Origin of the sequence: Arthrobacter sp. 2MCAF14, assembly GCF_052115645.1 — a bacterium.
Taxonomy (GTDB): domain Bacteria; phylum Actinomycetota; class Actinomycetes; order Actinomycetales; family Micrococcaceae; genus Arthrobacter.
Genome location: NZ_JBFRHB010000020.1, coordinates 1 through 56,614, shown reverse-complemented (window position 1 = coordinate 56,614; position 56,614 = coordinate 1). Strand labels below are relative to the sequence as shown.

The following is a 56,614-nucleotide window of genomic DNA, read 5'->3' as shown; positions in this document are numbered from 1 at the left end:
AAACGGTGCCCACCGTCATGGAGAGGCTCAGCAGTCGATCGTCCCCGATTTCCGAGCGCACGTCCGCCGGAACGTTCGCGTTGAGGTACTTCCTGGTCAGCGGAAGCCGCAGAGCCACCAAAGCCATCAGCAGGATGTAGCCCGCGATCCACAGACCGCGGGATGTCGAGACCCATTCCCTGCCTCCCGTTGGCTCGGGCCGCAACTTTCCGACCTTAGCGACGCTAATGACGGTTTCGGACTCCCGGCCGTCTTCCGTGCTGGTCATGAATTCCTCCTCAGGTCCTTAGTTGAATCACGATGGCCTCGATGGCAGCACCGAGGACTATCAGGGCGATGGCAATGAGCAAGGTGCCGAGGGAGCGGGCCATATCGTCGATGAAAGATCTCAGGGTTGCGGGCTCGTTCTTCGTCAGCAGCCTGCGAGCCAGGCCAGCGGCGGGCTGGAATCCGGCGGTCGCCGCCAGCACGAGGCCGAAGAACTCGAACGGGACATACCAAATCACGTCGGCAACCAGGCCGGCACCGCCGACGGAGTGCACCCCGAGGGATACCGTCGCCCCGACATACAGCGCCAGGATTCCGGCTCCGAGGAGCGTGGTCAGCCCGAGGGTCACGACCCCCGAATAGAGCACCAAGGCCGCGCCGAGGTTCCGCCCAAGGATCTGGAGGAAGTCCTTGCTGTAGAGAGGACTCCCACCCATGTCCCTCGCGTCCCGGATCCAGGACAGGTCCACGGCCGAATAACCGAAGACGGCTATGGCTGCCATGGCCAGACCCGTGCTTGGGAGCAACCATCCAGGGATGCCCCCAAGCACGTGTGCTGTCTTAGCAAGCATCGATTTACGCGACTGCTTGCGCCCGGCCGATGCGGAAGAGGATTCCTCGAGCCGTTGCGATCAAGGCACCAGTGATTCCTGCCCCGAATATTGTGCCGATGACAACGAGAGCCCAGCCTCCGACCTCGATGGCGTTCATGATCTGGGACGCCGCCGCGGCAGAGATGCCGAGGGACCCCGCGATCCATGAAACGGCCAGGCTCGCACCGAAGATGCCAACCACAGCCAGCGCCGCCGCTGCCGCAGCCTGAAGCCCGGTCCTTTTCGTCATTGTTGATTCCACTGCAACCCCATTTCTCGAGTAGAACGGCCAACGGGTATCGCTGGCCTTGAATAGTGGTGCCCCTCCAAAAGGAAGGCCATCCACGATTCAGATTCTCTCGGTGAAATTGGCGTCTACGTGTAAAAAACGGAAAAATCCGTGTGCCAAAGGCCGTTTCTCAGTGTGAACAAGCCGGATCTCCGTGTGCCCGGAGGCCCGTCTACGTGTATTTCGGGGAAAACACGGAGGGCCTCCCGCGGCCGTTGGAACGGTCAGGAGCCGCTTGTGGCCGCGGCAAAGCTACCGTCGCGTCGAGGGTGCCTTGGCCGGCGAACCGACAATGAACGGCCGTGTGTTGACCGGTTCGGCGGGAAGGACAGCTGGCTTGACGTCAGCAATCGGCTCCGAAGGCTCAGACTGAGAGCCGGTTCCGAGCCCGCGAACCGTCCAGCCTTGCGCCTGCCATGCTCCAGCGTCCAGGACGTTCCGCGCATCCAGGACCATCCGGCGTCGTACGAGCGAGCCGACGGCGGTGGGTGAGAGGGCGCGGTATTCGTCCCATTCGGTGAGCAGCAGCACCAACTCAGCGCCTTCGAGCGCGCGCGTTGTGGACGCTTCGAAGCGGAGTTGGGGGTAGCGCATCCACGCATTGTTGATGGCCTTGGGATCGGTCACCGTAACGTGGGCGCCGGCCGCCGCCAGTTGGAGTGCAACGTCCAGGGCGGGGGAGTCACGGATGTCGTCGGTGTCCGGTTTGAAGGCCGCGCCCAGCACGGTGACGGTGCGGCCGGACAGGAAGCCTTTGCACATTTCACGGGCGACGTCCACGGCGCGGGCTCGCTGGCCCAGGTTGATGGAGTCGACCACCCCCATCCACTCATCAAGGGAAGGCACGGACAGTGCTTGTGCCTGTGCGCGGAACGAGCGGATGTCCTTCGGCAAGCAGCCGCCGCCGAAACCCAGGCCGGCGTGGAGGTACCGGTTGCCGATGCGCGGATCCAGGCCCATCGCCTCACTGAGCTCGGTGACGTCCGCCCCCGAGGCGTCGCAAAGTTCGGCGATGGCGTTGATGAAGCTGAGCTTCGTAGCGAGGTACGCGTTGGAGGCGGACTTGATGAGCTCGGCGGTGGCAAAGTTGCAGACCAGCCGCGGGATCCCGGCGGAAATCAGCGGTTCGTAGACGGCGTCGAGCGCAGCCGTGACCGGGGTGCCGGCGGCGGAGTCCTTGCCGCCCGGAACGCCGTACACCAAACGATCCGGTACCAGGGAGTCCTTCACTGCCGTGCCTTGGCGCAGGAATTCGGGGTTCCAGCCGAGCAGGATATCGGGCCTACGGGCAAGGATGCCGCGGAGCATGTCCACTGTTCCGACAGGAACGGTGGATTTGCCGACGACGGCGGCGCCCCTCGCCAGATGCGGGAGAATGCTCTTCGTGGCTGCGATCACGTAGGAGAGGTCCGCGGTATCCGAGGTCTTCGACTGCGGGGTGCCCACGCAGAGGAAGTGCGTCTGGGCATCGGCGGCATCGGCGAAATCGGTGGAGAACGTAAGCCGCTTAGTAGCGAAGCCGTCCCGGAGAAGTTCATCAAGGCCGGGTTCGTGGAAGGGCGCGAAACCCTTGTTCAGGTGGGCCACCTTCTGGGCGTCGACGTCGATGCCCACCACGGTGTGGCCCATCGACGCGAGCGTTGCGGCGTGCACTGCGCCAAGATAGCCGCAGCCTACAACGGAGATTTTCATGCTGGGAGTCCTTTGCTGGAAGTCACGGAAATGGTGGCAGGCTCGGCCGGCTGAAGCTCTGCCGCCTGAAACGCGGTTGCCTGAAACTCGGCCGCCTGAACCGGGTGGCTGGGAGTAGTGGCCGGCTCCACAAGCGCTTCACCGGAGATCACTGCCTCGTAATGCTCGACGAGTTGGGCGCTCAGCACCGGCCACGTCCGTCCTTGGACCGAAGCGAGTGCCGCCGTTCCGAACGCACGGCGCTTCGCGTCGTCGCCCACCAGGTCCTGCACGTAGCCGCGCAACTGTTCGAGGTCTCCCGGCTCGTAAAGCCAGCCGGTACGCGAGTTTTCCACGAGATCGAGGGGCCCGCCCCGGCCGGTGGCCACGACGGGAACACCGGACGCCATGGCCTCCTGGATCGTCTGGCAAAACGTTTCGAACTCGCCAGGATGAACGAAGAGGTCAAACCCCGCCACGACTTGGGCCAATTCGTCGCCTCCCAGGAACCCGGTGAAGACGGCGTTCGGCAATGCTGCTTCGAGGGCAGCGCGTTGTGGACCGTCGCCCACAATGACAAGCCTTGTTCCCGGCAGATCCGCCAACACGGCAAGGTCCTCCACCTGTTTCTCGATCGCGAGGCGGCCGACGTAGCCGATGATGCGCTCGCCGTGGGGCGCCACCGAGGCGCGCCACGCCGTCGAGCGCTTGGTGGGGGAGAACCGCGCGGTATCCACACCGCGCCGCCACATGCCCACCCTGAGGATCCCGCGGCCGCGCAACTGGTTGAGCGCGAACGTGGACGGGACCAGCGTCCGGTCTGCACGAAGATGAATGTTGTCTACCCGGTTCCATGCCCAGTTCTCCAGCATGGGGAGGCCATACCGGGCGGCGTAGCTGGGGACCTCGGTTTGATAGATGGCAACCGTGGGGATGCCGAGCTGGTGCGCAGCCTGCACAGCCCGCCATCCGAGGACGAAAGGGGATGCGAGGTGGACGACGTCCGGTGCGTAGTCGGCAAGGATTCTCTTGACCCGGCTCACACCGCCCAACGCCACCCGCACATTTGTGTATCCGGCCAAGGGCACGGAGGGGAGGCGATGGACAAAAGCGCCGTTCACGACGTCCGAGACAGCAGTGTCCGACGTCGATGGCGCAATCACCATCACTTCGTCGCCTCGCTCTTGCAGATGCTCCAGCACCCGCAGGATGGAGTGCGTGACCCCGTTCATGAGCGGCAGGAATGATTCGGCAACGATAGCGATCCTCACCCCTCCACGGTGTGCGCGGCGGTTGGCGAAGCGGGGGAATGGGCGTGACTGCGAGGGGAAGGTTTGGTTAACAAATTGATGTTGTTTCCCCGAGTGGAGGATCCGTAGGGACGGAAAATTCGCCACTCTAGGCAATTACGGAGCTGAAAGACGGGTAGAAGTCACTCTTATCCCCCAATATCGGCCCGATTTACGGTGACAACGGTAGTGAACCTCGTGGCCATGACTGGGGCTTGTCCCGGGCACCGGGGTATTTCGGTAAGCGGGCGATGACTGGGCGGCGCGCCCGCACATGCTGAACAGCGTTGGGTGATTCACCCTGCGCCGCCCGTATGTCCGGCCAGGCCGTTGTCTAGAATCGAGCCAGACCCTATGAAACTCTTCAACCGTACTGACCATTTTGACCAGCACCGGATGTTTAAGGGGACGATCCCCGGTAAATGGTTTACGTGGTTCTCCACCGTTGTAGTGGTATTTGCTTTCACCGGCGTCACCGCCGGCATCACTGCACCCGCGGCCCAAGCCGCTAATCCAACCGTCGTCACGTTGACCTTTGACGACGCAAATGCCGACCAACTCAACGCCGCGCAGACCATGCAGAGCCTGGGCCTGGTGGGTACTTTCTTCACGCCGTCCGGATTCATCAACAACCCCAATTACATGACGACGAGCGACATGCAGGGCCTCGTGGCGAACGGCAATGAGATTGCCGGCCACACTGTTACCCACCCGGACCTGACCACAGTGACGCTGGATGAGGCAACACGCCAGATTTGCAACGACAGGGTGAACCTCACAAACCTTGGATTCACGATCACGGACTTCGCGTATCCGTTCGCTGCCGAGAACGCATCCCTCGAAACCGTAGTCAAGAACTGTGGGTTCAATAGCGCCCGCAATCTTGGTGACATCAAGACGCGGTTCAGCTGCGCGGGGTGCCCGCTCGCGGAGACCATCCCCCCGGCCAACCCGTACAACACCGCGGCCCCGGATGAAGTCGACAACACTTGGACCCTGGCGGACCTCCAAAAGTCCGTCACTCAGGCGGAGCCGGCAGGCGGGTGGGTCCAGCTCACCTTCCACCACATTTCAGCTACCAGCACGGATCCGCTGAACATCACTCCGACCCTGTTCAACCAGTTCGCCACGTGGCTCAAGTCCCGGCCCGCAACCACCACGGTCAAGACGGTGGCCCAAGTGATTGGCGGAACCGTCAAGCCGCTTGTCTCGGGACCGCCGGCGCCACCGGAGGGTACCGGCAACCTGGTCAAGAACCCAAGCCTTGAAACCTTGGTCAACGGGGCTCCGCAGTGCTGGGCCGCAGCAGGCTATGGCACCAACACTTCAGCCTTCTCCACCGTCAAACCGGGACACACAGGGAAAGTCGCTGAACAGCTCGTGGTCACCAACTATGTCGACGGCGACGCTAAGTTACTGCCCACCCTTGACCTAGGCGGGTGCTCACCCACAGCCACACCCGGGAACTCCTATTCAATAGGTGCCTGGTATAAATCGACCACAAGCACCCAGTTCGAACTCTACTACCGGATCGGCGTGGGCTCGTGGAAGTACTGGACATCTAGCCCCTGGTTCTCAGCGGCCGCAACCTTTCAAAAGGCCACGTGGACAACGCCGCCACTGCCTGCTGGCGCGAGCGGCATAAGCTTCGGGCTGAACCTGTTCAGCAACGGCACGCTCACCACCGATGACTACGAGATGTTCGACGTCGGCAAACCGCCACCGCCACCGCCGCCACCACCAGCCGGCGGCAACCTGGTACAAAACCCCAGCCTTGAAACGGCCGGTACGGGCTCGTTCCCGCAGTGCTGGCAGGCCGGCGGATACGGCACGAACACCGCCACCTTCAGCACGGTTGCTACCGCGCACACCGGTACCAAAGCGGAGAAACTCACCATCACGGGATACTCCAGTGGTGACGCGAAACTGCTGCCCACAATGGACACCAGTACCTGTCCACCTGCGGCTGTCGCAGGACACACCTACTCGGTGCGTGTTTGGTACACCTCCACAGCCGTCACACAGTTCGCTTTGTATTACCGTGACGCCACGAACAACTGGGTGTACTGGACCTCAGGACCGTGGCTGAATACCGCCACTACCTATACACAGGCAAGCTTCACGACGCCGGCACTTCCCGCCGGGGCCACTGCCATCAGTTTCGGGTTGAGCTTGTTCAGCAACGGATCGGTCACCACCGACGACTACGCGATGTACGACAGTGTGGGAGCTCCGCCGCTGGGCTGAGCAACCGAGATTCACTGAGACAACTGAGGGCGGCTGCTTAGCCGCCCTCAGTTGTTTTATCTGGCAGCCTTCAGAACGTCCGGCAGCTCGTCAACGAATACGGTCCCGGGCGGCTCGTAGTAGATGACAAGCACCTCGTCACCCACGTTGAAAACACTGCTCTTGTCGAATGGATGCGCGTGGAATGCGCTTGTGCCACCGTGGAACGGCAGCATCACTTCCCCCACAGTGCCTGGCCCGATACGACCCGTGACCCTACCGATTTTGCCCGTCAGGCTCCGATCAACCTCTTTGTGCATCGGTGTCCCTACACATCAGGGGTTTTGGTGGGCCGCTTCGGCGGTTCCTTGCCGTTCTTGAGCGCTGCTGTGATCGAGGGCAGGTAGTTGCCCACCTGGGACAGGATCCCACCCACCATGCTGTTGAGCCCCTCGCCGCCGTTCAGGACCGTCAGGTTACCCACGTGGGCAAAGGGTTCAGCCGCGGCTGCGACGATCGCAGGCATGTTCTCCGCGAGCTGTTGGGAGATAACGGCCTCTTGGTTGGTTCCGAGAGCCTCGGCACGGGCCTTGATGCCGTCCGCTTCCGCCAAGGATTTGGCCTTGATGGCGGAAGCTGCAGCGTCACCCCGGGCCTTGGTGGCTGCCGCTTCGGCTTCGCCGGTGATCTTCGTAGCTCCCGCAATGGCGGCCGCCGCCGTGGCGTTGGCCTGGGCTTCGACTTCCACCTTGCGGGCGTTCGCCTGGGCCTCGAGTTCCGTTCGCCGTGCCCGCGCCTCGGAAGCGCTGATGTCGGCGGCCTTTTGAGCTTCCGCCTCGGTCCGCTGCGCGTACGCCTTGGCATCGGCAGGCTTTCGGATGGACGTCTGGAGCTTTTGCTCCTCACGGTCCGCCTCGAGCTTGGCCACCTCGGTTTCTTGAACCACCACTTGCTGGCGCGCCGTGGCGTCGGCCAGCGGTCCTGCCTGGGCGGCGTTGGCCCTAGCCGTTTCAGCATTGGCTTGTGCCGCTGACTGCTTGATCGCCGAGATGCTTTGGGCGTCCGCGATCTGGGCGGCGGCCTCGGCTTCCCGCTCCGCGGCCTCGCGGTTCCTGGTGGCTTCAGCGATGCGGGCCTCCATTTTGACCTGTGCAATGTGCGGTTTGGCCAGGTTTTGGATATAGCCCGTGGGGTCTTGGAGATCCTTGATCTGCAGGGAATCAACCACTAGGCCAAGCTTTTCCATCTCTATGCCGCTGGCGCTGCGGACCAACGACGCAAGTTTGTCGCGCTCACGGATGATCTCTTCCATGGTCATGCTGCCAATGATCGAGCGCAAATGCCCCTCAAAAACGTTGTAGACCTGGCTTTGCATTTTGGGCTGCTGGCCGAGAAACCTCCTCGCGGCATTCGCAATGAAAGGTGCGGCGTCACCGATTTTGTAAATAACCACGCCCTCCACGATCACCTGGATACCTTGCGAGGTCACGCAGTTGACCTGGAGTTCTGTTTCATTCAGCGTGAGGGACAAAGTCCTTACGGTTTGGAGCCCGGGGACCACCAAGGCGCCTTTCCCGGTGACGATTTTGAAATCCATTCCGTCCCTGGTGTCCAAACTTCCCCGAGTCAGACCGGAAATGATCAATGCCTCGTTTGGTTCAGCCACCTTCCACATCAATTTGATGAGAAGCCTAATGACCGCAACGGCGACAACTACCCCCAATACGGTGACAAGAAGGGGGAGATACGCAACGAGGTCGAACATGACTGTCCTTTCAACGGCAAGCACCCAAGTGGCTCGTGTAGTCAGTCTGCTTTGGTCTGCTCCAGGAGTCCAGCAATTTGGTTACCTACAATTGACACAACGGATGCCCCTAGGCGTGCGTTCCCGCGAGCGATTCAGTCCCCGCCCCTGAAGTGCCTTCCGCTGGGACAGCCGGGACGCCGTCGCCCTCTTGGCCGTAGAGCCAGTCGTTGTACTGGAAGTCGCCGTCCTGTCGGCTCTTGAACAGCAGGTTCCGCAAGATGCGCGCGACGCCGGAAACGTGCCACGACTCTCCCCAGACGCGCGCGGTGCGTTGGACACGGGCCGTGCGCGCTGCGCGGGCCGAGTTGAAGTCGCCGATGGCGCGGTCCCATGCACCGGCGTCCACGCCGTCGTCGGTAAACACGGAACCGACGGTGGAGTCCTGGAGGACGGCGGCGTCTTCAAGCGCCTGGCAGGCCCCCTGTGCCAAGTACTGGAGCATGGGGTGCGCGGCATCGCCCATCAGAACCAGGCGGCCGTCGGTCCAGTTCTCGATGGGATCGCGATCGTACATGGGCCAGCGGATGCCGGTCGCCAGGTTCCGGAGCGCCAGCTGTACTGCCGGAATGCAGTCCTTGTAAGCGGCCTCGAGTTCGTCGACGCCGCCGTACTGCTCCTCGCCGCGCTCGAACGACGGCGACTTGAAGACAGCCACCGTGTTGAGCAGTTCGCCTTTGCGCAGCGGGTATTGCACGAGGTGGCAGTCCGGTCCGAGGTAGACGACGACGTCCTCGAGATCGGTTGCCGGGGTCTCAGGCGTGATAGGCACCGTTCCGCGGTAGGCGACGTACGACGACGACACCGGCCCGTCCTGCGCGACGGCGGCGCGGAGCGTGGACTTGAGGCCGTCCGCGCCGATCACGACGTCGGCCTCGTAAACGTCGGCGCTCGCGGTGTGCGCCACGCCGCGGTGGTTCACGGTCTCGACTCTCTCGACGACGACGTCGTTCACCAAGCGGACACCGGCATCCTGGCAGGCCTCCAACAGGATCCGGTGCAGGTCGCTGCGGTGGATCACCACGTACGGGGCGCCGTAGCGCTCTTCGAACTCGCCGCCGAGGGTCTGACGCGTGAGTTCCTCACCGGTCAGGGCGTCGCGGAACACCAAGTGCTTGGGCCGGACGCCGATTTCCAACGCCTTCTCGAGGAGGCCCCAGCGCTTCAGGACGCGGGAGGCATTGGGGGCCATCTGCAGTCCAGCCCCGACCTCGCCGAATTCGGGGGCCCGCTCAACCAACGTCACCTCGGCGCCGTTTGCGCGGAGGGCCAGGGCGCCGGCAAGGCCAGCCATCCCTCCGCCGACGACGAGGACTTCAGTGGACGGTTTGCGGTCAAACATTGCGGGCTCCTACAGAGGTGGTGTTCTTGGATTGGATTTCGGGGGTCTTGATCTTGGCCGTTTTGATCTTCGCGCCGATCGCGCCGAGCAGAATGGCCGCGACGGCGGCGGCCCCGGCGAATGCGAGGAAGTTCGAGTTGACGCCGAGCCCGGCCGCGAGCAGCAGTCCGCCTACCTGGGGTGCGGCGACTGCGCCAATGCGGCCGACTCCGAGGGCCCAGCCGAGCGCCGTGCCCCGCAGATGCGCCGGGTAATGGCTGGCAACTGCCGCGATGATGAGGCATTGGGTTCCGTGGGTGCCCACCCCGGCCAGCACCAACATGACGTAGACAAGCCCCACGGGCGGCCCCGCCACCAGTACGGCCAGCGCGACGGCGGCGACGGCGGCTGCCGCGATCGCCGTCGGGATCGGGCCGAAGCGGGTTCCCGCCCAAGCGGTGGCCACCGAGCCGACGACGGCACCGAGGTTGAGTGCCAGCGCGAACGTCAGGGCTGATCCGAGGTTGTAGCCAGCCAGTTGCATCAGGTTCGGCAGCCAGGTGCCCAGGCCGTACCAGGCAAAGAGCGTTACGAGGGTGGAGATCGCGAACAGGAGACTCATGCCGAGGTACGGTGCCCGGAGCAGGGACTTGAAGCCCACTGCTTGCTTCGCATCTTTTGCGGCCGGGAGAGTTTCCGGGAGCGTCTCCGGGAGTGTTTCGGGGAGGAAGCGCATGCCCATGGGAACCACCACGAGCAGGGCCACTGCGGCCACCAAGAACATGACTGGCCAGCCGAATGCGGGAATCAGCGGAATGCCTGCCAACGCGGCAATCGAGCCGCCGATCGGAACTCCGGACATCATCAGCGTGGCGATGGTGGACCGCCATTTGGCGGGGACCAGTTCCGCGACCAAGGCATTTGCCGAGGGGACAAGCCCGCCCAGGCCGATGCCGGCCAGTAAGCGCAAACCCCCGAAGACGAAGGCGTTCGGTGCGAAGGCGCACAGGATGGTGAAGAGCGAAAACAGTGCGGCGCACGCGATGATGGTCCGTCGGCGGCCCCAACTGTCGGACATCCGGCCGGCGAAGATGGCTCCGATCATCATTCCCAGGAACGCCATGGAACCGACCGTGCCGGCCGTGGCCTTGGTGAGGCCCCAGCCTGTGTCGGTGATGAGGGACGACTGCACCGTGCCGTAGACGATGAGGTCATAGCCGTCGAAAACCACCAGCAACCAGCAGACCAGCACAGCGGCGGCGAAACGCTTGGAGAACCGTGTGGAGGCCTTGGGGAGGTGGGGAACGCCGTGTTGGGTCCGCTCCGGCGCTGCAGCGGATGGTGTGTGATTCATCCCACCACTGTGTAGCCGTTGTTTGCGTAGCCCAATAGAATTCTGTGGTGCAGAATCTCCCAGCCCGCAAGAAACCGGCCTACTCCATTGAGGCCGTGGACAATGCCCTACACCTCCTTCAGCTCCTGCGCGACGGCGGCAGCCTACGGCTCAAGGACGCCGCCGCGGAGCTGGGAGTTGCCCCTTCCACAGCCCACCGGCTGTTGGCCATGCTGGTCTACCGGGGGTTCGCGGTCCAGGACGAGACCCGCCGCTACGTGCCTGGGCCGGCCATGGGGGTTGGCCCGGCGGGACTCAGTTGGAGCCGTTTGCTGCGTACGGTGGCGCAGCCGCACATGGAACTCCTGAGTGGTCGGATTAACGAGACCGTCAATCTCATGGTTCGGGTGGGCACCAAAGTGAGGTTCCTGGCCACGGTGGAGGGGACCAACGCCTTGCGGGTAGGCGACCGGCAGGGGACCGTCCTGCCCGCGAACAAGGCCTCGGGAGGCAAGGCGCTGCTGGCCGAGCTGGAGCCCGCCATGATTGAGCAGTTGTTCCGCAGCCACAATGCGGAGATCGGCGGGGACAACATTCCCGACGCCGAATATCCGGGCTTCCTCCGCGAGCTCGAGACGATCCGGAGCAACGGATTCGCCGCGAATTTCGAAGGCACCGAGGAAGGGATCAGCGCCCTGGGGGTTGCCCTTCACAACGGACGGGGCGTTGCGGTGGGTGCCTTGAGCGTCGCGACTCCTGTGGCAAGGTTCCGCAGGCTCTTCGACAGCGGACTCGTGGGCATCATGCGGGAAACCCAGCGCCAATTGGAGATCGATATCGCAGCCAATCCGGCCGAGTCCCAGCCTTAACCCACCCAACTGACTCGCAGTTGTTGTCGTTTTGAGCGCCCATAACGACATCCACTGCTTGGGCCCACGCCGCCAGGGTTCCCTGGCCGAGCTTGCGAGGCGAGGGTGGCGGTGGGGACAGTTGGGCGAGCAGATTCTGGCTAGCAGAATATGCTGGAGATCACTTGAGGACCTCCCTAGGGTCTGGAGTACGCCAAAACTTTCCCGTACCCCTCGAGGAGGCCCCTGTGTCCATCAGCGCCGAGAGCACGACACATGAATCAGTTGCCGCAGCGCACGCGATTCCGGAACCGACCCCCGAGGAGGCGGCGCAGCTGGAGCAGCTGTATGAGGATTTCGAGGCCGGGAACCTGATCCCGCTCTGGACCGAGATCGCGGACCTGATGCCGATGGTGCCGTCCCCGAAAGCCGTGCCCCATGTGTGGCGCTGGAACGAGCTCTATCCGTTGGCCGCCCGTGCCGGGGACCTCGTGCCCGTGGGCCGTGGCGGAGAACGCCGTGCCATCGCTTTGGCCAACCCGGGCCTTGCCGGCACGCCGTATGCGACGCCGACGTTGTGGGCGGCCATCCAGTATCTGGGCGCGCATGAAACAGCCCCGGAGCACCGCCACTCGCAGAACGCCTTCCGTTTCGTCGTCGAGGGCGAAGGCGTCTGGACTGTTGTCAATGGGGACCCGGTGGCGATGCGCCGCGGCGATTTCCTGCTGACTCCGGGATGGAACTTCCACGGCCACCACAACGACACGGACCAGCCGATGGCGTGGATCGACGGACTGGACATCCCGTTCGTGCACTACGCGGACGCCGGGTTCTTCGAATTCGGCACCGAACGCGTCACCGACGAGGCCACCCCTGACGTTTCGCGCTCCGAGCGGCTCTGGGCCCACCCGGGCCTCCGTCCGCTGTCCGGGCTGGATGACACCACCAACTCACCCATCGCGGCCTACCGCTGGGAGCACACCGACGCCGCCCTGCGCGAGCAGTTGCTCCTCGAAGATGAAGGCCACCCCGCCACGGTGTCCCAGGGCCACGCCGCCGTGCGCTACACCAACCCGACCACCGGAGGGGACGTCATGCCGACTATCCGCGCGGAATTCCACCGCCTGCGGGCCGGCGCTTCCACCGAGGCCTTGCGCGAAGTCGGCTCCAGCGTCTGGCAGGTCTTCGAAGGCCGCGGCACCGTGGTACTGAACGGGGAGTCCAAGGTCCTGGAGAAGGGCGACCTGTTCGTGGTCCCGTCCTGGGCTCTGTGGTTCCTCGAAGCCGAGAGCGAGTTCGATCTGTTCCGCTTCAGCGATGCCCCCATTTTTGAACGACTGAATTTCAACCGCACGTACATCGAAGGACGCAACAAATGAGACTCCTCACCCTCCGCACCGGCGCCGGCAAAGGTACCGTGGCCGTCCGCCAGGACGGCGACACCCTGACAGGGATCGACGGGTTCTCCGACGTGGGCGCCCTCCTGCAGGACCCCGCCTGGGCGGCCATCGCGGAGGCGGCCAACGGCACAACGCACGCGTACGACGGCGCCGACCTCGCCGCCGTCGTGCCCTCACCGGGGAAAATCATCTGCGTCGGGCACAACTACCGCAACCACATCAAAGAGATGGGCCGGGACATCCCCGAGTACCCCACCTTGTTCGCGACGTACCAGGAATCGCTGATTGGTCCCAACGACGATCTGGCGTTGCCGCAGGAATCGGACTCGGTTGACTGGGAGGCCGAGCTCGCCGTCGTGATCGGAAAGAAGGGGCGCCGCATCAGCGAAGCCGACGCGGCTGATCACATCGCCGGGTACTCGGTGCTGAACGACATCAGCATGCGCGACTACCAGTTCCGTACCGTCCAGTGGCTGCAGGGAAAGACCTGGGAGAAGTCCACGCCGTTCGGGCCGGCCCTTGTCACCAAGGACGAGTTCAAGGCCGGGCCGCTGATGACCTCCGCGGTGGACGGCGAGATCCAGCAGAGCACCCCCACCGGGGACCTCGTGTTCACCCCGGAATTCCTCGTGTCCTACATCTCGACCATCATCACGCTGAACCCTGGGGACGTCATCGCGACCGGCACGCCCGGCGGTGTGGGCCATGCCCAGGACCCGAAGCGTTACCTGCAGGAAGGCCAGCTCCTGGTCACCACCATCGAGGGCCTGGGCCAGCTGAACAACCGCGTGGTCAAGGAAGCCTGATGGTCGCCCGCCAGGACCTCACCACCGATCCGGGCCTGCAGGAACAGCTCCTGCAGGCGCGGCGGGGGACCGCATTCTTCGCCCGCAAGCTCAACGAACTCTCCGACGCCGAGCTCGACGGCGATTCGCTGCTTCCCGGCTGGAGCCGCCGTCACGTTGTTGCACACGTCGGCTATAACGCCCGGGCCATCGCCCGCTTAGTGGAGTGGGCCTCGTCCGGCGTGGAGACTCCGATGTATCCCTCTGTTGCCGCGCGGGATGAGGAGATCAACTTCGGTGCCACCCTGTCTCCCATCGCGTTGCGGAACCTCTTCGATCATTCGGCCGTGCACTTGAGCGTGGAATGGCGGGATCTTCCCGAGGACGCCTGGCACCACACGGTGCGCACGGCGCAGGGCCGCACCGTCCCGGCGTCGGAAACGGTTTGGATGCGCACCCGCGAAGTCTGGGTGCACGCCGTCGACCTCGACAACGGGGCATCCTTCGGCGACATCCCGGCCCCGGTCCTGGAGCGGCTGCTGCGCGACATCACCTCCGCTTGGGCAACCCGGGGCACCGATGACGGGTTGTTGGTCAGAGTCGCCCGCACAGACCTCACGTTCGGCGATCCGGACGCCGCCGTCGTGATCACCGGGCCTCTTGCCGGCGTCGTGCAATGGGCCACCGGGCGCGGGACCGGCGGGGTGGCTGGGGGTGCTGGGCCGGTGCCGGCGGCACCCAAGTGGATCTGACGGCGTCGGGCACAAAGAAGGTTGGCACAGCCCCCGGCTTCTTCACCGCAGGAACTGCACCAACCGCTTGTATGACTATTCAGATTTGGCTGTAGATCCTACCCATTGGCGGCTCCTGTAATCCCGGGCTAACTCAATCCGGGCTCGTGAATAGGTCTATTTTGCGTCGTCAGCCAGATGCCGTGAAAACATCCAGCCTGCGGCGACCATCAGGATGCCCAAGACGATGAACGTCCAGTTGTCGAGCGTGTTCAGCGACAGGAAGTTGGCCGCCGAATCAACCCCGACACTCAGTCCGTACACACTGAGCACGATGTACAAGGCACCGAAGCTCATCAGGATATTGCGTGCGCTATGGCCGCCCGAGCGGGACATCGCCCAGCTGGTTCCGCCGATCAGCAGCTGCACAATGTTGAGCAGCAGCGACACTTGGAACGCACCCAGGAGCATTGCGTGCGAATTTGGCCCGAAGAACTGCAATTCCCCGTACCGCATGGTGATGCCCGGAATGAATCCGAGAAGGCCCACCAGCGCCATCAGAATACCTACACCCATGCCGATGTTCTGGATGTCCGTGCGTCCAAAGTGAACACCATGTGCATGTGGGGTTGCGGTAGTCATTTATGCCCTCCATCCACCTTTGCGAACAATCCAATTTTACGTCTGGCATATGCAAAAAGCGCTGGAGCGGCGGCCCCCCGGCGCGGCCCCCCGGCGCGGCCCCCCCGGACGCTCGCTCACATATGCGCGGTTTTCCTCGGACGCTCGCTCACATATATGGCATTTTCCCCGGACGCTCGCTCACAAGAACGACGGCGGCGCGACGGGAGTGAGCGAGCGTATGGTGATCGCGCCCTATACGTGAGCGAGCGTTGGCCAGAAGGGGGCTATAAGTGAGCGGGCGTTGGAGGATTTGCGGGCCATGCGGGCGCCTGCCGGGGGAGCGGGGCACTCCGTGGCACGATAGAACACGATGAAACTGCGCGCTGATCAGACCGGTAACCATGGCCTGCCCATGCCTTTGTGGCTGCAGGGTGCCCTTGAGTCGGCCCAGGCCGCCATCATCTCGGCGCTCGTGGTGGTCCTGCCGCTGATCGGAGTCTGGGCAACTGACGGATTCCAGAACCACACCATCGATTTCCTGGCACGCTTGGCTGGCCAAACCTGGCTCCTGGTCCACGGCGTGCCGCTGCAGCTTGCCACCGTCAACCTGGGAACCGCAGGTCTACCGGGGTCCGGGATGCTGTCCCTTATCCCGCTCGGACTGACTTTGGTCCCCTTCCTCCTGGCATGGCGCGCGGGCCGCCGGCTGGCCAGGGCTTCCTACACGGACCAGCTGTGGCAGGCCTTCTTCGGAGCGTTGCTCGTCTACGGCGCATTCGGCGCGGCGACCGGATTCGTCTGTCGCACGCAGGATGTCGTCATCAATATCTGGTTCGCTGCATTAATTCCCCTCATCCCGTTCGGCCTCGGCATGGTGGTGGGCGCCCGACGGGAGTCCGGCTCCTGGAGCAGGCTCATTGGCGTCGACGCCGTCGATTGGCTCGCACGCACAAGCCAACATTCCCGTTGGGCCGGGTCCTACTTCGGCTCCGCCATCAAGGCCGGATTCGTGGCAATCATGGCGGCCATGACACTCTCAGCGACGCTTCTCGCCGTCGACCTTGTCATGCACTGGACGGACATCATCGCTGTTTACGAAGGCCTGAAAGCCGGGGCCCTCGGCGGTGGCGTCCTCACCATCGCCCAGCTCGGCTATCTGCCCAATCTGGCAGTTTTCACTTTGGCTTGGTCCTCCGGCGCCGGCTTCTCGCTCGGTGTCGGCTCGCACGTCGGGCCGCTGGGCACCGCCGTCGGGCCGCTGCCCGCGATTCCTGTGTTCGGCGCACTGCCCACCGGGCAGCTCGACTTCGGCGCCGCTGCCCTTGCCCTTCCGGTGGTCGCCGGTCTGTTGGCAGGCTGGTGGTTCCTGCGTGCGGGGGAGAACCACTTCGACGAATGGCTTTCCATCAAGATCAAGGCGCGCTGGTTCACGGCTCCTGTTTCCACGTTGATCCTCGGCGCGCTCATCGGGGCCGTCGCAGGGGCTTTGGCTGGAGGCCTCGCCTGGCTCGCGCGTGGTTCCGCCGGAATCGGGCGTCTCACCGAGATCGGCCCGGACCCGCGGTGGACGGCAGTCTGGATCGCCGCGGAGGTGGGGATCGGCGTCGTAATCGGTTACTGGGTGGGGCCCTGGCTCGAGAGGCGGCAGAAGCTCCGCGAAGCGGATCTCGACGATGCCGTGTACGACGGCGACCGCCGCTAAGGTGCCCGCCTCACCTGGCTTGCGCCCCGGCTAGCGCAATCCGGAGGGAATGGACTTCTGGAAATCCACCTGGCACGAGTTCTGGGCGTGGAGCGTCAGGGCGCTTCGTGCGCAGTTCTCCAAGGTGGTGATCTGCTGGAAGAAGACGACCGCGGTGAGCACCAGCAGGCACATGACGGCCGTGACCACGAGCCCGGAAATCGTGCCAAACAAGACGATGCGTGGCTGCTTGAACCGGATGGTCCGCACGAGGACCACCACTCCAAGTACCCCCGCGATGACGGTGAGGATGCCACTGAGCCAGACGTAGCTGATGTTCAGGATGTAGACGAAGATGGCGCCAAGCACGGTCAGCAGGAATGTCCTGAATAGCGTTTGGGTAACGGCAAGCGCTGATTTGGCAGCCTCGCTCTGTGGCTGATGCTGCGGGGTGGGTCCAACGCCGGAATTCATGTTTTCCAGCCTACGCGAGCCAGCCATAAGCTAGTGCAATGCGCATTGTTGTCCTCGTCTCCGGAACCGGTTCCAACCTCCAAGCAGTCATCGACGCCGTGAAGGCGGGCGAGCTGGACGTTGAGATTGCAGCCGTGGGAGCCGACCGGCCGGGTACCTACGGAGTGGAACGCTCTGCCGAAGCCGGACTGGACACCTTTGTGGTGGACTTCAAGGACTACGCGGACCGGGCCGATTGGAACTCCGCACTTACCAAAGCCGTTGCCTCCTACGATCCGGAGGTCGTGGTTTCCTCCGGGTTCATGCGGATTGTCAGCCCGGAATTCATCGACGCCTTCGGCGGCAAATACCTCAACACGCACCCCGCACTGCTGCCCGCTTTCCCGGGTGCCCACGGAGTCCGCGATGCCATGGCCTATGGCGTGAAAGTGACTGGCTGCACCGTCCACTGGGCCGACGCCGGCGTCGACACCGGTCCTATCATCGCCCAGGAGGCAGTCGAAATCGCCCCGGACGACACTGAAGACACCCTGCACGAACGCATCAAGGTGGTGGAGCGCAGGCTCCTGGTCCGGACCCTCGCAGAGCTCGCTGCGGGAAAACACGCCTGAGTCCTCCTTCGGCCCAGACCGATCCCCACCGCCACCCTCGCCTCGCAAGCTCGGCCAGGGAACCCTGGCGGCGTGGGCCCACGCATTTGTTGTCGTTATGACGGCTCAAAACGACATCTAATGCGAGCTAGTTGGGGACGCGGGGGGATGCTCAGTCGAGGTCGAGCTGCTTGGTCTCCGGGGCAAACAACGCCATCCACACCACAGACAGCACAATGAGCCCGCCGGCCAAGGCGAAGGACGTGGCCAAGCCGAACTCGGGCCAGAAATACGAGGCGAACACGAGGGGCCCGATGCCGGCACCAACCCGGGAGAACGTCGACGCCCAGCCGAAGCCGGAGCCCCGGAGCTCGGTGGGGTAGAGCTCCGACACATAGGTGTAGAGCACCGGGATCGCCACCTGGATAACGAAGCCGAACGCCAGGAGCCAGAACACTGCCGCGTCAGGAATGCCGACCACCAAGGACACGATCACGAGGGTCAACGCGGACAGCGGCCCGGTGATGGCCAGGATCCATTTGCGGCCCACCCGCTCCACCAGCACTGCGGCGACCGCCACGCCCAGGAGCCCGACGCCGGCCATCCCGGCTGTCGTCACGAAGGCCTTGTACTCCTCGAATCCGGCGCCGATCAGAATCCGCGGCATCCACGTCAAGCTCAAGTAGTAGACCAGAAGGATGCTGAAAAACAGGGCCCAGGCCGCCGTCGTGATCTTCCAGTTGAACTGCCAGACCCGCCGTAGCTGCTGCCACGCGCTGCCGGCGGAGAGACGTGGCGCGTCTTGCGGCGCGGGCAGGCTGTAGGCGCGTTGCTCGGCTCCCGTAGCCAGGACCAGACCGTCGATGACGTCGGCGGCCTCTTGGCGTCTGCCCCTGCGGATGAGGAATAGGGGGGATTCGGGCACGCTCCGCCTGATCCAGAACAGCAGCAGGGCCGGCAACACCATGACGAGCATGGTCAGGCGCCAATCGGCGAATGCCGCAACGAGTCCGGCCGAAATGAAGCCGCACAGAGCTGCGCCCACGGGCCACCAACCATCCATTGCGGTCAGCACCTTGCCGCGTTGCTTCCGTGGGGTGAATTCACCTACCAGGGCGTAATCCACTGGAAAGCAGCCGCCCAGCCCGAAGCCGGCCATGAAGCGGAAGACGCAGAACCAGACGAAGTCCGGCGCGAAAGCTCCCAGGACCGTGAAGGTGGAGAAGATCAGCAGGGTGGCGGTGAAGGCCTGCTTCCTGCCGATGGTGTCCGCGATGGTGCCCCAAGCGAAGGCGCCCAAGGCCATGCCGATCAGGTTGGCGGTGCCGATCCATCCGGCGTCGGCGGGCTGGAGGGACCAATGCTTGGAAAGCAGAGGGATGAGGATCCCGTTGAGGGTGACGTCCCAGGCATCGAACATGAAGCCGAGGCCGCCGATCAGGAAAATCCTGCCCTGGACCTTCCACCGCCACGGCAGCTCCTGGACAACCTGCTCGCCGCTCGGGACGGTTGTGTAAGTATTCATTTCCCCTCCTGGGGAAAACTCTATCCGTGCTTCTCGATCGCCTTTCGCAGGAAGCCGCCGGCCTCATCCAAAGCGCTCTTCGCCTGTCCCGGATCGATGCCAGTCAGCACCACCAGGATGGCCGCCTTGACCGATCCACCCACGGAATCGAGCGCACGAATCGCCGTCTCCGCGTCCACGCCCGTGGCGTGTTGGATGGTCCGTTGGGACCTCGCAAGGAGTTTGTTGTTGGTAGCGCGCAGATCGACCATCAGGTTTCCGTAGGTCTTCCCGAGCTTGACCATGGCGAGCGTGCTGATCATGTTGAGGACGAGTTTTTGCGCCGTCCCCGCCTTCAGCCGCGTGGAACCGGCAACGAATTCCGGACCGACCACGACGTCGATCGCCACGTCTGCCAGTTTGCTGATGGGTGAGTCGTGGTTGCAGGCGATCGATGCCGTGAATGCGCCTCGGCTGCGGGCCTCCTCGAGGGCGCCGATCACGTATGGCGTGCGTCCCGAAGCCGAGATTCCGACGACGGCGTCCGCCTCGGTCACGCTGATGTCGTGCAGGTCCCGGGCTCCGGCCGTGGCATTGTCCTCGGCGTATTCCACCGGTTTCTGGATGGCCTGGGTGCCGCCCGCGATGATCCCCACGACGAGCCCCGGGGGAGTGCCGAAGGTTGGCGGGCATTCGCTCGCGTCCAATACCCCGAGCCGCCCGGCCGTTCCGGCACCGACGTAGAGCAGCCGGCCGCCGCGGGCGAGGCGCTCCGCAACGGCGTCGACCACTGCGGCGATCTCCCCGCTGGCTTGTTCGACGGCGGCCGGGACGCCGCGGTTCTGCTCGTTCATGGCGGCGACGAGCTCGGCCGTGCCCATGGTGTCCAATTCACTGAGCGCAGGCGATGCCGCTTCGGTTTGCAGGCCTTCGAGCTCGGAGCGGAGTTCCTTGAGCCGGTCGCCGTCAGGAGAATCAGGGGAAGAAGCGTCAGGCTGTTCCGTCACGGTGAATGTACCTTTCCTGGAGGAGCCCGCGGCGGTTCGCTGCGAGGGCGGCACCGTCCATTCCATCGCCTAGTGCCGCAACCACCTCAATCCCAGCCGAAGCGAGGGCGTTGTGCAAGAGCCCGTCGAAGAACTCCGATTTCACGACGCCGCCAAGGAGCGCCACTTGTTTCGTCTCGCCGGAGGCAAGGGTCACGGTGTTCACAAGGAGCCTGCAAGCTTCGTCCACAATGCCGCGTGCGACGGCGTCTCCCGCCTCCGCTTCTTTCAGCACCACGGGCGCGAAACGCGCCATGGTCCGCGCAGGGTTGTCGGATTCGGCGAGCCAGGCCGGAAGCTGCGCGGGTGAGCCAACGAGCGCGGCGGCCGCGCCGAGCAACGAAGTGGCCGGTCCGCCGTCGTGCGCTTGCAGTGCGGCCTGAAGACCCTGCTGGCCGATCCACCGGCCGCTTCCGCGATCGCCCAAGAGCGGTCCCCAGCCGTCGGCACGGTGGAGGGCCCCGGCGTCGTCGAAGCGGAAGGCAACGGCCCCCGTGCCCACAATCAGCACTGTTCCGGGCGCGCCGTCCAGGGCGCCGAGTTGGGCCGCGGTGGCATCCGAGAGAACCGCGGCCGGGACCTTGAAGCGCTCGGACAGCAGGACGGCGAGTGCGTGGGAGTTGGCCGCTGAGGCCTCAACCCCGGCCACGGCGGCGCCGATTCCACGCAACGATCCTTCCGGGAATGCTGCCGGAAGCCCTCGCGGCAGCATCGATGCAGTGTCCGCAAGGAGCTCGAAGGCGAGCCGGGCGCCGTTGTCCATGCCCAGGCCGGGGAAGCCCTGCTGGTCCGCCGAGCCCAACACCTCATTCCCCAGCCTGAGTTCTACCCTGCATCGGCTCTTGCCGACGTCGGCTACCAAAATCACATCCGCGGAATCCATGGCCCAACCATATGTTGCGGGCGCCGCCACGTCTCGAAAAACGAAGAGGAGCCACAACACGATAAACTCGTCCGTATCCCCAGCAACCGCGGAATCCCGCGATATAAGACGGAGACTTTTGTGAGCTTGACGCAGCTTGACCGTGTTCCCATCCGCCGTGCACTGATCTCGGTTTACGACAAGACGGGGCTGGAGGAGCTCGCGAAGGGCCTGCACGCAGCAGGAGTCGCCATCGTCTCCACCGGCTCCACCGCGAAGAGGATTGCCGCAGCCGGTATTCCGGTCAAGGAAGTGGAAGAAGTTACGGGTTCCCCGGAGATGCTCGATGGCCGGGTCAAGACCCTGCACCCGCGCGTGCACGGCGGCATCCTGGCCGACCGCCGCGTTCCTGCCCACATGGAAACGCTGGCCAAGATGGAGATCGAGCCCTTCGACCTCGTAGTGGTCAACCTCTACCCGTTCGTGGAGACGGTCCGCTCCGGCGCTGCCCAGGATGACGTCGTCGAGCAGATCGACATCGGTGGCCCCGCCATGGTGCGTTCGGCCGCCAAGAACCATGCCGCCGTCGCGATCGTTGTAGACCCGAACTTCTACGGCGCCGTGGTGGAAGCTGCCGCTGCGGGTGGCTTCGACTTGAAGACCCGCCGCCGCCTGGCCGCGAAGGCCTTCGCCCACACCGCAACGTACGACACCGCCGTTGCCACCTGGACCGCCAGCCAGTTCCTCGACGAAGACGGAGACGGCATCATCGACTGGCCCGCCTACGCCGGTCTCGCCCTGGAGCGCTCCGAGGTCCTGCGTTACGGCGAAAACCCGCACCAGCAGGCCGCCCTCTACGTGGACAAAGCCGCCCCCGCCGGCATCGCCCAGGCAGACCAGCTGCACGGCAAGGCCATGAGCTACAACAACTTCGTCGACGCCGACGCCGCCCTCCGCGCCGCGTTCGACTTCTCCGAGCCCGCTGTCGCCATCATCAAGCACGCCAACCCCTGCGGTGTGGCCGTTGGTTCCGCAGATGCCGCCGACCCCATCGCCGACGCCCACGCCAAGGCCCACGCTTGCGATCCGGTGTCCGCTTTCGGCGGCGTCATCGCCGCCAACAGCATCGTCACGGCGGGAATGGCCAAGACCGTGGCCGGAATCTTCACCGAGGTTGTCATCGCCCCGGGGTTCGAGCCGGAAGCCGTTGAGATCCTGTCCAAGAAGAAGAACATCCGTCTGCTGGCCCTCCCGGACGGCTACGGCCGCTACCCGACGGAGATCCGCCAGGTCTCGGGCGGGGTCCTCGTTCAGCAAGCCGACAAGGTGGACGCCGACGGCGACAACCCCGCCAACTGGACCCTCGCCGCCGGCGAAGCCGCCGACGAGGCCACGCTGGCCGACCTCGCGTTCGCTTGGACGGCTTGCCGCGCCGCCAAGTCCAACGCGATCCTCCTCGCCAACAACGGCGCCGCAGTCGGCATCGGCATGGGCCAGGTCAACCGCCTGGACTCGTGCAAACTGGCCGTCGAGCGCGCCAACACCTTGGGCGTTCAGGTGGAGTCCGACGGTGCTGTTGGGGGCGATGCCCCCGGCGGTGCGTCAAACACCGATTCCAGCAGCGCTCCCGAGCGTGCCCGCGGTGCCGTGGCGGCTTCCGACGCGTTCTTCCCGTTCGCCGATGGCCTTCAGATCCTGATCGACGCCGGGGTCCGCGCCGTGGTGCAGCCTGGCGGTTCAGTGCGCGACGAGGAAGTCATTGCCGCAGCCAACGCCGCCGGCATCACGATGTACTTCACGGGAGCGCGGCACTTCTTCCACTAAGTCCGGGCTTTCGCGGGGTAAGGGCTTTCGCTAAGTCCACTCGCTTCACCAGGTCCACTCGCTCCACCAAAAAATGGACATGTCCCCCGTTCCCGGGTGGACATGTCCATTTTTGGTGGTCAGGACCGGCCATATTCGCAATATGTCCAGCCCTGGGAGCGAACAGGGGGCATGTCCGGGGGAGAGGGGGAGGCTAGGGGGCCGTGGACGCGGTCTGGTACGTGCCTTGGATGACCTTGCCCCAGTACGGGCCGTACATGTTGCTGGAGTTGCTTCCGTAGCCGTAGCTGTTCACCGAGTTCTGGTACCCGCTGGAGCTGGTTCCAATGAACCACGGGCCTCCAGAAGAACCGCCCGTCATGTTGCAGGGGATCCCCTGGGTGTTGTACTGGGGGTTGTTGGGATCATTGGCTGCCGTGCCGGAGCAGCTCTTGAGTGATTCTCCGGTGAACGGCGATGCTGCAGGGTAGCCGAACGACTTGTACGCCAGTCCTCGTGCGGCGTTGAACTGGACCCCTGAGGCGCCCACTACGTCTGAGAGCTTCTGGCCATTGAGGGTGTTCATCACGGCGAAACCGGTGTCGTACTGGATGTTTCCATTCGAGGACCATTGGCTGGTTGTGTAGAGCGCCTTGGCCGTCCACTTGCCGTAGGGCGCGGCGCCGTCCAGGTAGGCAGGAACGAACGTGAAGTTGCTTGCGAATGCTCCGGGGCCTTCGTTCAGACAGTGGCCTGCGGTGGACACCGTGCTCTGGTTGGCCGAGGTGACGGAATTGCCGGAGCAGACATAGTTCACCCCGCCGAGTGTGAAGAACACCTTCCCGATGTGCGAATCGGACGACTCACTTGCGTTCGTTTTGCGGCCCACGGCCGGGGACGGCGCTGCCGGGCTGGCGGCTTTCTGGCCTTCGATTGTGGTCAGGACGCTCCCCAAGCCGGAAAATACCTGCTCGGGAGAAACCGGGAGGCCGGAAAGGCCCACTGCGGCCTGTGCCCGCGTAAGCGCCTTGCTCGCGAGAACGTCGCCGGAGACGGCGTTCTTCATCCGTTCAGGAGTCCAATAGTCAGCGGTGTTGCCGTCGGAAGCCGAATTGCTGCTGGCGGTCGACGCATCGGGGCCATTGTTTATGGACGGAGCCGCGGTGGCCCCGCTCCCGGCGCCCAGTGCGAGTAAGGCGGCGGCAGTGAGGCTGAGCATGCTTGTGGCCAGGGTCTTGGTTCTCGTCACAGTTGTCCTAGATATCGAGGGGAAGGCGGCCGGTTGGTGGTGGACGCCGACTGACGGAACCGAAACTACCTAAGCCGTGACAAGCATGTAAAGAAATTGTGCAAATTTTGTGAGATTTGACTTTCGTTTTGACAAGATGCGAATTCTGCCCTATTTCCGAGCGGTCGGAGGGCCTAGGACGTGGATGCCAAATCGTAGGCATCCCGGATGGCGGAGCCCCAATAAGGCCCGTAGATCACAGCCGGGCCGCCAGGGTAGCCGTAGCTCGTAATAGAGTTTTGATAGGAATCCCGGCCTGAGTCGACCATCCATGGTCCGCCCGATGATCCACCTGTCATATCGCAGGGAATGCCCTGCGCCTTGAACTGTGGATTAATCGGATCCTTGGTGGCGTCACCCGAACAGCTCTTCAGCGATTGCCCGTCGAACGGCGGGGCGGCAGGGTAGCCGAACGCTTGGTAGCTGAGCCCCCGGTCCTGGTTGAACTCTACGCCGGACGCGCCGACGACGTCGGCCAAGTGCTTGCCTTTCACCGTGGCCGTGACAGCGAAGCCCGTGTCATAGCGGATGTCGCCCGCGGTGCGCCACTGGGCTGTGGTGTAGAGGGCTTTGGCAGGCCAGATGCCGTAAGGGGCCTTGCCGTTGAGATAAGCCGGAACGAAGACAAAGTTCTTCACGAATGCACCAGGACCCTCATTGACGCAGTGGCCCGCGGTCGCCACCGTGCTGTCGTTGTCCGACACGACCACGTTGCCGGAGCAGACGTACGCGAAGGCACCCATCGTGAAGAAGACCTTGCCGACGTGGTCAATGGGGTCTTCGTCTTGGTGCAGGCTCGCGCTGCTGCCTTTGGCGTTGGCGATTTTCACTGGCGGGCCGGTTTCGATCGTGCCGGTGGCGGTGCTGGAGGCACCACCTCGTGCGAGGGCTTTACCGGCAAGGACATCGCCAGGGATTGCCGCCTGCATCCGTTCGGGAGTCCAGTACCCCGTGGGGTCGGTGTTTGTTGTCGCCAAGCTGACGAGCTGCTGCGTCCCAGGCGCTGCGAGGCTCGAAACCGCGGTGTAAGGCGTTGCGGCTGCCGCCCCTCCAGCGGCACAGAGGGTCAAAACGGCGGAGGTAAGGAGGCTCAGGAGACCAGTGATGGGGAGTGATTTCTTTGTCATGATTGTCCTGCCAATCGTTTGGCGGCCACGTGTCGTCGGCCACAGTTTGACCCCATGAACCTACTCCGATTTGGCGCGGAGGTACATAAGGTGCGGCGGGGTATGACGTTGCACAGCTCGTACGGGGCCGTCCCGGTACGCGGCAATCCGGCCCCCTCAGGTAAGTTAGAGATGTTGAAATCTGCAGACTTTCAGGGAGATGCCCCGCCAATGGCAAAGATTATCTATACCCACACTGACGAAGCGCCGATGCTGGCGACGTACTCATTCCTGCCGATTGTGGAAGCTTTCGCCTCGACGGCCGGCGTTGAGGTCGAGACCCGCGACATTTCGCTGGCCGGCCGAATCATCGCCGTCTTCGGTGACTACCTGACTGAAGAGCAGCGGATCAGTGACGCACTGGCCGAACTGGGTGAACTGGCAAAGAAGCCCGAAGCAAACATCATCAAGCTCCCCAACATCAGCGCGTCCGTCCCGCAGCTGAAGGCAGCCGTTGCCGAACTGCAGGGGCAGGGCTACGCACTTCCGGACTACCCGGACAACCCCTCCTCCGACGAAGAGACGGACATCCGCTCGCGTTACGACAAGATCAAGGGCTCGGCCGTGAACCCGGTGCTGCGTGAAGGCAACTCGGACCGTCGCGCGCCCCTGTCGGTGAAGAACTACGCCCGCCAGAATCCGCACTCCATGGGTGCCTGGAGCGCGGACTCCAAGACCAACGTTGCGCACATGACGGAGAACGACTTCCGCTCCAACGAGAAGTCCGTGGTCATCCCCGCCGATGACACCGTCAAGATCCAGATTGTCCGCGAAGACGGCACCGTCAAGGTCCTCAAGCCGGCCTTCCCCGTCCTCGCCGGTGAAGTAGTGGACGGCACTGTGCTGCGCGCCGCGGCCTTGGACGAGTTCCTGGCTGCCCAGGTGGTCCGCGCCAGGGAAGAAGGCGTGCTGTTCTCGGCGCACCTGAAGGCCACCATGATGAAGGTCTCCGATCCGATCATGTTCGGCCACGTCGTCAAGGCGTATTTCTCCGAGCTTTTCGAGACCTATGGCAAGCAGATCGCTGCTGCCGGCCTGAGCGCCAACAATGGCCTCGCTTCCATCCTCAACGGCCTCGATGAACTCCCGGAGGACGTCCGCGAAGGCATCAAGGCGGCCATCAAGAAGGGCCTGGCAGACGGCCCGGCACTGGCCATGGTCGATTCCGACAAGGGCATCACCAACCTGCACGTTCCCAGCGACATCATTGTTGACGCTTCGATGCCGGCAATGATCCGCAGCTCCGGCCACATGTGGGGACCGGACGGCAAGGAAGCCGATACCCTCGCGGTCATCCCGGACAGCTGCTACGCGGACGTCTACCAAGTGGTCATCGACGACTGCCGTGCCCACGGCGCCTTCGATCCCACCACCATGGGTACGGTTCCGAACGTCGGCCTCATGGCACAAGCGGCCGAGGAATACGGCAGCCACAACAAGACCTTCGAGGTTGAGTATGCCGGGACCATGCAGCTTGTGGATTCCTCCGGGACCGTGCTGATCGAACACCAGGTCTCCCCGGGCGACATCTGGCGCGCCTGCCAGACCAAAGACGTGCCGATCCGCGACTGGGTCAAGCTGGCCGTCACCCGTGCACGCGCCTCAAAGATGCCGGCTGTCTTCTGGCTCGACGAAACCCGCGCCCACGACGCCCAGCTGATCGCCAAGGTCAAGGAATACCTGAAGGACCACGACACCGAGGGCCTGCAGATCGAAATCATGTCCCCGGAGAAGGCCACCGCGTTCACGCTGGAGCGGATCCGCAAGGGCGAAGACACCATCTCGGTGACTGGCAACGTGTTGCGCGACTACCTCACCGACCTGTTCCCGATCCTCGAACTTGGCACCAGCGCCAAGATGCTCTCCGTGGTCCCGCTGATCAATGGCGGCGGCCTCTTCGAGACCGGTGCCGGCGGATCGGCTCCGAAGCACGTCCAGCAGCTCCTGCAGGAAAACCACTTGCGCTGGGACAGCCTGGGCGAATTCCTCGCGCTGGCCGTTAGCTTCGAGCACCTTGCCACCACCACCGGCAATGCGCGGGCCCAGGTCCTCGCCGACACGCTGGACCGCGCAACGGGCACGTTCCTGCTGGACAACAAGTCCCCGAAGCGCAAGGTGGGCGAACTCGACAACCGGGGCAGCCACTACTACCTCGCCAAGTACTGGGCGCAGGAACTGGCCCAGCAGAGCGACGACGCCGAGCTCGCCGCGGCGTTCTCCGCCGTCGCCGGGGCCCTGACTTCCAATGAGGACACCATCATCGCCGAGCTGCTGGCAGTCCAGGGTTCGCCTGTCGACATCGGCGGCTACTACCGCCCCGACGCCGCAAGGGCAGAGACCGTGATGCGTCCTTCCGCGAAGCTCAACGAGGTTGTCGCCACGCTGAACTAAGGGCCCCGCACCACCCAACTGACTCGCAGTTGTTGTCGTTTTGAGGGTTCATAACGACAACAACTGCGAGTCAGTTGCATTTAAGCGCGGCGGAAGCGGTGCGGCGCGTCGAGCCCCTCGACAAGATCGGCAAGTACTCGGCCGATAGCAGGGGTGAACTTGAATCCGTGCCCGGAGAACCCGGCCCCGACCACCAGCGGTCCAAAACGGTCGAGAACGAAGTCTTCGTTGGCCGTGCTCGTGTAGGTGCAGGTGATGGGAACCGCCGATTCGGCGTCGACCCCCGGCAGCCATTCACGAGCGTAGCGGCGGAGGGCCTCCAGCTGGCCCGCCTCGGGTTGGAACGTGCGGGCATCAGGATCGGTAACCGGCCCTACGCCGTGCCACCCCGCCTTGACCCCTTCGCCCGGCGTGAGCATCCCATAGACAGGGCTGTACCAATAGTCGTCACGGGGATCTCCGGGGTCCGGCGCGTGGTTGAAACTCGGCCAGGACTGGGAGTCGTCGATGGGCGCGAAATGGGCAGGTTGCTCCTGGGTGACCACCAAACGGGGGAGCGGCACCTGCGCCCCGACAAGCTTGCTGGTCCAGGCTCCCGCCGTGATGACAAGCCGGCGCGCGGTGATCTCCAGCGAATCAGTCACGACGACGGCGCGATCCTCGCCGAGGACGCGGATCTCGCGAGCAGGGGTCGAATACTCGAAGCGGGCACCGTGTGCCTCGGCCGATGTGCGCAGCGCCCTGAGGGCCTTGGCCGCCCGCACCCGGCCCGATTCCGGCACGAAGAGGACATCGCTTCGGAACACCATGCCTGGCCAACGCTGTGACGCCTCCTTGGCGGAGATGAAATGGCTTGCGATGCCCCGCTCTGCGTGCGCGGTACGGACTTCCCGGAGCCGGGCAACGTTTCCGTGGTTGGCCAGACCCACAAGATCCAACAATTGCGTTTCGGTCTCCTCTGCGAGCCCGTCCCAGAGGTGCCTCGCTTCGCTGACCAGGGCGAGATAATCGTCCTCCGCATATGCCGTATTGAAGTTGCGCGTGGCTCCGTGCGAAGCGCCCACATGGTGTCCCTCCTCAAACTGCTCAAGGAGGACCACCGATCGCCCCCTGAGTGCGAGCTGCCGCGCCGCAGCTGATCCCATTGCGCCTCCGCCGACTACGACGACGTCAACATCCATCCCGGATTCACCCATCCTGTCCTGCGGCCTCCCCTCGAGGTCCGCTGCAGTTCCATTCTGCCTAAGCCGCCAGCTTCCTGCGGACCCAGGCCGAGAACTGGTCCACCACGATAATCAGAACAAGCACGATGATGATGTGCGTGAGCATGGCGTCGAAGCGGAACGACTTGATGGACTGGTTGATCAGCAGCCCGATGCCGCCGGCTCCCACCAAGCCCAGGACCAGCGACGAACGCACGTTCACGTCGAAGCGGTAGAGCAGCAGGCCGACAAACTGGGGCACCACCATGGGGAGCGTGGCATTGGCAACTTGCTGGATCCGGTTGGCCCCGGCAGTCCGCAGTGCCTCCTGCGGGCCGCCGTCGCTCTCTTCCATGGACTCGGCCCACAGCTTGCCCATCACGCCAGTGTTGTGGCAGATCAGGGCCAGCACGCCGGCAAACGGGCCAAGGCCCACTGCCGTAACGAAGATCAGGGCGAAGACAATGTCCGGCACCGCGCGGAAGAAGGACAAGACTGCGCGTGCTCCCTGGTAGACGAGCCGGTGCGGAGCCGTGCTCCTTGATGCCAGCACAGCCAGCAGCAGGGCGGACGGAACCGAGAACGTGGTTCCCAGAAGGCCGATCCAGAGAGTCACGAGGGTTGCCTCAAGCCCCGGCCGGATGGTCTTGTCCCAGTTCAGGTCCGGTGGGAAAGCGTCGGCTACGAATGCAGCCATCCCCTTCCACCCGTCCACCAACAGCCCGGGCTCAAAACCCGTCCCCTGGATGGCCAGCGCGTGGAGGACGACGACGGCGGCAACAGCCACGGCCGTCGCGATCCATCGCAGGGGCTGCTTGTGGCGGATCGGAAAGGGTTTGGTTTCAATCTTCACGCTACCGCCACCCGGTCCGGGGCGTAGAGGGCGTCCAAGTCGGCGGAGACGACCTCGGGCGACGGGAGGTCGAAGGCCATGGCGCCGTGGAGCAATCCGATGCAGCGGTCCGTGTGTCGCAGGGCGAGATCAGGCTGGTGAAGCACGGCCGCGACGGCGAGCTTTTCGACGTGTGCGAGGTGGTGCAGGAGGGCCATGACCTGCTCCGCGGCATGCGGATCCAGGGCGGAAACGGGTTCGTCGGCGAGGACGATGTCCGCCCGCTGGCAGAGCGCCCGGGCTACGGCGACCCGTTGCTGTTGCCCGCCGGACAGCCGGCCGACGCGATCGAAGGCCCTGTCGGCCAAGCCCACCCGGTCCAGGCATTCGAGAGCCTCCTGCTGGACTGAACGGGGAAAGAACAACGGAGAGAGTGAGCGGCCGGTGGGAATCCGGGCCAAGGCCCCGGCGCAGACATTGTCCAGGGCTGTGCGGCGCGGCACCAAGTGGATCTTCTGGAAAATCATCGCCGTCCGTTGCCGGGTCTCCTGCAATTGGGGCCACGGCAAGCTTGCCAGATCGTTGCCACCGACTGCGATGACCCCGGCGTCCGGCTGGGCGATCCCCATGACGCAACGCAGGGTGGTGGACTTGCCGGAGCCATTGGCGCCGAGGAAGGCAACGAGTTCCCCGGCGTGGACATCGAAGTCCACGCCCTTGAGGACCGGGCGGTGTCCGAACGACTTGTGGAGGCCCCGTACGGAGAGCAACGGGGAGTTCATTACAGGTTCTTCTCCGTCAGGTTCATGGTCTTGGCGAGGTCGAAGAGCGGCTGGTAGTTGTCCTTGGTGACCTCGATCATGGGACCCGGAGGAGTCACGTCGAGGAAAGCGCCGACCTTGGCAACGTCAGCGGGGTCCAGGTTGAGGAAAGCATCCTTGACGGCCTTCTTGAAAGCGGGGTCGGCGTCGGGACGGACCGTGATGGGGTCGTTGGGGATGGTGTCGGAGGCCCAGATGCGACGGAAATCGTCTTGCTTGAACGTTCCCGCTGCGGTTGCGGTGGCAAGGGTCTGCGTGTTGATTTCTGCTGCGTCCACCTTGCCGTTCTTCAGCGCCAGCAAGGCTTCGGGGTGTCCGCCCGTGTAGTCCATCTTGAGGTCGGAATCGGCAATGCCCACGCCTCGAAGGCCGAAACGGGGGAGGACGTCTCCGGATGTGGAACCCACGCTGCCAAGCGCAAGGGACTTCCCCTTGAGGTCATCGATCTCCTTGATGGGGCTGTCCTTGGCCACCCAGATTCCTGCGGAGTAGCTGCTTAGCTTCTTGTCGGCCGTGGCGAAGGAAACAAGTGGTTCGGCGCCGGCCTTCTGGCTGGCGAACACAAAGCCGAGCGGGCCGAACTCGCCCAGATCCAGTGTGCCGTTGCGCATCGCGAGGACTTCAGCGGAGTAGTCTTCCACCACCTGGACCTTGACGGGGCAGTTGAGCTTCTTGGAGAGCGCGGCGGCCAGGACATCGTAGGCGGGGGTCAGCTTGGCCGGATCCTCATAGGGTTCGATGCCGAACTTGATCTCACCGCCGGGGCACGTCGCGTTGCTGCCGGTGCTTGCGCTTCCACCCGGGCTCCCGGCGGAATTCGCGGCCCCTCCGCAGGCGGAGAGGGCCAGCGCCACAGGGATGGCAAGCGCGGAGGAGGTGAAGAGTTTCGTTTTCATGGGAGTCCTTTTCGAGAACGGGAAGGGAAGAACGGGTCAGTAAAGCCGGGAGATGTTGCGGTGTGCGAGTCCAAAGGACAAGGTCATTCCGACGCCGGACGTCACCAAGACGACCGTGACGCCGGGTTGGGTTTCGCGGACCAGGATGGGTGCCACGGAGCTGGAGGCATAGATTCCCTGCCAGCGTTCGATGACGTCCAAAGGCATCCCGATGGCCGACTCGATGTCCGTGTTCAAAATGGTGGTGACGGTTTCATCCATGAACGGCGAGGCGGTGCGGTGGTATTGGTGCGAGTCCCCGAGGATCAGCGTCCCGTCGGGGCGCTGCGTGAACATCACGTTCGCTCCGATATCCATGAGCTCGGGCCGGTCCTGCTCCACTTCGGCCCGCAGCGCGGCAGCAGCCGGCATGTCCGTGAAGGCAGGGTAGCGGAGCATTGACGTCGCGGTGAGGACCGCCGGGCCGATCGTCAGCCCATGTGGCTGGGCGGCGCGGGACATTTGCAGGACGCAGCGTTCGATCCGGTGCTCCTCGGCAAGCGACGGAAACAGATAGTCGACGTCGTGGCCAACGCAGACGAACACCTGCTTGCCTTGAAAGTCACAACGGGAAGTGTGGACCGTGGGTTGGCCAGCAATATCTTCAAAGCCGAGGGCGGCGGTATTCCAATGGATGGTTACGCCGGGTTGGCGGGCGAGCCAGTCGGCGAGCTTGGCGACCGTGGTGCGGGGATCCACCCGCAAGTCGTCCCGGAGGAAGGCTCCGCCCACCAAACCGGGCCACGAAGCGACGGCCGCTCCGCCGTCCTCGGGCGTGGTTCCGTCCGCGCTGGAGCCCAGCCGCGACCGCACCCCGGCTGGGGAGAGCAGTTCGACTTGGCCCTCCTCGCGGGCTGCGGACAGCTCCCGGAGCACGTTCATTTCGGCTTCCGTCCGGGCGAGCACGACGGCGCCGGATTCGGCGGCCCAAAAACCGGCCAGGGCTGCGAACTCGAGCCAGTACTTTCGGGACGTGAGTGCCAATTCGTGGAGCTCGCCGGATTGGGCAGTGATGCAGCAGTGGCCGAAGTTCCTGACAGAGGCGCCGACGGCGTGGTGGTCGCGCTCGAGGATCGTCACGCTCCGGCCGTTGGCGACCGCGTGTGCGGCGTGTGCGAGCCCGACGATGCCGGCGCCCACAATCACAATATCCGAGCGTGATGCTGTCGCAGCCGGACCGCCGGATGGAGAAGGTTGGATGTTCACGCCATTGACATTGGACTGCTTGGAAGGCGGAATCAAGCCAGAACACCACTTGTATATACAAGTTTACCGAGACTTTACTTTAGGCTTCGATGGTTCATGCATCGTTTACCTTCAGGCCGGGAAATATGAGACGTCAGGCCGCACCAACTTGTATTATCAACTCGTGAGTATCCAGCAGAACGCACCCCTACATGTCCGCCTCAGTGAGGAGTTCATGCGCCGCATCACGGACGGCACCTGGCCGCCGGGCTCGCAATTGCCCAGCGAGGCCGCGCTTTGCAAGGAGTTCGGGACGTCCCGTGGGCCCATCCGCCAGGCGCTCGCCTTCCTGCGGGCAGAGGGCGCCGTCACGGGTGGCCGCGGCCGCCCGCCGATGGTGCGTTCGACCGTCCCGTCACAGTCGTTCTCGACTTTCAATTCCTTCACCGAATGGGCCATCGGCATCGGCAAGACCCCCGGGCAACGAACGTTGGAGGTGGCGCGCCGCGAGGCTAACGCCGAAGCGGCCGACGCGCTTGGGCTGGAGCCGGGGGAGAAAGTGGTTGAGCTGCTGCGCGTCCGCTCCTTGGATGGCGTGCCTGCCATGATCGAGCGGACGAGCTTCATCCTCGAGGTCGGCCGGCTGCTCTTCGATTTCGACACCGATTCCGGCTCTATCTTCGCTTTCCTGAAGGCTCAAGGCGTGGACCTCTACAGTGCCCGCCACACCATCGACGCTGTCGCCGCGAGCGAGGAAGACGCGGAACTGCTCGAACAAGCCGAAGGGATTGCCCTTTTGCGGGAACGCCGCGTGACCAGCTCGGCCAACGGTACTGCCATCGAATACTCAGAGGACCGCTACTTGCCGGCGCTCACCAATTTCACCATCGACAACACCGCGGAACGCCGCGCCGCCTTGGTGCGCATCCACGCCGAATAGACCAGAGGAACGCATGATCAAGCTCGTCGCCTGCGACATGGCCGGAACCACCATCGACGAACACGGGGATGTCTACTTAGCGTTGGCCCGCTGCGTGGAGGAGGCCGGGGCAAGCACCACCCCCGAAGCCGTCCAGGAATGGATGGGAGCCGACAAAGTGGAAGCCATCACGGCGCTCATCACCAAGGGCGGTGGAACTGCCACGCCGGAGATTGTCCAGGCAGCCTTTCTCCGCTTCAAGGAGCTTCTCGCTGACTCTTACGAGCAGAACCCGCCGGTAGCGCTCGACGGCGTTGAGGACGCCTTCCGCGAATTGCGCAGCCGGGGCGTCAAGATTGCCCTGACCACGGGATTCTCCCGCGATGTCGCGGAGCCGCTCCTGGCGAGGCTCGGCTGGTCGCTTGCGAGCGCGGGTACAGCGCCCGACGGCGGCGGCTTGCTTGACGCCGTCGTCTGCTCTGACGATGTGGCTGCAGGACGTCCGGCACCCCATATGATCCATCGCGCCATGGAGTTGACGGGAGTGACCGACGTCCGAGAAGTGCTTGCTGCAGGCGACACCACGAACGACCTCAAAGCGGCCAAGAACGCGGGGGTGGCGGCGGTCGGTGTCCTGACCGGAAAACTGGGATGCGAGGAACTCTCCGCACACCCGCACGATCACATCCTGGCGGGAGTCAAGGACATTCCGGCGCTGTTGGCTTGATTCAGAACGGCCGCTTGGACGGAGCGGCTGTTTTGAGCCGTGCCCTCGGCATGGAAGATTGGACCGGGTGAAATTCCTCCTTCCCTCGCAGATCTCGTCCTCGCGTGGCATCGCGTTTCTGAGGATCGTGTTCGGCGGCCTTTTGCTGCTGCATGGTGTCCAGAAGCTGCTCGCGGGGCAGCCTGCGTTCGAGGCAACCATCGCTGCCATGGGTGTTCAAAAAGCGGAGCTGATGTCCTGGCTCGTCATCTGGGGCGAAACCGGTTTGGGCGCGCTTTTGGTGCTCGGCGCCCTGACCAGGGTGGCTGGCTTCCTGGCTGCCCTCATGTACGCAGGGATCTGGTTTGTCACCGAATCAGGCAAGCCATTGTTGAGCAATAGTCCCGGAATCAACGCGGAGCTGCTCATTCTGTATATCGCGTTGGCGTTGGCGTTTGCCTTCATCGGTTCCGGGGCGCTTTCGTTGGACCGGAAACTGTTTGCCGGGAAGCCAGCCCGGAAGTCACGACGCTAGGCGCCCTAGCGTCGTCCGGCCTGGAGACCCGCGCGGGCCATGGCGTCCGCGTAGGAGCGGCCCATTTCTATCAGCCATTCGGTCTGGCGCTCCTTGGAACCGGCGAAGGCGCGCCCGTGCAGCGAACGGGCCTTGTAGACCTTCAGGCCGCGGCGCCAGATCAGCTGGTTGTCGGTCTTGAGGAGCATTTGCGCCAAGCGGTTGGCTTCCGTTCCGTGGGCGACGATCGCCGAGGCGCGTGGAACGAGTTTGAGGAAAGCGAGGAGCGGCTTGAGGCCGGCCGCGACCTGCTCCGGAGTCAGCTTTCCGTTCGCCTCGCCGGGAGTGAACCACGGGTGGGTGTTCCACGGCATCATCCATTCCGGGCGCAGGCCGAGTTGGAACTGCAGGCCCAGTAGCCGGGTGGCGGCGGCGTCGTCGCCGGCCCAGACAACGCCCCGCGAGGAGGCCTCGCTGGTGTTGGAAAACAGGGTGACAATCCGGCAGTCCTCCACGGAGTGCATCGGATCCACGTAGGGGACTTCGAAGCCCGGGCGGAGCTTGCGGAGGAACTCCACATGCTCGTTGACCGGCGCGATGTGCGGGGCGAAGAAGGGGCTGTCCGGAACCGAAGGGGTCACGGCTTCTTCGGCGGGAGCCGCTGCGGGGCTCGCCGGTTCGACGGCGGCGGGCTCGACGACGGCCGGCTCGACGACGGTTACCGTCGGCGTCTCTTCGACGGCGGGAGCGGCAACAGGTTCCACCTTGCGGGTAACGACCGGGCTGGCCTTGGGCATCGAAATTGAGGAAGCCTTCTTCGGCGCGGCCGTCTTAACGGCGGAGGCCTTCGGAGTGTATTTCCGGGCCGGAACCTTCTTTTCGGCCTTGGCCGGTGCGTCCAGGTCATCCTCGTCGTCGAACAAACCATCGAAGAGCTTGTCGAGTTCGTCGTAGCCGCTGCCGTAGTCGTCGTCGAGCTCGGGGCCGCGCCCGAAACCTTCCTCGTACCGCGAGTCCAGTTCGCTGCGGTAATCCTCGTCGTGTACCTCGAAAAAGTCCGGTTCGGCCAATGCGGTCATGAGAGCAGGGGTCTCCTGGGGTCGGGCAGGGGCCGGTATCGGGCGCGTCGGGGCACGTCCGTTCCGGACCAGTTGATGGGGGGCTCTCCCGGGGGCCGGGTTGAGCCTTTAGATCTTAGCAAGCCACAGGTGGTCTGGTGTCCTTCCGCCGTTCACCTGACGCGGTATGTCGCGCAGCCCCGGGGCGTGAAGGAACCGCGATGCGTCGAACATCACCCGGATGCGCCGCCGAGGGCGGGAGCAGAGACACGAGAGGGCGGTGGAATGAACGAAAGAGTCCATTCCACCGCCCTTGTTCGGCGTCAGTTGTTCAGTGCCACAGCTCAGACATGGATGACGAATTGTGCAAGTGCCGCAGCTGCTATGAAACTTGCGGAGAACGTGATTGTCGCCACAATGACCGTGCGCCAGTTCAGGGTCTTCAGGGCGTTGATGTCGCGCCCCACGTTCATGCCGAGCAAGGCGATCGAGCCAAGGCCCACGTAGAGCGGGTCAAGGTTGTGGGTGAAGGAGACAATCATGCCACTGAACGGCAGGATCGGAGCCGTTGCCAGGGTGGCGAGTGCAAGGACCCATACGCTCGACGGCACGGCGGGGACGTATTTTGCGAGTACGAATGCCAGAGCGGTAAGGAGGCCAAGGATCACCACGCCAATGACGTCGTTGACGCTTATGGACTTGGTACCCAAGGCGTTGAGGACCACGCCCGCGGCGATGCTTGCAACGAAAGCGATGATCCATGTCGAAGGCTTCGTGCGCACCTCGGGGTCCTGGAGCACAGCCGAAACGTCCACCTTGTTTCGGGCCTCTGGCCGGCGCATCTTCGCGGCAACAGCGTTCCCATGGCGGTCAAGACGCCTGCCCTCGTCATCGCGGCGGAAGAGGCGCGCCCAGAACTTGTAGAGCCGCAAGGACATCGGCAACGAAAGGAAGGCCCCGGCGTAGAAGCCCACAAGGTTCGTCACGAGGTTCGACAGGGCCGCCAGCGCCATGATCTCCGGTGCCTGCCCCGGACAAAGGATGGACAGGGCCGCCACGCCGCCAAGCATCATGGATCCCGAGCCGAGACCCAGGCCCAGCGCCAGTGCAAGTGGGTCGAAGATACCCATCCCGCCGAGCAGTCCGGCCAGCAGGGAGATGAAGACTGCACCGAAGACGCTGCCCAGAAGCCACACGGAGAACACGCCGCGGTAGACCGGGGATTTCACGCCGAAACGCTGCAATGCGTAGGCCAAGTAGGATTCGCGGTCGATTGCCCAAGTGGCACCGATCGCCGTGCGGCCCATGCCCAGCGCGACGCCGACCGGCAGGGCGATGATGACCGTTCCGAAGATGTGGCCTACTTCCTGGAGCAGGATGGCCGGGCCGAGCGAGGTCAGCTTGGCGAAAGAAGGTCCCACCTGGGTGCCGAGGGCCCCCAGGAACATGACGATGCTGACGTTGAGCAATACCGAGGCCACGGCACGGCTTTGGCCGGACATGGGGCGCACCTTCTGGACGCCGATGACGGCGCCCATCAGCACCGCCCACAAGACGGGCATGAGCACGATTGCGGCGTTTCCCAGGGGAATCTTGTGCGTTCCGGCCAGGATGGCCACGGCGCAGACGGCAGTGGACAGCAGGATCATCGATCCCCATTGCCTTGCGGTCGGGGTGAACAGGCGGGCCGGTCCGTGATCGACATTGACTACGGGCGTATCCACCTCCGGAGTGGTTGTGGATTGGTTCTTCATTGTTGTGCACCCTTCGTGTGCTGCAGTGGCGAAAGGACGGAATAGTCCACGCCATTTGGTATACCAAAGATGGTAAGGTGGATCACATCGCAATGCAAGACATGTCACAAATGCCGCTCATAATCCCGTAATTGAAGGCGTCCATATGCTTGGCCGACTTCGAAACTTGATCTGCGGCTATCTGACCTGGGATACCAAACTTGGAGGGTTTATGATCACTCAGCTTTCTGCCCGGTACGTCCTTGGCTATGACGGGACCAGGCACGTGATGCACACGGATGGGCAGGTCGTGATGCGGGACGACGAGATCGTCTATGTCGGTACCGACTACATGGGTCCTGTGGACGAACGCCGGGACTTTGGACAGAGCCTCATCGCACCTGGCCTCATCGATCTCGATGCCCTGACGGACATTGATCACATGATCTTCGACTCCTGGCCCACAGACGAGGCCGCCCCGGGCTTGCAATGGTCCGAGGACTACTTCCACAACCGCCGGCGCGATGTCTTCACCGCGGCGCAGCGCCAGAGCGTGCGAAAGTTCGCACTGGCGCAGCTGGCCTTGCACGGCGTGACCACTTACATGCCGATTGCTTCGGAGATCCACAGCTCATGGGCTGAAACCTTCGAAGAACTCAAAGGGATGGCGCAGTCCAGCATCGAGCTCGGCCTGCGCGGTTTCCTGGGCCCCGCGTACCGCTCGGGGATCAACGTCACCGACGACGACGGCCAACGCGTGATCCTCTTCGACGAGGAGGAAGGACATAAAGGATTCGCCGACGCCGCACGGTTCCTCGACTACGCCGACGAGCTAGGACATCCGTTGCTTACCGGTGTCCTGCTGCCGTGCCGAATCGAGACACTTTCAGACGAACTGATGCGCCGGACTGCCGAGCTGGCCACCGAACGCAACGCATTGGTCCGCCTCCATTGCCTCCAGGGGGCGAATGAAGACGGGTTCCTCGTCAAGCTCACGGGGCGCACCGTCCTGGAGCAGCTTTCGGATTCCGGCCTGCTGGACACACGGCTCCTCATCCCGCATGGGGTTGTTATCGACGGCACCGACCCGTCCTCCAGCGCAGAGGGCGGCCCGTTGGGTGTGCTGGCCCGGCACGACGTCAGCATCATTCACTGCCCATTGACGTCCTTCCACTACTCAGGCATGCTCAAGTCCTTTGACGCCTTCGCGGCTGCCGGGGTCAACATGTGTCTGGGAACCGATTCGTTCCCGCCGGACCTGGTCAAGGGCATCGATATCGGCACGCATCTGGCGCGCATCGCGGAGGGTCGGCGGGACGCCGGCACGGTGTCGGCGTTCTTCGACGCTGCCACTTTGGGTGGTGCCAAGGCATTGGGCCGCGACGACCTGGGACGCCTGTGTCCGGGCGCCCAAGCTGACATCATGGTCGCCTCTCTAGGGGACTTCCGTGATGGGGTCGTGGAAGATCCATTGCGAACGCTAATCCTCAACGGTTCGGCACGCAATGTCACCGACACGTACGTTGCAGGCCGCCCCGTAGTTGTTGACGGCTCCCTCCCAGGCGTCGAACTGGATGAACTGCGCGGTGAGGGTCAGCAGCTTTTTGGGCAGATGGTGGAAGCCTACGGTGAACGCGACTACCGGCGGCGCGATGCCTCCGTGCTGTTTCCCCCGGTGTACTCCCCAGCGGCGGTCCAGATCCATAGCACGACGGCGTAACGCACCGAAGGTTGGGATCTCCCCGTGGTTCCACACATGAGCTCCTCCGCGGGGCTGTTTGCCCTGCGGAGGAGCCGGTAACGGGCTATATTCAGTGCGGTGGAGCAGCCCGAGCCAGTGATTATGCGGGAATTGTTGCCCGGATCTTCCGGCTACCTACCATCACGATGAGTCCAAGCAGCAGCAGAGCTGCCGCGAACAGCAACCACAGGCCATTGAAGCCAGTGCTTGCGAGAACGGCCGTTCCAGCCCCAACAGCAACCGCTGCACTGGCAGAGGCCGCATTGGCTTGTGCTGCAGTTCCGGATGCGATTGCCGACGGCGTCCCAACCGAAGGAACGGCTGCAGCCGGATCGACGAAGCCCTGGGAACCGACCGGCTGGTTCACGACCGGCTGGTTCACGACCGGCTGGTTCACGACAGGCGGGGTGACTGTCGACGGGTTCGTGACGCCAGAAGGCAGACCAAAACCTACCGATGCGGTGCCGATCGTCAGCGGAAGACCCAAGGCTGAGGTGAGTCCCGTGCCTGAGAGGATGCCGGTACCTGTCGGCGTGGTGCCAAGCAGGTTGACCGAGGTGTCACCCACGGTGACAGGAGCGGTTACCGGCGCGGTGACGCCGGTGCCTCCCGTGGATCCCGTCGGGGTAGTGCCGAGCAGGTCCAGGGGCGCGGTGAGTCCCGTACCCGAGAGGATGCCGGTAGCTGCAGTTGGCGCGGTACCGAGCAGGTTGACCGAGGTGTCACCCACGGTGACAGGAGCGGTTACCGGCGCGGTGACGCCGGTGCCTCCCGTGGATCCCGTCGGCGTCGTGCTGAGGACGTTGACCGAGGTGTCACCCACGGTTGCCAGTCCGGTTACAGGCGCCGTGACGCCGGTGCCTCCGGTGGTGCCGGTCGGCGTCGTGCTGAGGACGTTGACCGAGGTGTCACCCACGGTGGCCAGTCCGTTCACCGGCGCGGTGACGCCGGTGCCTCCGGTGGTGCCTGCCGGCGTCGTGCTGAGGACGTTGACCGAGGTGTCACCCACGGTGACAGGAGCGGTTACAGGCGCCGCGACGCCGGCGCCTCCGCCGGTACCTGTCGGCGTCGTGCTGAGGACGTTGACCGAGGTGTCACCGACGGTGGCCAGTCCGGTTACAGGCGCAGTGGCGCCGGTGCCTCCGGTGGTGCCGCCTGTCGGCGTCGTGCTGAGGACGCTGACCGAGGTGTCACCCACGGTGACAGGCGCGTTGACGGGAGCCGTCGCCTGGGTGCCAGAGGCCGTTCCAGGGGCGGAATTGCTCAGAACTGCCAGTGAGGTGGCTCCGATATTAACAGGGACCGATATCGGAGCCACCACCTGGGTTCCGGACGGGACGGCTGCTCCGCCGGAATTGATCGCCGGGGCCGGAACCGGGGCGAGTGCAGGGGTGGTGGTCGCGGCGCCCGAATTTCCAAGTATTGAGAGCGACGTCGACCCGAGGTTCACCGGAATGGACACCGGTGCAACGACTTGAGTGCCTGAGGCATTGCCTAGCGCACTTGTAGTGGTGTCTGCCGCGTTCGCGGCAGTTGCGCCGAGGGCTATCAACCCACCGGCAAAGAGGGTGCCAAGCAGCCCCTTGCGAATCATGCTGTGCATTATGTTGTTCTCCTGAACGAGTAGTTCCAAAAGGCGCATAGGAGCGCCCGGATCGGCCGTTTGCCGCGGCCCGGAATGAACTTCCGGGAAAGCGGCGGGGCTCGGAACTAGTCAGGTGAAGAACCCGGGTCGAACGACACCGGAGCCGGAACTCTGCCAGCAGCAGCTGTGGACACTAGGGTCCCAGTCAACGGGTAAGAAAGGTTCGTGCCTTGGAGCCAGGCAGCGCCAGCCCCCGAAGGATTGCTGGAAAGGACTGCAGATCCACTGACGGTGTCGCTGCCGCCTGGTGTACCGGGCGGGAATGTGCCGTCGGACCGGGACGCGGAAGGATCGTTGGAACCGCTAGTAGCGCGGACTGCCGCATTCGAAGGAGTCCCATTCAGGCCCGGCGGGCCACTGTAGCCAGCGAGGCTGAGCAGCGGAGCCGCGACATCCTGAGCCACCGTTGAAGGGACTCCGGCAGCGGGCTCAATTACAGCGGGTCCCGCTGCAAGGGCTTCAACTATTCCGGTGACATCGGGGACGTGGATGGAAGGGACAGCTATCTCTTGGACGGTGACCGGAAGGCCGCCGATCAAGGAACCGACGCTTGACCCAACCCCGTCAACCGCGCTCGCTGCCGGCGAGACAACGCTTGCAGTCACGGCACCAACGGTCCCCTCAGGGAGGACTGCGCTGACCACGGGCGTGTTGGCCAGAAGTTGGTCGACGCTCCCGGTCAGCTGGGGAAGTTCGTTGACTACCGCGGGCGGCACCTGGACCGCTGGTAGCTGGACCTCGGGGACTGGAACGGATACTACGGCCGGGGCCGGCACGGATGCGACAACTGCCGCAACGGCATTGCCGGGGGTTCCGGGAAGTCCCTTTGCAGCGTTGTGTACAACGTTTGACACTGCGGAGCCCGCACCGCCCAAAAGGGTGTGGTTGTTGGTGTTCCCGGAATCAGCGTTGGCTGCCGTGGAGGAGAGGGCTATCCAAACGACGGCGCCGGCGCCGGCGAGCATGACGGAGCGGAGAACATGAAGAACGTGCGGCTTACCTTGCTCTGCTTCCATCTCGACACCCCCCAGCGTCAGCTTCGATAGGCGATCGCTCCCATCGTAGGCCTCACTAGTTAACTAGTCCAGACGTTGGAGGACGGATTCGTCATTCAGTTCAGCGGGCGTCGTTGGCGTACCGGACTCCGAGCTGGGATCGCACCCCGTCGAAGAGGCGCATCGTGTTCAATGAATCGTCCAAGGGCATCACAGGACTTTCGGTCAGTCCTTGCTGGACACAGCGTGTAACCTCACGCAGCTCGTAGGTGTAGCCGATCCCTACGGCGTCGAAGCGTTCGGTCCGTGGTTCATCCCAACCGGTTCGAATCAGAAGCTCGCGCGGATTGTTGATGGACCCCTGCGTCTGCAGGAAGCCCTTGGAGCCCGCAACGGACGCCGAGCGAGGACCATGGGCCAGCAACGAAGAGGTCAGCTGGGCGATGGCACCGCCGTCGTAAGCCAGCGTGAGCGCATTCTGGGAGTCGACGCCGTCGTCCGTCAAAGTGCCCACCGCGCTGACTGACTGCGGGAAACCGAGGGTGCCCAAGGGCCACAACAGAGCGTATACCGTGAGGTCCAAAAGTGCCCCGCCGCCGGCCGCCGGGGCCCAGATACGGGCGGAAGGATCGTAGGGGGCAGGGAAACCAAGGTCGGCGCTGACCCACTTGATGTCGCCCAGTTCGCCCGACGCGGCAATGGCGAACGCCCTCTGCATGCTGGGCAGGAACCGACTCCATACGGCTTCCATGAGGAACAATTTCCGTACCCGGGCCAAAGCGACTAGCTCTGCCGCTTCACGGCCGTTGATGGTCAAGGACTTCTCGCACAGAACGTGCTTGCCCGCGTTGAGGGCGTCCTTGACGATCTCGAAATGCTGGGCATGTGGGGTGGCCACGTAGACGACGTCGACGGCGTCATCGGCGAGTAGCCGCTGGTAGCCGGGCACACCGCCGTCGTCCCCGTAGGACTTCATGACCCCACGCGCAGCAGCAAAGGCATCCGCAGATTCCTGGCGCCGCGAACTCACTGCGTAGAGGTTTGCGTCCTCGAGCTGGGCGAGGTCGCCGCTCACGGTTCTTGCGATCCCTCCCGTGGCGATAATGCCCCAGTTCAGGGCCTTGCCGGTGGCGGCGCGGGGATCCTGGTTCGGCTGGCTGAACAACCACGGCTTGGCGATATGCAGACTCATGCGGCCTATCCTCTCATTCCGCCGCAAACGTTATACAGCACACGCTCAAGGCACGAGCCATCTGAACTTCGTCGGAGCCATCGCCTAAGCTGATGGTCATCATCCCTCGCAGAGAGGTTCTGTGGGGAGTTACCGAATGGAGTAGGGATGGGTGTTTTTCGACGCGTCATTTTGCCTGTGGCGTGGTTGCTGGTTTTTGCAGTGATCGCCGTGGCCTTGGTGAAGATCGCCTTTGTGGACGGGCTGAAGCCGCAGGGTGCCGAGCCGGCCCCGATGGCCAGGGTGGAGACGCCTGTTGTGCCCGCGGCGCGCGCAACGGTGACCAATACCGTGCAGATCAAAGCCACCGTTCAGAGCGACCCCGTTGTCGGTGTCCGCAGCACGGCGGCGGGAACGGTTGTCCACCTCTATGTGGAGCCGGGCGTTGCCGTGGCCAAGGGGGACCAGCTCTTCCAAGTCAAGTCCGAGCGGACCAAGCCTGCCAGCACTGGCACAACGCCCGGGGAGAAGACCACGTCGGAACCGGTGTACGTGTACACCGACGTGCTCGCCCTTGCCGCCGGAAAGCTCAACGAACTGACTGCCCTCCTTGACCAGCAGTTAAGCGTGGGCGAAGTTGTGGGCAAGGTCGATCCCGGGACCTTCACGGTGTCCGGCCCTGTCAACGCCGCCCAACAGTATCGGCTTCTTGCCAAGCCGGGCTCAGCGCAGATCTCCCTGGTGGGCGGGCCGGCTCCGTTCGCCTGCCCTGCAGTGACGCTGAAGAACAACGCCAACGACGCCGGAGCCACTGCCGGCGCGAACGGAACCGGCGGCGTGGGGATGGCCGCGCCGGCTGGCGCACTGGCGCTGGCCGCGGTGCCCGCGCCAGGCGGGGAAACGCAGAATGGCGGCGTGAGCACCGGGACCCTTAGTTGCCCTGTCCCGGCCGGAGCGGAAGTCTTCGCCGGCTTGGGAGCAACCATGACGGTGAGTGCGGGCGAAGCCAAAGACGTGGTCACCGTTCCACTCAGTTCCGTGAAAGGCAGTGTCAAAGAAGGCATTGTCTGGATGGCCAGTGTGGCGGCCGAGGGTAAAGCGCCTGAACAACGGACCGTGAAGCTGGGCCTGAACGACGGCTCCAAAGTAGAAGTGGTCTCTGGCCTGGCCGAAGGCGAACGGGTGCTTGAATTCGTCCCGGGTGCTCCGGCCGTCCCCTCCCAGCAAGGTTACGGGCCAGGCGGGGTACCCTACGGTCCGGCGGGAGGCTAGGCATGGAAAGCCTCGTGAGTTTGCGCGGTGTCACGCGCACGGTGGTGCTGCCTGACGATCAGAAGCTTCATATCCTCCGCGGGATCGACCTTGAGATTTCCGCCGGCGACCACACCGCGATCATCGGCCGCTCGGGCTGCGGGAAGTCAACGTTGCTGAACCTCCTGGGTCTGCTGGACGTGCCCACGGCCGGCGAAATCCAGTTTCTTGGCACACCTGTGCTAAAACTCGGTGGCAACGCCCGTGCACGGCTTCGAGGCTCCACAGTGGGCTTCGTGTTCCAGCAATTCAACCTGCTCCCCGGCCGTAGCGCACTGGACAATGTCATCACGCCGCTCCTCTACGCCCGCGGCCGCGATTTCCTGCGACGCCGTGAACTGGCCATGGACATGCTGGACCGTGTGGGACTTGCCGGCCGTGCCCAGACCATGCCGAACATGCTCTCGGGTGGTGAGCAGCAGAGGGTTGCCATCGCGCGGGCCTTGGTCCGGCGGCCCCGTCTGATCCTTGCCGACGAACCCACAGGCGCGCTCGATGTAGAGACCGGGCAATCGGTCATGGCACTTCTGGACCAGGTGGCCACGGAGTCCGCCGCGGCACTCGTGACCATCACCCACGACAGCAATGTGGCTGCACTGGCACGGTCCCGCTTCCGTCTGGACTCAGGCGTTCTGCATCCCCTTGACCCCGAGTCGAACTCGGGGACCGCTTTGTCGGAACCGGCCTTGTCGGCACCGGCCTTGTCGGCACCGGCTTCGCCGGGTCCAGCGCTGTTCGGTCCAACATCGTCGGAGGTCGGTCGATGATCGGTTTCATATCAGCCATGGTGGAAGCCTGGCAGGAACTGCGGATCAACAAAGTCCGGATCCTGCTGGCTTTGCTGGGCGTAGCCTTGTCCGTCGCGGCGCTCACGTCCGTGGTAGGCGTCGGCAATCTTGCACGCGAAGGATTCAAAGCCTCGTCCGAGCGCACAGGGGGACGCTCAGCGACGCTCGCACTAGGGGTCAATGGTCCAACCCAGCCGGATCCAGCGCGTCTGGATGCGGCCTATCAGTCCATCGTTGACCGTTACGGTATCGCCTTCTCCTCGCACGAGGGCCACGCCGAGCAGCCGTTCCAGTTCCCTCGCGGTGTCCAGCCTGTTCAATTGATGGTGGTGGACCCCGGATATGGGGTCATTCACCGTCTGGAGTTGCGGCAAGGGTCCTGGTTTGCCAGCGACGACGAACAGCGGCTGGCGCCCGCCGTCGTCGTCACTGAAGCGTTCTACAACGCGGCTGGCAGGCCCGACCTTGCCTTGCAACCCGGCATCAAGACCGCAGGCGAGCAGGAATCGAATGCAGTGATCATCGGCGTCGTGCCGGACACTTGGCCGGATGCACCCCCAGCGGCGTACATACTGTCGGGCGCCGCCAAGCAAATGGGAGTCAACCAGCTCGGTGGGCAGTTCAAGGTATGGGTGCAGGACGGGCAGGCAGAAATTCTCTCGGCAGCTATCCAGGCCGATTTGGCGCAACAGTTCCCCGACACGAACATCATGGCGCAGCGGATCGACTTTGCGGCACACGGAGATCCTCTGGCCCCGGTGCAGCTGGTGGTAGGCGGTATTGCCGGCCTCGTCCTCTTGCTGGGCGCGGTGGGGATGTTGAACATCTCGATGGTCACGGTCCGGTACAGGGTGCGGGAAATCGGTATTAGAAGGAGCTTCGGAGCGACCTCGGGGCGGATCTTCCTGGGCGTGATGATGGAGTCCGTCGTGGCCACCGCAGTGGCCGGGCTGGCCGGCGTCATGGTGGCAGTGGCGGTGGTCAAACACCCTTGGATCCAGTCAAAGGTTGCGCCAGCCCTCCGCCAGTACCCTCCGTTCCCCATCGAAGCGGCCATGCTCGGTTTCGGAGCAGCTGTGCTGGTAGGAGCATTGGCCGGCGCAATCCCGGCACTTGTGGCGGTGCGCGTCAAGGTTATCGACGCGATTCGCTTCTAAGGAGCCGAGCTCGGCCGACCGGGCCGCCCGGAAAGGGGGCCAGAAACCTCGCGGTTCCCGGCTCTCTTTCCGTTGTTTGGAAAACGTGATCAGGCCCCGGCAGCGACCCTCGGACGCACCGTTTCCTCGCTCAGTTTGCCCTGCTGCAGCCTGAAGCGCCGTTCGGTTTTCTGCGCCAGGCTCCGGTCATGCGTTACCACGAGGATGGTGGTGTTGTGGTCCCGGCTCAAGGAACTGAGCAGTTCGATGATGTGTTCACCGGTCTGCTCATCCAGGTTGCCGGTGGGCTCGTCGGCCAGGATGAGCTTGGGCTCGTTGGCTAGGGCGCGGGCAATGGCAACCCGCTGCTGCTCGCCGCCCGAGAGCTTGTTGACGCGACGGGACTGTTTCTCCGGATCCAGCTGCACCTGCTCCAAGAGGGACCGCGCCCGCTCCAAGCGGGCAGCCTTCCGCATTCCCGCGAACTCCATGGGCAGCATCACGTTGTCCACTGCCGAGAGGTTGGGGATGAGGTTGAACTGCTGGAAGACGAAGCCGATGTCCCGGCGCCGGTATTCGGTGAGTTTGCCGGCGGGCAGCCCGGCCAGGCTGACTCCGTCCACTACGACGTCCCCGCTGGTGGGCTTGTCCAAGGCGCCGAGCAGGGAGAGCAAGGTGCTCTTGCCGCTGCCGCTCTTTCCCACGATCGAGGCAAGGGTCCCCTTTTCGAGCTCGAAGCTCACGCCGTTGACGGGCTTGATGGTGCGGTCGCCGGACTTGAACTGGCGGACCAGGTCTTTGACTTCAATCATGGCTATTCTCCTCGGAGGACTTCGACGGGGCTGATGCGGGCTGTGAGCAGCGCTGGTACCAGGGCGCCCACGACGGCGACGCCGAAGACCGCGGCAACGCCGGCGGCAATGACGCCGGGGGAGGCGCTCGCTGTGACCGAGGTGAGCAGCTGGGAGGCTCCGCCGAACGGGTTTCCACCGGGACCGCCGAAGCCTCCGCCGCCGTGGCCGCGCTGGCTCGTGGCCGCCGTCGAGCTGTTGGAACTGATCAGTGCCGACGCGATGCCGCCGCTGGCGAAGGAGGCGATGGCAGCGCCAACGACGCTGCCAAGCGCCACGAGGACGAGGGCTTCGAGCACGAACTGCAAGCCGATGGTCCGGTTGCGGGCGCCGATGGCCTTCAAGACTCCGATCTCACGGCGGCGCTCCCGGACCAGCATGACCATGATGAGCAGGATGATGAGGCCGGCCGTGCCGAGGGCCGCGATGAAGGCCACGAGTGAAATGTTCTTGACGCTGTCCAAGGAACTGACAGCGGTTTCGAGGTTCCGCTGGCCCTGCGTCACGTCGGCCTTTCCGGAGCCCAGGGCAGTCTGCAGTGCTGTCTTGGCAGTGTCCACATTCGCCATGCTGTTGACCGTCACCACCATGCTGGAGAGCTCGCCCGGGGTTGCGGCGAGGGCCTGGGCCTCGGCGAGTGTCGTGTACACGGCGTTGTTGCCGAAAGTGGTGCCGGCGTCGAAGATGCCCGCCACCGTGAAGGTCTTGCCGGCGATGGTGAACGTTGAGCCGGCCTTGAGGTTGTTCTTTGTCGCGAGTGTCGTTCCGACGAGGGCCTTGGTGCTCGCCACGGTGTAATCGCCCAGGCCCAGGCCCGTGCCGCTGGTGATGGTCAAGGCCTTGCCGGCGGTGTCCACCTCGGCGCCGATACCTGTAGCGGTGATGGGCAGCGAGAACGCCGGCGCGGTTCCGGTGCTTCCCGAGCCGGTGCTTCCCGTGCCGGTACTGCCGCTGGTGTTGTTGCGGTTGCCGAGCGTGCCGGCGTCGATGGCTGCCTGAAGGTTTGTGGTGACGCTCGTGCCGCCACCGGGACCGCCACCCGGTCCGGCTTGCTGCGCCGTGGTGCCGGTGGTCGAGGCCGCCGTTGCGGTTTCCAGCCGCAGCGCCTTGGTGCCCACCACGGAAACGACGTTCGGTACGGCTGCCGCCGTCGCGGTCTGGGCTGCGGTGAGCGGCTCGCCGCCGCCGTCGAAGCCCTGCGCTCCGGCGGGGTTCACAGTCAGGACTGTACCCACGGAGGCGTTGAGCTCCTGGACCTTGCCGCCAACGGCTTGGTTGGCCACGAGCATGGCCAGCGCCAGCCCGATCGCGACGGCAAGCACTGCCACTACAGCCGCGGTTCTTATCTTGTTGCGGAAGGCATTGCCTACACTCCGGGCGAGGACGCTCACGGTTCTCCTTAGGGACCTGGCCCGCCCCAGCGGCGCGCCTGCTCACCTAACAGTGCTCACCGCGGCTGTGCGGCTGTGCAGTTGTTGCTATGCGGGGCCTGTGAAGAATTGCGCGACGGCGGATGGAACCGGACACAGCGACGGCGGCCACCCCCTTGAGTGGGGATGGCCGCCGTCGTTGGTGCCTGGATGAGAACTGTTACTTGGTGATCGGTCCGAGGATCGGATCGTCCACGTAAGCCGTCTTCACGTTGGCGAGAGTCACGATGACCGGAGGCAGCAGGTATGCCGGCACGGTCTTGACGCCGTTGTTGTAGGACTTGGTGTCGTTGATTTCCGGGGTCTTACCGGACTGGACGTCCTGGACCATGGTGATGGCGTGCTCAACGAGCTTGCGGGTGTCCTTGTTGATGGTGGAGTACTGCTCACCCGCAAGGATGGACTTGACCGACTCAACTTCCGAGTCCTGGCCGGTCACGACCGGAAGCGGCTTGCCGGCCGCCTTGACCGAGGTCAGGATGGCGCGGGCCAGGGTGTCGTTCGGGGACAGCACGCCGTCCAGCGAAGCGCTGGTGTAGGTACCTGCGAGCAGGGTATCCATGCGCTTCTGGGCGTTCTCTGCCTTCCAGCCCTGGGTGACGGCCTGTTCGAACGACTTCTGGCCGGACACGACCTTGAGGGTTCCATCATCGATCTTCGGCTGCAGGATGCTCATGGCGCCGTCGAAGAAGACCTTCGCGTTGGCGTCATCGGGGGAGCCTGCAAACAGCTCAATGTTGTACGGGCCGCTCGGCTTCTTGGCCTTGAGTCCGTCCAGCAGGGCCTGGCCCTGCAGCACGCCGACCTTGAAGTTGTCGTAGGCCACGTAGTAGTCCACGTTGGAGGTGTTCAGGAGCAGGCGGTCATATGCAATGACCGTGGCGCCGGCGTCCTTGGCCTGCTTGAGCTGCGTGCCGAGCTGGGCGCCGTCAATGGCACCGACGATGATGAGCTTGTCGCCCTTGGTGATCATCGCGCTGATCTGGTTCTGCTGCTCCGAAACGCCACCGTTGGCGAACTGCACATCCGGCTTGAAACCTGCGCTCGTGAGCCCGTCGTTGAAGAGCTTCTCCGCCAGGACCCAGTTCTCACTGGTCTTCTGGGGGAGCGCGACGCCGATCGAGGAACCCTTGGGGAATGCCTCGCTGCCGCTGGATGAACCACCGGAGGTGCCGCTGTCCGTACGGCCGCAGGCCGTCAGCGCCAGTGCCGCGATCGCAGCTACTGCTGCTGCCTTTCCTGCTTTACCAAACATTCGCATATCTTGGTTCGCTTTCTTGTTGTGGATGGAACAATCCGTCTTGAAGCCGGTCAGGCTTCCTTGGAGATGACTTCCTTGGTTGAGGTCGTCTCGTCCGGGGCATTTTCGCTGCTCCGGCCGAAGTTTTTCATCATCATTCCGATGATCGATTTCTTGCCCTGGGTCTTGTTGTAGACGTCGAAGGCAACGGCTGCCAGCAGGACGAGGCCCTTGATGATCTGGGTGAGGTCCGCGCCGACGCCGAGCAGTTGGAGGCCGTTGTTGAGGACAGCCATGACGAGGCCACCAACGATGGAGCCGATCACGGTGCCCACGCCGCCGGTGACCGCTGCGCCACCGATGAATACCGCAGCGATCGCATCCAGTTCCCAGCCGACGCCGTCGAACGGGCCCGATGCGGTGGAGCGGCCCACGAAGATCATGCCGGCGAGGCCGGCAAGGATGGACATGTTCATCATGACCATGAAATTGACCTTCTTGGACTGAACTCCGGAGAGCTCGGCCGCGTGGCGGTTGCCGCCGACTGCGTAGATGTGGCGGCCGATGACCGTCTTGGCGGAAATGAAACCGTAGATCAGGACCAGCACGGCCAAGATGAGGCCCGGGATGGGGAACGAGGTGCCGGGGCGGCCAGTCGCGAAAAGGTAGGTGGCGTAGAGGATGGCTGCATTGACGAGCACGAGCTTGGTGACCATCACCCAGCCCTCTTGTACCTCGGCGCCCAATGCCTGGGCGGTGCGGCGGGAACGAATCGCACTGACAATCACGAATGCGACGGCGATAAGGCCCAGCAGGATTGTCAGGTTGTTATACCCCGTTTTCGGCCCTATCTCGGGCAGGTACCCGGAGCCCAGGTACTGGAAGTCTTCCGGGACCGGAACGGTGTTGGACTTGCCGACGAACTGGTTGAAACCGCGGAACAGCAGCATGCCCGCAAGGGTCACGATGAATGCCGGAATCCCGACGTATGCCGTCCAGAATCCTTGCCAGGCTCCGATCAGGGCGCCGAGCAGGAGCCCGAACAGGACTGCTACGTACCAGGGCAAGTGCCAGTCCCTGATGGCGAGGGCCACCGAGATACCGACGAAGGCCGCTACCGAACCTACGGAAAGGTCGATGTGGCCGGCGATGATGACCAGGACCATGCCGATGGCCAGGATCAGGATGTAGGAGTTGCCGTTGAAGAGGTTGATCACGTTGCCCGGGGTGAGCGTGCGGCCCGAGGTGAAGATCTGGAAGAAGATGACGAGTGCAACCAGGGCGAAGATCATGCCGAATTGGCGGGTGTTGCCACCGAATAGCTTCTTGAGCGCGTTCATTGTTTTGGGTCCTTGTGTCCGTGTGGTTCTGGAGGTGACCGGGGTCAGGCAGCTTTGCGGCTGGATGTCATGAGCTTCATGAGGCTTTCCTGGCTGGCTTCGTCCTTGTTGAGTACGCCAGTGATGGAGCCCTCGAAGATGGTGTAGATACGGTCGGAGAGGCCCAGCAGTTCGGGAAGTTCGGAGGAGATCACAATCACGCCCTTCCCTTGGTTGGCCAGCTGCTGGATGATTCCGTAGATCTCGTACTTGGCCCCGACATCGATTCCGCGGGTGGGTTCATCCAGGATGAGAAGGTCCGGATCCGTGAACATCCATTTCGCGAGCACCACCTTTTGCTGGTTTCCGCCGGAGAGCTTCGATACGCCTTCCTCGACCGAGGGGGTCTTGGTGCGCAGCGACTTCCGGTATTGCTCAGCCACCATGAATTCCTTGTTGGTGTCCACAACAATGCCCCGGCTGATCTTCTTCAAGTTGGCTGACACCGTGGTGGTCTTGATGTCGTCCAGGAGGTTCAGTCCCAGGCTCTTGCGGTCTTCCGTGACGTAGCCGAGACCGGCGTCGATCGCCTGGCGGACGCTGCGCATGGTGATCGGCTTGCCGTCCTTGTACACCTGTCCCGAGATGAAACGGCCGTAGGAGTGGCCGAAGACAGAGCGGGCGAGCTCGGTGCGGCCGGCACCCATCAGGCCGGCAAAGCCGACGATTTCACCGCGGCGCACATGGAAGCTGGAGTTCTTGCAGACCAGGCGGTCCTGGATCTGGGGATGCCCAACGTTCCAGTCTTTGACCTCGAAGAACACCTCGCCGATCTTCGGCGTGTGGTCCGGGAAGCGGGACTCGAGCGTCCGCCCGACCATGCCCTTGATGATCCGGTCCTCGTCGACGCCGTCTTCCACGACGTTGAGCGTCTCGATGGACTTGCCATCGCGGATGATGGTGATCTCGTCCGCGATCTGCTCGATCTCATTGAGCTTGTGGGAAATGATGATGGACGTGATGCCCCGGCCCTTGAGGCCAAGGATCAGATCCAGCAAGTGCTGGGAGTCCGATTCGTTGAGGGCCGCAGTGGGCTCGTCGAGGATGAGCAGCTTGACGGACTTGTTCAGGGCCTTGGCGATTTCCACGAGCTGCTGCTTGCCGACGCCGATTTCCTTGATGGGGGTATCCGGGTCCTCGCGCAGGCCAACCCGTGCGAGCAGTTCGATTGAGCGCTTGCGTGCCTCGGCCCAATCGATAATGCCACGACGGACGGGTTCGTTGCCGAGGAAGATGTTTTCCATGATGGACAGCTCGGGAATCAGCGCCAGTTCCTGGTGGATGATCACGATTCCCGCATGTTCGCTGGCCCGGATGTCCTTGAACTGCTGGACTTCCGCCTGGTACACGATGTCGCCGTCGTAGCTGCCGTAGGGGTAAACCCCGGAGAGCACCTTCATCAACGTGGACTTGCCTGCACCGTTTTCACCGCAGATCGCGTGGATTTCGCCCACCTTGACCCGGAGGCTAACGTCCGAGAGCGCCTTCACGCCGGGGAATTCCTTGGTGATGGACCGCATCTCGAGGAGAACCGGATCCTGGTGCGTAATGGGGGTCGACATACCCTTGCGCCTCCAATGTTTGACGTCGTTGTCGGCTCGGGGATGGCGAGCCTATCTGATGAGAAAGTAAACTGGATCACACCGCTTGTCGTCAAGACTTTAACGCAAGACGGCGATAACAGCGTGGTAACGAAATGTTTAGGACTGCTTGAATCCGGCGTGCTGGAACACCAAAGCGGCCGCCCCGAGGGCCTCCGCCCGGGCGCCGAGCGAAGACATCGCCAAGTGCGTTGTCTCACCGATTACGGGCACTGCATGGCGGACGAGACCGCGCCTGATCGGGTCCAGGAGGATGTCGCCGAGGCCGGCCAGGGGGCCGCCCACCACGATGACTTCGGGGTTTATGAGATTCGCCACATTGCCCAACGCCCGCCCTACCGCGAGCCCGGCGTCGTCCACCACGCGAAGGGTCGCCGGATCCCTCGCCAGGGCGTTTCGGACAATGTCCTCGGGCTCGAGGTGCAGCCCCGAGCCCTTCCCGAGCAGCTCGATCATGGTGGTGGTGGAAGCCATCGTTTCCAGGCAGCCCCGGTTGCCGCAGCGGCAGATGGCGCCGTATTCGTGGATGGTTGCATGGCCGATTTCTCCCGTGATTCCCACCGCCCCGTAGTAGGGTGCGCCATTGATGATGAGGCCCGCTCCAATGCCGGAGCCGATCTTGAGGAACATGAGATTGCTGATCCCGCTGTGGGGCCCCCATGTGACCTCGGAGAGGGCGCCCAGATTGGCGTCGTTGTCAACGTATACGGGAAGATCGAGGGCTTCCTCGAGTCGTTCGAGAATCTGGATCCCCACCCATTCGGGCAGGATGGCCCCCTGCGCCACAGTGCCGGAACGGCGGTCGATGGGACCGGCTATGCCGGCGCCCGCGCCAACTACCGCGCTTCGGTCAACCCCGCTTTCGAGCAGGAGTTTGTTGAGGAGCGCGACGGCGGCGCTGATGCCCTGTTCGGCGTGGTGGCCGAGGGGTAGCGTGACCGTTTCCTCGACGATGATGTGATAGCCCAGCGAGGCCAGGACCACACGCAGGTGCCGCCGGCCAAAATCGATCCCGACGGCGACAGCACCGTTGCTGTTGAGCCTGACGTTCAGTGCCCGGCGTCCGGAGCTTGTGATCGGTTCGGTGGAGACGAGCCCCGCGTCCTGCATGATCTTGACGATGTTGGACACCGTTGCCGTGGAAAGGCCTGTCTGCCTGGCGAGTTCGGCCTGGGTGGATGGACCGCTCAGCAGGCATTCGATGAGCCGCTGCTGGTTCAGATGGCGCAGCGCTGATTGCGAGCCGGGGTTTTTGCGATGGCTCTTCGTCGAGCTGGATGTTGCGGGCATGACAAGAAGCGTGCCTCAAATCACAGTTGCAGTCAAGAAGTTAACGCAATGGAGCAAACTTGCATCGGCGTCATGAACTATGCGGCAGATTTGTACGATCCATCCCCGGCGGGCCGTCCGCAGGTCCATTTGTCCTGTGGGACCGGCCTGGTGCTGGCTAGGCTGGAATCACGAGTAATCCCGGGCGTGTCTCCCATGAACGCCCGACGGGGGATGCAAGGTGCTATCGAGGTGGTAATGATGCTGCTGTCCGTTCTGCAGGCCAACGCTGTTGTCCTGGACATCGACGCCAATCTAAAGACGGTCGATGCGGCGGCGCAGCGCGCTGCCGCGGCGGGGGCCTCCTTGTTGCTGACGCCCGAGCTCTTCCCGGTAGGCTATGCGCCGCTGAGGCTCCACGCGGAGCTGGATCCTGCAGTTCTCCCAAGCATCCGGGGGCGCCTTGCGGACATTGCGCGTTCACGGGCCATCGGGCTCGTTTACAGCCTTCCCGCACCGGCTGCCGACGGCGGCTGGCATATCTCCGCCACTCTTCTGGACGCGCACGGATCCGTGCTCCTGGACTACGACAAAGTGCACCTCTTCGGCGAGGAGGAGCGAAAGGCGTTCTCAGCCGCCCGAGTCGCTCCCGGCGTCGTGGACTTCAACGGGATCAAAACGTCGCTGCTGGTTTGCTACGACGTCGAGTTTCCCGAAAGCGTCCGCGCTGCGGCCATGCGAGGCGCTGAACTTCTGCTGGTTCCCACCGCCCTGTCCGCGGGCTTCGACGCCGTACCGCAGGTCCTGATCCGTGCCCGGGCGATGGAGAGCCAACTCAACGTGGCCTACGCGAACCACAGCGGCCACGAGGACGGCTGTGACTTCCTTGGCGGGAGCGTGGTCGCCGGTCCGGATGGTTCATTGCTCGCCGCGGCCGGGGACGGTGCGGCATTGCTGTTCGCCGAGATCTCCACGGAAAGCGTCAAGGCAGCCCGCGAACAGGTGCCCTACTTGCGCGAACGCCGTCCGGAGCTGTACCGCGAGTGGGAAGACCCTGCCTGGAAAGCTTGAGGGCGCGAAGGGTTAGGGCGGAAGGGTAGCTCAGCAGTTGATCCCGGGCGCATGTAAGGCAATCGGCCGAGCCCATTCTCTGATTCCGAGTATCAGGGCCCGTCCATCGCCAAAGTTTGGCAAGAGGAAGACTGCATGCAACAGGAACCAGTACTGCAGGAATGAACCGGGTGCGAGTAGGGCAACCAGCGCCCCGGCCAAGCATGATGCACTCGGGCCAAATATCGCCACGATTGCGATCTGCCACCCGTAGAGACGCCCGACGGGAATGACGGAGAAGCGAAGGACGCCGGCAGATACCACGACGTCGGAAACCCCGTGAAACAGCCTCACGCCCGCAACGTGAGACCACTCATGCACCAGAAAACCGCACAGCAGGCAAAGCACATGCACAAGAAACCACAGGCCAGCCTGGAAAAGTATCGGGTCAGTGGTCATGGCGGCCAGGAAGGTGCACGCCGTGAAGCCGAGAGCCGCGGCGGCAAAAGACAATCTGCACGACCATATGAGTTGCTTGGCTATCAGCCCGGCAGTCACATCCCCGAGGGCGAACTTTCGAACGGTCAACCCTGGTCCGCTTGCAGGAGTCGCTTCTTGTGGAGCTTTAGGCGTTCCAGGACTGATGCAACGACAACATAAAAGACCAGCGATGCCGCGAAGACAAAAGCGATGGGCGCGCCGTTCGACACCCCGATTTCCAATGCGGTCGCCCCGTCGGGCTGTGCATGGGGCTCGAAGAAGAGCGCGCCGAACAGGCCAAATTTCCTGACTCCTATTTCTGACGCAGAGAACATCGTGGTGATGAAACTTGCGACAACGACGATCATGGTGACAACAAAAGAGACTGTCAGCCCGACGATGAATCTAAGCAGCCACTTCATGGCGTGCAATCCTTTCCATTCTTCGCATACCCAGGATGCTGTAAAAGACGACCAGAATGTTAAGCGGCTCATCGCATTTGAGGGTGTAGCGGGGGTGGGCGCGTCGGTGGCCGGATAGGGGTCGAGGTCTTCCGATGATGGAAGTTCCTACACTGCCCATCCGGAAGACCTCGACGTGTCCCACGCTACCTTCCTGCCTCCTGACCTGACTACG

51 protein-coding genes (1 of these 51 cut by a window edge) are annotated in these 56,614 nt (G+C 63.8%); 17 read left to right on the top strand and 34 right to left on the bottom strand.

The features are described 5' to 3' along the window. The 5 genes from AB4074_RS14505 to AB4074_RS14485 form a co-directional block, all read right to left on the bottom strand. Positions 1–268: the 5' portion of a hypothetical protein gene (locus AB4074_RS14505; protein WP_441413999.1), read on the bottom strand. 341 nt of this gene lie to the left of the window's left edge; 268 of the gene's 609 nt are visible here — the first part of the coding sequence; it begins with the start codon at positions 266–268; its stop codon lies beyond the left edge, outside the window. A 10-nt stretch (positions 269–278) separates the two neighbouring features. Further along, positions 279–839, bottom strand: coding sequence for a stage II sporulation protein M (locus AB4074_RS14500; RefSeq protein WP_441413998.1), 561 nt, complete (start codon positions 837–839; stop codon positions 279–281). Between the two features lie 4 nt (positions 840–843). Next, positions 844–1,110: an uberolysin/carnocyclin family circular bacteriocin gene (locus tag AB4074_RS14495; protein ID WP_345449998.1), complete on the bottom strand. Its 267-nt coding sequence runs from the start codon at positions 1,108–1,110 to the stop codon at positions 844–846. A 291-nt stretch (positions 1,111–1,401) separates the two neighbouring features. Beyond that, positions 1,402–2,841, bottom strand: coding sequence for a UDP-glucose dehydrogenase family protein (locus tag AB4074_RS14490; protein WP_441413997.1), 1,440 nt, complete (start codon positions 2,839–2,841; stop codon positions 1,402–1,404). Next, positions 2,838–4,091, bottom strand: a complete 1,254-nt coding sequence (locus AB4074_RS14485; protein ID WP_441413996.1) for a glycosyltransferase family 4 protein — start codon at positions 4,089–4,091, stop codon at positions 2,838–2,840. The genes AB4074_RS14490 and AB4074_RS14485 overlap by 4 nt, the downstream gene beginning before the upstream one ends. A 372-nt stretch (positions 4,092–4,463) precedes the next feature. On the opposite strand from AB4074_RS14485, the gene AB4074_RS14480 reads away from it, so the two are divergent. Continuing rightward, on the top strand, positions 4,464–6,356 hold the full coding sequence (locus AB4074_RS14480; RefSeq protein WP_441413995.1) for a polysaccharide deacetylase family protein: 1,893 nt from the start codon (positions 4,464–4,466) through the stop codon (positions 6,354–6,356). 56 nt (positions 6,357–6,412) lie between these two features. On the opposite strand, the gene AB4074_RS14475 is transcribed toward AB4074_RS14480, so the two are convergent. The 4 genes from AB4074_RS14475 to AB4074_RS14460 all read right to left on the bottom strand — a co-directional run bounded on the left by AB4074_RS14475 (position 6,413) and on the right by AB4074_RS14460 (position 10,814). Next, entirely contained in the window at positions 6,413–6,655 is a 243-nt protein-coding gene (locus AB4074_RS14475; RefSeq protein WP_284991741.1) for a hypothetical protein, read from the bottom strand. 8 nt (positions 6,656–6,663) lie between these two features. Further along, positions 6,664–8,100, bottom strand: a complete 1,437-nt coding sequence (locus tag AB4074_RS14470; protein ID WP_441413994.1) for a flotillin family protein — start codon at positions 8,098–8,100, stop codon at positions 6,664–6,666. Positions 8,101–8,209: 109 nt separating this feature from the next. Beyond that, entirely contained in the window at positions 8,210–9,481 is a 1,272-nt protein-coding gene (locus tag AB4074_RS14465) for an FAD-dependent oxidoreductase (RefSeq protein ID WP_441413993.1), read from the bottom strand. Next, entirely contained in the window at positions 9,474–10,814 is a 1,341-nt protein-coding gene (locus tag AB4074_RS14460) for an MFS transporter (protein ID WP_441413992.1), read from the bottom strand. Before AB4074_RS14460 ends, AB4074_RS14465 begins: the two co-directional genes overlap by 8 nt. 47 nt (positions 10,815–10,861) lie before the next feature. Here AB4074_RS14460 and AB4074_RS14455 point away from each other — a divergent pair, with 47 nt between their 5' ends. From AB4074_RS14455 to AB4074_RS14440, 4 genes are all read left to right on the top strand, one after another. After that, positions 10,862–11,662: an IclR family transcriptional regulator gene (locus tag AB4074_RS14455; protein ID WP_441413991.1), complete on the top strand. Its 801-nt coding sequence runs from the start codon at positions 10,862–10,864 to the stop codon at positions 11,660–11,662. Between the two features lie 227 nt (positions 11,663–11,889). Next, on the top strand, positions 11,890–13,020 hold the full coding sequence (locus AB4074_RS14450; RefSeq protein ID WP_441413990.1) for a cupin domain-containing protein: 1,131 nt from the start codon (positions 11,890–11,892) through the stop codon (positions 13,018–13,020). Then, complete coding sequence (locus AB4074_RS14445; protein WP_441413989.1) at positions 13,017–13,847, top strand: fumarylacetoacetate hydrolase family protein; 831 nt, start codon at positions 13,017–13,019, stop codon at positions 13,845–13,847. Before AB4074_RS14450 ends, AB4074_RS14445 begins: the two co-directional genes overlap by 4 nt. Beyond that, positions 13,847–14,578 (top strand): maleylpyruvate isomerase family mycothiol-dependent enzyme, encoded by a 732-nt coding sequence (locus AB4074_RS14440; protein WP_441413988.1) that lies wholly within the window; start codon positions 13,847–13,849, stop codon positions 14,576–14,578. Before AB4074_RS14445 ends, AB4074_RS14440 begins: the two co-directional genes overlap by 1 nt. Before the next feature lie 156 nt (positions 14,579–14,734). On the opposite strand, the gene AB4074_RS14435 is transcribed toward AB4074_RS14440, so the two are convergent. Next, a complete protein-coding gene (locus AB4074_RS14435) occupies positions 14,735–15,199 on the bottom strand; it encodes a DUF4383 domain-containing protein (protein WP_345450010.1) in 465 nt (154 codons plus the stop codon). Between the two features lie 352 nt (positions 15,200–15,551). Between AB4074_RS14435 and AB4074_RS14430 the strand changes: the two genes are divergently transcribed. Then, positions 15,552–16,883, top strand: a complete 1,332-nt coding sequence (locus AB4074_RS14430; protein ID WP_441413987.1) for a cell division protein PerM — start codon at positions 15,552–15,554, stop codon at positions 16,881–16,883. A gap of 30 nt (positions 16,884–16,913) precedes the next feature. Here the strand turns inward: AB4074_RS14430 and AB4074_RS14425 are convergent, their stop codons facing one another. Next, complete coding sequence (locus tag AB4074_RS14425) at positions 16,914–17,336, bottom strand: hypothetical protein (RefSeq protein WP_437772821.1); 423 nt, start codon at positions 17,334–17,336, stop codon at positions 16,914–16,916. A 38-nt stretch (positions 17,337–17,374) separates the two neighbouring features. Here AB4074_RS14425 and purN point away from each other — a divergent pair, with 38 nt between their 5' ends. Next, positions 17,375–17,947 carry a phosphoribosylglycinamide formyltransferase gene (purN, locus tag AB4074_RS14420; protein ID WP_441413986.1) on the top strand — a complete coding sequence of 191 codons (573 nt, stop codon included), beginning with the start codon at positions 17,375–17,377 and terminating at the stop codon, positions 17,945–17,947. 151 nt (positions 17,948–18,098) lie between these two features. On the opposite strand, the gene AB4074_RS14415 is transcribed toward purN, so the two are convergent. From AB4074_RS14415 to AB4074_RS14405, 3 genes are read right to left on the bottom strand one after another with little or no spacing between them, the layout of a single operon-like run. Beyond that, positions 18,099–19,451 (bottom strand): MFS transporter, encoded by a 1,353-nt coding sequence (locus AB4074_RS14415; RefSeq protein WP_441413985.1) that lies wholly within the window; start codon positions 19,449–19,451, stop codon positions 18,099–18,101. 20 nt (positions 19,452–19,471) lie between these two features. Beyond that, a complete protein-coding gene (gene murQ / locus AB4074_RS14410) occupies positions 19,472–20,437 on the bottom strand; it encodes an N-acetylmuramic acid 6-phosphate etherase (RefSeq protein WP_441413984.1) in 966 nt (321 codons plus the stop codon). Further along, positions 20,421–21,359: an N-acetylglucosamine kinase gene (locus AB4074_RS14405; protein WP_441413983.1), complete on the bottom strand. Its 939-nt coding sequence runs from the start codon at positions 21,357–21,359 to the stop codon at positions 20,421–20,423. The genes murQ and AB4074_RS14405 overlap by 17 nt, the downstream gene beginning before the upstream one ends. 120 nt (positions 21,360–21,479) lie before the next feature. Between AB4074_RS14405 and purH the strand changes: the two genes are divergently transcribed. Next, a complete protein-coding gene (gene purH, locus AB4074_RS14400) occupies positions 21,480–23,162 on the top strand; it encodes a bifunctional phosphoribosylaminoimidazolecarboxamide formyltransferase/IMP cyclohydrolase (protein ID WP_441413982.1) in 1,683 nt (560 codons plus the stop codon). 193 nt (positions 23,163–23,355) lie between these two features. On the opposite strand, the gene AB4074_RS14395 is transcribed toward purH, so the two are convergent. Beyond that, positions 23,356–24,390, bottom strand: a complete 1,035-nt coding sequence (locus AB4074_RS14395) for a trypsin-like serine peptidase (protein ID WP_441413981.1) — start codon at positions 24,388–24,390, stop codon at positions 23,356–23,358. Positions 24,391–24,563: 173 nt separating this feature from the next. After that, positions 24,564–25,556 (bottom strand): trypsin-like serine peptidase, encoded by a 993-nt coding sequence (locus tag AB4074_RS14390; protein ID WP_441413980.1) that lies wholly within the window; start codon positions 25,554–25,556, stop codon positions 24,564–24,566. A 210-nt stretch (positions 25,557–25,766) separates the two neighbouring features. On the opposite strand from AB4074_RS14390, the gene AB4074_RS14385 reads away from it, so the two are divergent. Next, the gene (locus tag AB4074_RS14385) at positions 25,767–27,986 is read left to right on the top strand and encodes an NADP-dependent isocitrate dehydrogenase (RefSeq protein ID WP_441413979.1); all 2,220 of its coding nucleotides are present in this window, start codon (positions 25,767–25,769) and stop codon (positions 27,984–27,986) included. A gap of 80 nt (positions 27,987–28,066) precedes the next feature. Here AB4074_RS14385 and AB4074_RS14380 read toward each other — a convergent pair whose 3' ends face one another. From AB4074_RS14380 to AB4074_RS14360, 5 genes are all read right to left on the bottom strand, one after another. Beyond that, the gene (locus tag AB4074_RS14380; RefSeq protein ID WP_441414028.1) at positions 28,067–29,167 is read right to left on the bottom strand and encodes an FAD-dependent oxidoreductase; all 1,101 of its coding nucleotides are present in this window, start codon (positions 29,165–29,167) and stop codon (positions 28,067–28,069) included. 61 nt (positions 29,168–29,228) lie between these two features. After that, complete coding sequence (gene phnE, locus AB4074_RS14375) at positions 29,229–30,035, bottom strand: phosphonate ABC transporter, permease protein PhnE (RefSeq protein WP_441414027.1); 807 nt, start codon at positions 30,033–30,035, stop codon at positions 29,229–29,231. A gap of 2 nt (positions 30,036–30,037) precedes the next feature. Next, entirely contained in the window at positions 30,038–30,802 is a 765-nt protein-coding gene (locus tag AB4074_RS14370; RefSeq protein WP_441413978.1) for a phosphonate ABC transporter ATP-binding protein, read from the bottom strand. Beyond that, positions 30,802–31,737, bottom strand: coding sequence for a phosphate/phosphite/phosphonate ABC transporter substrate-binding protein (phnD, locus tag AB4074_RS14365; RefSeq protein ID WP_441413977.1), 936 nt, complete (start codon positions 31,735–31,737; stop codon positions 30,802–30,804). The genes AB4074_RS14370 and phnD overlap by 1 nt, the downstream gene beginning before the upstream one ends. 36 nt (positions 31,738–31,773) lie before the next feature. Beyond that, complete coding sequence (locus AB4074_RS14360; RefSeq protein WP_441413976.1) at positions 31,774–32,982, bottom strand: TIGR03364 family FAD-dependent oxidoreductase; 1,209 nt, start codon at positions 32,980–32,982, stop codon at positions 31,774–31,776. A 163-nt stretch (positions 32,983–33,145) separates the two neighbouring features. Here AB4074_RS14360 and AB4074_RS14355 point away from each other — a divergent pair, with 163 nt between their 5' ends. The 3 genes from AB4074_RS14355 to AB4074_RS14345 all read left to right on the top strand — a co-directional run bounded on the left by AB4074_RS14355 (position 33,146) and on the right by AB4074_RS14345 (position 35,121). Further along, positions 33,146–33,901: a GntR family transcriptional regulator gene (locus AB4074_RS14355; protein ID WP_441413975.1), complete on the top strand. Its 756-nt coding sequence runs from the start codon at positions 33,146–33,148 to the stop codon at positions 33,899–33,901. Between the two features lie 13 nt (positions 33,902–33,914). Next, positions 33,915–34,607 carry a phosphonatase-like hydrolase gene (locus AB4074_RS14350; protein ID WP_441413974.1) on the top strand — a complete coding sequence of 231 codons (693 nt, stop codon included), beginning with the start codon at positions 33,915–33,917 and terminating at the stop codon, positions 34,605–34,607. A gap of 67 nt (positions 34,608–34,674) precedes the next feature. Continuing rightward, positions 34,675–35,121, top strand: a complete 447-nt coding sequence (locus AB4074_RS14345) for a DoxX family protein (protein ID WP_437772829.1) — start codon at positions 34,675–34,677, stop codon at positions 35,119–35,121. Between the two features lie 5 nt (positions 35,122–35,126). Here the strand turns inward: AB4074_RS14345 and AB4074_RS14340 are convergent, their stop codons facing one another. Both AB4074_RS14340 and AB4074_RS14335 read right to left on the bottom strand, forming a co-directional pair. Beyond that, on the bottom strand, positions 35,127–35,624 hold the full coding sequence (locus AB4074_RS14340; RefSeq protein ID WP_345450232.1) for a uracil-DNA glycosylase: 498 nt from the start codon (positions 35,622–35,624) through the stop codon (positions 35,127–35,129). 878 nt (positions 35,625–36,502) lie between these two features. After that, complete coding sequence (locus tag AB4074_RS14335) at positions 36,503–37,912, bottom strand: DUF3100 domain-containing protein (protein ID WP_441413973.1); 1,410 nt, start codon at positions 37,910–37,912, stop codon at positions 36,503–36,505. 211 nt (positions 37,913–38,123) lie between these two features. Between AB4074_RS14335 and AB4074_RS14330 the strand changes: the two genes are divergently transcribed. Further along, a complete protein-coding gene (locus AB4074_RS14330; RefSeq protein ID WP_441413972.1) occupies positions 38,124–39,611 on the top strand; it encodes a chlorohydrolase family protein in 1,488 nt (495 codons plus the stop codon). Positions 39,612–39,732: 121 nt separating this feature from the next. Here the strand turns inward: AB4074_RS14330 and AB4074_RS14325 are convergent, their stop codons facing one another. From AB4074_RS14325 to AB4074_RS14315, 3 genes are all read right to left on the bottom strand, one after another. After that, a complete protein-coding gene (locus AB4074_RS14325) occupies positions 39,733–41,235 on the bottom strand; it encodes a hypothetical protein (RefSeq protein WP_441413971.1) in 1,503 nt (500 codons plus the stop codon). A gap of 107 nt (positions 41,236–41,342) precedes the next feature. Then, a complete protein-coding gene (locus AB4074_RS14320) occupies positions 41,343–42,293 on the bottom strand; it encodes a hypothetical protein (RefSeq protein ID WP_441413970.1) in 951 nt (316 codons plus the stop codon). Between the two features lie 100 nt (positions 42,294–42,393). Continuing rightward, positions 42,394–43,464: a Gfo/Idh/MocA family protein gene (locus AB4074_RS14315; RefSeq protein ID WP_441413969.1), complete on the bottom strand. Its 1,071-nt coding sequence runs from the start codon at positions 43,462–43,464 to the stop codon at positions 42,394–42,396. A 147-nt stretch (positions 43,465–43,611) separates the two neighbouring features. Here AB4074_RS14315 and AB4074_RS14310 point away from each other — a divergent pair, with 147 nt between their 5' ends. From AB4074_RS14310 to AB4074_RS14300, 3 genes are read left to right on the top strand one after another with little or no spacing between them, the layout of a single operon-like run. Further along, positions 43,612–44,715, top strand: coding sequence for a hypothetical protein (locus AB4074_RS14310; RefSeq protein WP_441413968.1), 1,104 nt, complete (start codon positions 43,612–43,614; stop codon positions 44,713–44,715). A 2-nt stretch (positions 44,716–44,717) separates the two neighbouring features. After that, positions 44,718–45,521: an ABC transporter ATP-binding protein gene (locus tag AB4074_RS14305; protein WP_441413967.1), complete on the top strand. Its 804-nt coding sequence runs from the start codon at positions 44,718–44,720 to the stop codon at positions 45,519–45,521. After that, positions 45,518–46,699, top strand: coding sequence for an ABC transporter permease (locus tag AB4074_RS14300; RefSeq protein WP_441413966.1), 1,182 nt, complete (start codon positions 45,518–45,520; stop codon positions 46,697–46,699). The genes AB4074_RS14305 and AB4074_RS14300 overlap by 4 nt, the downstream gene beginning before the upstream one ends. 89 nt (positions 46,700–46,788) lie before the next feature. Here AB4074_RS14300 and AB4074_RS14295 read toward each other — a convergent pair whose 3' ends face one another. From AB4074_RS14295 to AB4074_RS14270, 6 genes are all read right to left on the bottom strand, one after another. Next, positions 46,789–47,490, bottom strand: coding sequence for an ABC transporter ATP-binding protein (locus AB4074_RS14295; RefSeq protein WP_234751223.1), 702 nt, complete (start codon positions 47,488–47,490; stop codon positions 46,789–46,791). Between the two features lie 2 nt (positions 47,491–47,492). Beyond that, positions 47,493–48,920 carry an ABC transporter permease gene (locus AB4074_RS14290; RefSeq protein ID WP_441413965.1) on the bottom strand — a complete coding sequence of 476 codons (1,428 nt, stop codon included), beginning with the start codon at positions 48,918–48,920 and terminating at the stop codon, positions 47,493–47,495. Between the two features lie 199 nt (positions 48,921–49,119). Then, a complete protein-coding gene (locus tag AB4074_RS14285; protein ID WP_345450042.1) occupies positions 49,120–50,220 on the bottom strand; it encodes a sugar-binding protein in 1,101 nt (366 codons plus the stop codon). A gap of 50 nt (positions 50,221–50,270) precedes the next feature. Then, the gene (gene mmsB, locus AB4074_RS14280; RefSeq protein WP_437772839.1) at positions 50,271–51,539 is read right to left on the bottom strand and encodes a multiple monosaccharide ABC transporter permease; all 1,269 of its coding nucleotides are present in this window, start codon (positions 51,537–51,539) and stop codon (positions 50,271–50,273) included. Positions 51,540–51,583: 44 nt separating this feature from the next. Continuing rightward, on the bottom strand, positions 51,584–53,140 hold the full coding sequence (gene mmsA / locus AB4074_RS14275) for a multiple monosaccharide ABC transporter ATP-binding protein (RefSeq protein ID WP_441413964.1): 1,557 nt from the start codon (positions 53,138–53,140) through the stop codon (positions 51,584–51,586). Between the two features lie 138 nt (positions 53,141–53,278). Further along, positions 53,279–54,469, bottom strand: a complete 1,191-nt coding sequence (locus AB4074_RS14270) for an ROK family transcriptional regulator (protein WP_441413963.1) — start codon at positions 54,467–54,469, stop codon at positions 53,279–53,281. A gap of 237 nt (positions 54,470–54,706) precedes the next feature. On the opposite strand from AB4074_RS14270, the gene AB4074_RS14265 reads away from it, so the two are divergent. Beyond that, on the top strand, positions 54,707–55,519 hold the full coding sequence (locus AB4074_RS14265; RefSeq protein WP_441414026.1) for a nitrilase-related carbon-nitrogen hydrolase: 813 nt from the start codon (positions 54,707–54,709) through the stop codon (positions 55,517–55,519). Positions 55,520–55,549: 30 nt separating this feature from the next. Here the strand turns inward: AB4074_RS14265 and AB4074_RS14260 are convergent, their stop codons facing one another. Both AB4074_RS14260 and AB4074_RS14255 read right to left on the bottom strand, forming a co-directional pair. Beyond that, complete coding sequence (locus tag AB4074_RS14260; RefSeq protein ID WP_441413962.1) at positions 55,550–56,086, bottom strand: hypothetical protein; 537 nt, start codon at positions 56,084–56,086, stop codon at positions 55,550–55,552. Beyond that, a complete protein-coding gene (locus tag AB4074_RS14255; RefSeq protein ID WP_441413961.1) occupies positions 56,083–56,400 on the bottom strand; it encodes a hypothetical protein in 318 nt (105 codons plus the stop codon). Before AB4074_RS14255 ends, AB4074_RS14260 begins: the two co-directional genes overlap by 4 nt. Between the last annotated feature and the right edge of the window lie 214 nt (positions 56,401–56,614).

What these genes read in the sequence shown, in the direction of transcription:
- AB4074_RS14495 (WP_345449998.1), bottom strand. Translation starts at nt 1,110, where the DNA reads ATGACGAAAAGGACCGGGCTTCAGGCTGCGGCAGCGGCGGCGCTGGCT.
- mmsB (WP_437772839.1), bottom strand. Translation starts at nt 51,539, where the DNA reads ATGAACGCGCTCAAGAAGCTATTCGGTGGCAACACCCGCCAATTCGGC.
- AB4074_RS14325 (WP_441413971.1), bottom strand. Translation starts at nt 41,235, where the DNA reads ATGCACAGCATGATTCGCAAGGGGCTGCTTGGCACCCTCTTTGCCGGT.
- AB4074_RS14335 (WP_441413973.1), bottom strand. Translation starts at nt 37,912, where the DNA reads ATGAAGAACCAATCCACAACCACTCCGGAGGTGGATACGCCCGTAGTC.
- AB4074_RS14465 (WP_441413993.1), bottom strand. Translation starts at nt 9,481, where the DNA reads ATGTTTGACCGCAAACCGTCCACTGAAGTCCTCGTCGTCGGCGGAGGG.
- AB4074_RS14270 (WP_441413963.1), bottom strand. Translation starts at nt 54,469, where the DNA reads ATGCCCGCAACATCCAGCTCGACGAAGAGCCATCGCAAAAACCCCGGC.
- purN (WP_441413986.1), top strand. Translation starts at nt 17,375, where the DNA reads ATGCGCATTGTTGTCCTCGTCTCCGGAACCGGTTCCAACCTCCAAGCA.
- AB4074_RS14385 (WP_441413979.1), top strand. Translation starts at nt 25,767, where the DNA reads ATGGCAAAGATTATCTATACCCACACTGACGAAGCGCCGATGCTGGCG.
- AB4074_RS14445 (WP_441413989.1), top strand. Translation starts at nt 13,017, where the DNA reads ATGAGACTCCTCACCCTCCGCACCGGCGCCGGCAAAGGTACCGTGGCC.
- AB4074_RS14405 (WP_441413983.1), bottom strand. Translation starts at nt 21,359, where the DNA reads ATGGATTCCGCGGATGTGATTTTGGTAGCCGACGTCGGCAAGAGCCGA.
- AB4074_RS14320 (WP_441413970.1), bottom strand. Translation starts at nt 42,293, where the DNA reads ATGGAAGCAGAGCAAGGTAAGCCGCACGTTCTTCATGTTCTCCGCTCC.
- AB4074_RS14475 (WP_284991741.1), bottom strand. Translation starts at nt 6,655, where the DNA reads ATGCACAAAGAGGTTGATCGGAGCCTGACGGGCAAAATCGGTAGGGTC.
- AB4074_RS14425 (WP_437772821.1), bottom strand. Translation starts at nt 17,336, where the DNA reads ATGAATTCCGGCGTTGGACCCACCCCGCAGCATCAGCCACAGAGCGAG.
- AB4074_RS14305 (WP_441413967.1), top strand. Translation starts at nt 44,718, where the DNA reads ATGGAAAGCCTCGTGAGTTTGCGCGGTGTCACGCGCACGGTGGTGCTG.
- AB4074_RS14370 (WP_441413978.1), bottom strand. Translation starts at nt 30,802, where the DNA reads ATGAACTCCCCGTTGCTCTCCGTACGGGGCCTCCACAAGTCGTTCGGA.
- AB4074_RS14500 (WP_441413998.1), bottom strand. Translation starts at nt 839, where the DNA reads ATGCTTGCTAAGACAGCACACGTGCTTGGGGGCATCCCTGGATGGTTG.
- AB4074_RS14480 (WP_441413995.1), top strand. Translation starts at nt 4,464, where the DNA reads ATGAAACTCTTCAACCGTACTGACCATTTTGACCAGCACCGGATGTTT.
- AB4074_RS14300 (WP_441413966.1), top strand. Translation starts at nt 45,518, where the DNA reads ATGATCGGTTTCATATCAGCCATGGTGGAAGCCTGGCAGGAACTGCGG.
- AB4074_RS14350 (WP_441413974.1), top strand. Translation starts at nt 33,915, where the DNA reads ATGATCAAGCTCGTCGCCTGCGACATGGCCGGAACCACCATCGACGAA.
- AB4074_RS14295 (WP_234751223.1), bottom strand. Translation starts at nt 47,490, where the DNA reads ATGATTGAAGTCAAAGACCTGGTCCGCCAGTTCAAGTCCGGCGACCGC.
- AB4074_RS14380 (WP_441414028.1), bottom strand. Translation starts at nt 29,167, where the DNA reads ATGGATGTTGACGTCGTCGTAGTCGGCGGAGGCGCAATGGGATCAGCT.
- AB4074_RS14430 (WP_441413987.1), top strand. Translation starts at nt 15,552, where the DNA reads ATGAAACTGCGCGCTGATCAGACCGGTAACCATGGCCTGCCCATGCCT.
- AB4074_RS14340 (WP_345450232.1), bottom strand. Translation starts at nt 35,624, where the DNA reads ATGCACTCCGTGGAGGACTGCCGGATTGTCACCCTGTTTTCCAACACC.
- AB4074_RS14490 (WP_441413997.1), bottom strand. Translation starts at nt 2,841, where the DNA reads ATGAAAATCTCCGTTGTAGGCTGCGGCTATCTTGGCGCAGTGCACGCC.
- mmsA (WP_441413964.1), bottom strand. Translation starts at nt 53,140, where the DNA reads ATGTCGACCCCCATTACGCACCAGGATCCGGTTCTCCTCGAGATGCGG.
- AB4074_RS14440 (WP_441413988.1), top strand. Translation starts at nt 13,847, where the DNA reads ATGGTCGCCCGCCAGGACCTCACCACCGATCCGGGCCTGCAGGAACAG.
- AB4074_RS14435 (WP_345450010.1), bottom strand. Translation starts at nt 15,199, where the DNA reads ATGACTACCGCAACCCCACATGCACATGGTGTTCACTTTGGACGCACG.
- AB4074_RS14315 (WP_441413969.1), bottom strand. Translation starts at nt 43,464, where the DNA reads ATGAGTCTGCATATCGCCAAGCCGTGGTTGTTCAGCCAGCCGAACCAG.
- AB4074_RS14470 (WP_441413994.1), bottom strand. Translation starts at nt 8,100, where the DNA reads ATGTTCGACCTCGTTGCGTATCTCCCCCTTCTTGTCACCGTATTGGGG.
- AB4074_RS14330 (WP_441413972.1), top strand. Translation starts at nt 38,124, where the DNA reads ATGATCACTCAGCTTTCTGCCCGGTACGTCCTTGGCTATGACGGGACC.
- AB4074_RS14310 (WP_441413968.1), top strand. Translation starts at nt 43,612, where the DNA reads ATGGGTGTTTTTCGACGCGTCATTTTGCCTGTGGCGTGGTTGCTGGTT.
- AB4074_RS14415 (WP_441413985.1), bottom strand. Translation starts at nt 19,451, where the DNA reads ATGAATACTTACACAACCGTCCCGAGCGGCGAGCAGGTTGTCCAGGAG.
- AB4074_RS14255 (WP_441413961.1), bottom strand. Translation starts at nt 56,400, where the DNA reads ATGAAGTGGCTGCTTAGATTCATCGTCGGGCTGACAGTCTCTTTTGTT.
- AB4074_RS14390 (WP_441413980.1), bottom strand. Translation starts at nt 25,556, where the DNA reads ATGACAAAGAAATCACTCCCCATCACTGGTCTCCTGAGCCTCCTTACC.
- AB4074_RS14460 (WP_441413992.1), bottom strand. Translation starts at nt 10,814, where the DNA reads ATGAATCACACACCATCCGCTGCAGCGCCGGAGCGGACCCAACACGGC.
- AB4074_RS14265 (WP_441414026.1), top strand. Translation starts at nt 54,707, where the DNA reads ATGATGCTGCTGTCCGTTCTGCAGGCCAACGCTGTTGTCCTGGACATC.
- phnD (WP_441413977.1), bottom strand. Translation starts at nt 31,737, where the DNA reads ATGAAAACGAAACTCTTCACCTCCTCCGCGCTTGCCATCCCTGTGGCG.
- AB4074_RS14285 (WP_345450042.1), bottom strand. Translation starts at nt 50,220, where the DNA reads ATGCGAATGTTTGGTAAAGCAGGAAAGGCAGCAGCAGTAGCTGCGATC.